Genomic DNA, 57671 nt, shown 5'->3' on the forward strand with positions numbered 1-57671 from the left:
CGCTCGGCTTATGGATTTAGAAACTTTGAAAACTTCCGAATTAGATGCTTGTTAAACTGGCATTTTGATTGTTAGTTTAGCATAACAAGTACTAAAGAACCTTATTTACTTTGTATTCGGCAGTGTAATCTACTTTATAAATAGAACTGCGCCCTTTCACATCTACATCTTGATTTAGCTTTACTTGAATTTGCGAGCCAGCTAATGTTAAATAGCGATTTACTTGTTGCGTATCGTTAACTTTAACTATTTTATCTTTAACTGTAGTTGTATAAGTATATGGTTCTTTTACTACGTAGCGTATTTGTGGCGCTGTTTGTTCTAGTTTATCGCCAGCAACGGTTTCTGCGACTTGTGCAACTCTGGCTTGTTCCCAATGATGGTAGCGATTGCTTAATGTGGAACAGAGAAAAAATCCGGGAATTAACAATATGATAATTAAAGCTAAATGCTGTAGTCCCTTGAGAATTTGTGCGTAATTAATCGCCCATTCATTGAAGAAAACTGTTTGTGCTGTGGGATGTCGGCGTAAGGAGAAACTGATAAGCGCGATCGCTATTCCTAAGGCTATGACTAAAAATACAATTAGGAGCGAACCTTTAAGGGCTTGCGTACCAAATTGTATCAGCTCTTGCGGATGCGTTAAATCGGGTAATCCGGGGATACCTTGAGCAGAAGGATTCATTGATAGTATTTGGATACTTTATATCACCAGACAGATGTATTCTGGTAAAAGTTTCTGCTAAATGTGACGATTTATATAGATCCGGACTTACGGAACAATATTAATTAATGAACCGCCAAGACGCCAAGAACGCCAAGAAGATAATTTCTTATACAATAAGGTAGAGAGAGAAAGAGAGAGAAAACAGGAAACTCTAAATTGTAGAGTGCATTATATATAGCTAATGATTATTCTCTCAAACTCTCCAATCCCTTCATACCTGTAACACCTTACTTAGTATTTCCTTTGCGTTCTTTGCGTCTACCCTACGGGAACGGCTTCACCGAACGCGGTTCGTTTATTCAAATTATCTGCATCTCAGCAGAGAATTTATATAAAAAATTCCATTAAAAATAGAGGTAATTTTCAAATATTGGAGAATTACCTCTATTTTTGTAAGTGGAAATAACTGTATTTGCTTGTTGTGTATTCGCCCTAGTCGCCATCTTTGATTGACATACCGATGATTGTAAAAAGTGTTCTCTTTCACATAACGCACCTTCAGATTTCTGCGGAAATCAGCCAATAATTGTAAGTCCTACCTTTTCTCAAGCACTGAAGTGCTAATTACAGAATTACTAATTAGACAATCAAGCTTTAGATACTGGCTTTAAAAATAGCCAAGCTACAAAAAATGTCGCAGCTGTAAATAGTTGCGTTAAATCTAAAGCTGATAAATAACCATCCGCAAAGGATGCAATACTGCGATCGGTAATCCCAAATACCCAAGATGAAAGGCCAAATAGCCAAATTCCATTCTTAAAGTATCCTAGAGCATCTTTAGAGTCTGATGATTTTTGCTCTTCCATGTTCTTCTACTCCCTTGGTGAAGAATTTGTGTTTCACCCTGAACGGTGAATCTCTATTTATATTAATAAATATTTCAGGGTATTGACTAAACTGTCAAAAGACACATATCCAATCTTTGACATTCCTCCTTATGGCCTTTTTATGGCAAAAATTGGGCAAATGCTTGAGTGGTCAGGCTTGTCAAGTCATGAATGGTGTAAAATTATTACAATATCTATACAATAACTATATAAAAATTTAAATTTCTTGATAAAACATGCCTCAACAGATAGATGTGTAACGGAAAAAATTAACGATGCAGCAAGTACACAAAATATAGATAGCTGTTGCGTACTGTCTTCATCTCTCAAATTCCAGAGTTCTGTCTTTAGATACTGAGCGCCTGAAGACAGAACTTAGTTAAATCAAAGAAGCGCCAAGATTTGAGCAATGATATCAATGACTGCAATCCAGTACCAAAATTTACCGCATTTTCCCCAAGCACAAGGTTTTGTACCAGAGTTAGGGCTGGTTTGCATTACCTTTGATAAACAAGTGCGGTTTCGGACGATGACGCGCACGCGCTATTTAAAACTGACAAGGGAAGAACAAGAAAGTGCGCTGAGAGAACTGTATCAAAATAATTTGCAGCGCTTGCATGATGCATTATCTTTTTGCGAGAAAAACAAGATTCGCTTGTATCGCATGTCTTCGGCGTTGTTTCCTCTCAGCGATATGGAAGATGAAATTGGCGCGCAGATTTTAGAAGAAATGAGCGCTGATTTAGGCAAAATTGGCGATCGCGCGCAGTCTTTAAATATTCGCATGGTGCTGCATCCCGATCAATTTGTCGTCCTGAGTTCTGATTCACCGCAAGTGTTACAAACTAGTATCAAAATTTTAGAACGACACGCCCGCACGTTAGATTTATTAAACTTACCGCGATCGCCTTTTTCGTTGATGAATATTCATGGCGGTAAATCGCAACGTATCCCACAACTGGTAAAGGTAATCTCGCAATTACCAGAAGCAATTAAAAGCCGCTTAACTTTTGAGAATGACGAATACGCCTACAGCGCTAGCGAAATTTTAACAGTCTGTCAGCAAGCTGGCGTACCAATGGTTTTTGATGCGCACCATCATGTTTGTCATGAAAATCTCGATAGTTACGACGATCCTAGCGTGGCTGAGATGTTTTACGCTGCTAGAGAAACCTGGGAAAATCCAGATTGGCAATTAGTCCATATTTCTAACGGTGAAACAGCTTTTAGAGATAGAAAGCACAGCGATATGATAATTGCTATGCCTAATGTTTATTATCAAGCACCTTGGATCGAAGTTGAAGCCAAACACAAAGAAGTAGCGATCGCTAATTTGCGCTCATGGTGGTTAATAGAGAATAATCTCAAATGAGTAGTTTGTTCACAGGACAGTTTCACCGGGAATTGTCCTGGTCTTGGCGCGAAGTAATAATTATAAAATATGGCGATCGCAATCGATTTTGGTACTAGCAACACAGTCATTGCTCGTTGGAACCCAGTCACCCAGCAGCCAGAAACCTTGAGTCTTCCTGGTTTATCAATACAACAAAGTCTCAATCCGCCCTTAATTCCCAGCTTGGTGTATGTGGAAGACGCCAGCCAAGGTAAAGTATTAGTAGGGCAACAAGTACGCGATCGCGGTTTTGATTTAAAAGGCGAATCGCGTTTTTTCCGCAGTTTTAAACGTGGTATTGGTGCAGATATTCAAGGTTTCTTACCGGAATTAGACGGAGAAAGCGTTACTTTTGAGAAAGTCGGTAACTGGTTTCTCAATCAAGTAATTGCAGAATTAGCACCTTTACAAGGCGGTTTAGATTCTCTCGTCTTAACCGTACCAGTAGATAGTTTTGAAACCTACCGTCACTGGTTAGGACAAGTTTGTCAAGCCCTTCCCGTCGAACAAGTGCGGATGATCGATGAACCGACAGCCGCAGCTTTAGGTTATGGTTTAGCAGATAAAGAAATTCTCTTAGTCATTGACTTTGGCGGTGGTACTTTAGATTTATCTTTGGTACGGTTGGATCGCAGCGCCCAAGCCAATACTAAACCTGTAGGATTTTTACTGAAGTGGGGTAATAAATCCTTAGCGGAAGACTCCAAGCAAAAAGTCAAAACCGCCCGTGTACTTGCAAAAGCCGGACAAAATTTAGGCGGAACGGATATTGATACTTGGATTGTCGATTATTTCGCCAAAACGCAAGATTTAGCCGTAAGTCCTTTAACTACCAGACTAGCAGAACGAGTCAAAATTCAACTGTCAACCCAAACCCAAGCCAGTGAAGTCTATTTTGACGATGAAAGTTTTGAAAGTTACGAACTCGAACTTAACCGCGAGATTTTAGAAACTATTCTTAGAGAACACGCATTTTTTGACAGACTTGATGAATTGATGACGAGTCTGTTACAGCAAGCGAGAAGACAGGGAATTGAACTAGCTGATATTAACGCCGTGTTGTTAGTTGGCGGTACAGTGCAGTTACCTGCTGTGCAGACATGGGTAAAACAATATTTTGACGCCGAGAAAATTCGCTGCGAACGTCCCTTTGAAGCGATCGCGCAAGGTGCTCTGCAAATTACCCAGGGAATCGAAATTAAAGACTTTCTCTATCATAGCTATGGCGTGCGCTACTGGGATAGACGTAATCAACGCCACAGTTGGCATCCAATTATTAAAGCCGGACAAGCTTATCCCATGAGCCAACCAGTAGAATTAGTACTAGGCGCATCCTTAGAAAATCAGCCCAGCATCGAGTTAATCATGGGCGAATTAGGTGCAGAAACAGGCGGTACAGAAGTTTATTTCGATGGCGATCGCTTAATTACCAGGCGTCTCGATACTGGCGCGACAACCGTCAAACCCCTAAATGATAAAGAAGGTGCGCGAAGCATCGCCCAATTATCACCCCCAGGATTCCCCGGAAGCGATCGCATTAAAATTCAATTTCAAGTTGACGAACAACGCTTTCTGCGGATTACCGTTGAAGACTTATTAACCAACGACACTGTATTAGAAAATCAACTCGTCGCTCAATTGAGTTAACTGCAATTCCAATGCATCGGGTTGCATTGTTAATGCATCGGCTTACATTGTTAATGCATCGGGTTGCATTGTTAATGCATCGACTGGCCTTGTTAATGCATCGGGTTGCATTGTTAATGCATCGGGTTGCATTGTTAATGCATCGGGTTGCATTGTTAATGCATCGACTGGCCTTGTTAATGCATCGACTGGCCTTGTTAATGCATCGACTGAAAACAAAAATGCAACAAATACACCCCGTAGGGGCGGGGTTTCCCCCATACGTGTCAACTTAAGCTAAAAGCTATATACGGCGAGTGTTGTACAAAAACCCTCGCCCTCATCCCCTAACCCCTTCTCCCCCAGGAGAAGGGGAACTAAATCTCTTGCTCCCCTCTCCTTCAGGGAGAGGGGCTGGGGGTGAGGGCAAAACCTTGCAACCAAGAGGGTTTCACGTTAAGTTGACACCAATGGGTTTCCCCGCCCATTCGCCGCTATTTCCTTATTGCTAATCCGCAACCAGATGATGTGAAAATTTGGAAATTGATCAACCCTAGAAGCGATTGGGTACATCTACTCCACATACATCTGGTTGATTTACAACTATGCTATCGCCACGGCTTATCCCCGCATCTATATTACAAAGGGGTGGAAAAGATGTCTTCTTAGTTATCGCTTGGAGATGCTTCAAGTTGGGTTTGGGGTAATTCAAGCGATCGCGCCAAATCAGGTGAAACTGTATTTACAGTATTCTCAGCCAACCAGGAATTACTTTCCAACCAAGGCGTCGCCAAAGTCGCTTCTGCAATCAGCAGCACTGACGCAATCATCAAGATAAGCGTAAAAAACACAGTTTTCCACATACAAAGTTTGCCATTTTGATCGGTGAGGTTTTATCTTTACTCTAAACCAACTGCTAATTAAATCAATAACTAGAAATAAAACATCACAACTTTGGTATCCTAGATGACGCTGATTTTAGCTTGCGCAAACAAGACAATAGTTATTGATTATTTCTGCTTATCTCTTCATTCCGATTTCATTTATAACGATGAAAATGTGAAGTGTTGATTAAGCGATCGCCATTTTCAAGATTGATAGAAATCTTTACACTAATTTCATCTTGCTAATTTCTCAATCTTGCCTGTCACCCTAAAGAAATACAGTTAATTTATAAAATAAATTTATATATAACTATAGTTATACATAAATTAAGCATTCTAGATAATCTAAGTCTCATGCTATGGTTTTCAGTTCTTGAGGATGAACTATCAACCACAACTTTAGTCGCTAAATTCAGCCGCCAGTCAGATGAAAATAAATTCAATAATTTCTAAGCTGATGTATAGATATTTGTAGCCAGTTTTTTACAATTTATGCCTTTACATAAACTTGAAGATTTTGAACCTAACTACCGAGAAATTTTTGGTGGTGAAGACGTTAAAGCTTTAGAACTCTATACAGAAGGTGGCGTGAGAGTAGGCTCCGTTGCTGATGCCTTAGTTGATGATAATGGACGTTTCCGTTATCTAGTAATCGACACCAGCTTTGATAGCGGTAATAAAAAAATATTACTACCTATCGGTCTAGCCCATATTCATTATTCAGAAAACAAAGTCTATGTTGATGGATTGAGTAAAGAGCAAGTAGTACGTTTACCTGAATATCGCGAAAGCATGGTTGTGAATGAAGATTACGAAGCCAACGTTCGCAATGTTTATCGTTCGTCTTATAATCAAGTAGCTAACAATCAGGAAACAACTAATTACCATGCACCTGAGTTATTTGAATTGAACGCTCAGGATCAACAAACCTTCAAACTATACGAAGAACGATTAATTGCTGGTAAAAATCGTGTTAAAGCCGGAGAAGTTTCCGTTGGTAAGCACATAGAAACAGAAACAGCACAAGTTTCTGTACCGTTACAAAAAGAGCGTGTTGTCATTGAAAGAGTCAATCCCACCTCAGAAAGCGTAGTAGATATCCAAAATGTAGACTTCCAAGAAGGAGAAGTAGCACGCATAGAACTTTACGAAGAAACTCCCGAAATTCATAAAGAAACTTTTGTCCGCGAAGAAGTTCGAGTCACAAAAGTAGTAGATAGCAACACAGTAGAAGCACAAGAAACAATCCGCCGCGAAGAGTTAGATATTGACGCTTCCGGAAATCTCGATGTGAACGAAACAAACAAGCCTAATGATCGAGTTATTTAATTAGCTCAATCTCAAATCATTTCACATCATCAAATAGGCTCTCTTGCCTATTTGTATCTACTTAAAATCGTCATGATGATAGTGCAGGTAAAGTTAATAATTATGTTTGCCTGCACTATTAAATAAAATATTTAAGTATTTAAATAAACTTAACTAACTCCTTACCTAACAATAATTAAAAAATTAAGGTGCGTTAACCTACGGTATAACACACCCTACTAAATCATCAGGTCACAATAATTAAAATTTAACCTTGCATGATATCAAACACCAAAATATATATCTGAAGATTCTATGTAATTCAGCCAAGGGAAAGAGGAATAAAAAAATACATTAGATTAGGTTAGTTAATAGCGAATGAAAGTCAAAACTTGAGGGACAAATATAATGGCACTTTACAAATTAAATGATTTTGATCCTAACTACCGCGATACCTTTCAAGGAGATGATATTAAAGGCCTTGGCGTGTATGCAGAAGGTAGAGATGAGAAAATTGGTACTGTCAGCGATGTTTTAGTAGATGATGAAGGTCATTTTCGTTATCTAGTTGTTGACTTAGGCTTTTGGATTTTTGGTAAAAAAGTATTGCTACCTATTGGACGCGCTCGCATTGATTATAACGTTGACCGCGTTTATGCAATTGGTATGACCAGAGAGCAAGCTGAAGCTTTACCAGAATTCAACGAACGCTCAGGAATTGATTATGATTATGAAGAACGGGTACGTGGAGTATATCGCCGTCCCTTAGATGCAACAAGTTCTGTAAATGCAACATCTGCTGTAGACTCAACATCTGCGGTTGATACATCAAGACCTTTAGATGCTTCTGCGCCTTTAAATACAGGTTATCAACCTAATTACAACCGCGATACATACAATTACTCTCATGAACCCGCTTTGTACAACATCAATGAGAGTGATAACCAAACTTTGAAATTGTACGAAGAAAGGCTAATTGCTAGTAAGAAACGTCAGAAAACTGGTGAAGTAGCAATTGGTAAACATGTAGAAACTGAAACCGCAAGGGTAGAAGTCCCTTTAGAAAGAGAGCGCGTAGTTATTGAGCGTGTCACCCCAACCGACGCAGGTCAACGTGTTACTTCTGGCGAAGCTAATTTCCGCGAAGGTGAAGTAGCTCGCGTGGAAATTTATGAAGAAACTCCTGAGATTCGCAAAGAAGCAGTTGTCCGCGAAGAAGTGAAAGTTACAAAAGTTGTGGAGCATGAAACCTCGGAAGCTCAAGCAACCGTTCGCCGTGAAGAATTGGATGTAGATACTACTGGTGGTCTACCAATTGAAGAACGTTAATCAATATATATTGGTGGTTGACTGTTGTACGGGCGGGTTCACAGATATCCTCATGGATCAACAATAATCTAAATGAACCCGCCCCTACTGTTAACTGTTGACAGTAAAAACGTTGAATATGAGGGTGGCTTAAGAGCTATCCAAAGCCCGATATGGTGGGCATTGCCCATCATAAATATACTTTTATTTATATAACTGATAACAACTCAATTTGTTAATTAATCTATCCAATTTTAGTTAACTAAATTTGCCCTATGAATAGCCAAACTCTGGCAATAAAACCTGAACTAGTAAAACCAGTAAGTCTGAATCAACGGATTAGTAATTTGCTGGAGCATCTGAGCAGTAAGGTGAGAAACTTTGCGGTACTAGATAAACAAGGACAATTGCTAGGCGAAGTTAAAGAGTTAACTTTAGATGCGGAAAATCGGCTAATTTTAATTTTAAAGCAATGGTCAAATCAACAAGATATCCAAGCCCATGACCAGCAATTAACCGATAATTATCAGCTTTTAAAATTGCGCAGCAAACAAATTCAGAAAATTGACAGTCCTACTCAATCGATTTTCGTAGATTTAGAAAAGGCAGAAGTTGAAAATCTCCCAGAAAATTTATCAGCGAATAAACAAGGCGGGCAGATCATGTCAGATGGCGCAAATGGACAAGTAGCTAATAATCAAACTCTAAATAATAATTTAGAAGGAAATTTAGTAACCACCAGTAGCTCAGAAATTCAGGAAGAAGAAATTATTAACTTACTAGAAGAAAGATTAGTTGTTAATAGTAGTAAACGTAAAATAGGCGATGTTATCGTTCGCAAAGAAATTGAAACGCGGATGGTACAAGTTCCTGTCAGACGCGAAAAATTGATTGTTGAACAAGTCAGCCCAGAACATAAACAGCTAGCAGAAATTGATTTAGGAGAAGAGAAAATAGCTGGAATTGAGTTAGCAGAAGCACAAATATCGGAAGGAACAAGTTTAGATACAAGTTTCAACAGTGGTTTAACTGTCAGCGGCTTGTTTAGTTCTGCGAAAATTGCTAGTTTACTCTTAAATGCGATCGCCTTAGAGAAGCAGCCTGGTTGTCAGCAGGTAAAAGTGTCAATTTTGGTTGACAATGAGGAATATCGCCAGAAATACCAAGAGTGGTTCGATCGCTGTTCTCAAAATCCAGCAACAAAAGCGTAGTCAAAGTTAAAAATCAGTTTTTCTCCAGTCAGCTAGTACTAGGGTGAGCATTGCTCGCCCTAATTTTTTGGTGTATATTTTTGCTGAGTTGCGATCGCCAAAAATAAAACTAAAAATGTCAGCGTTCCGGCTAAATATAAAGGATAACCATAGGTAGTAGGATTTGATTGGTTAACCAGCATTGCTGCAATTACAGGCCCCACACCATTGGCGATGCTTAAATAAGAAGCATTCAATCCTAAAGCAGTTCCCTGTTCTTGAGGTTGAGCATTTAGGGAAATGAGGGAATTTATCATTGGCTGAACCAGAGAATTGAACAGTGAAAAGAGGATGCTGACGGCTACAAAATAAATAATATTAGCCCAAACTGGCATTAAAATAAACGACAAACTGCGGATAAATAAACCTAAAAATAATATTTTGACTAAATTAAATTTGCGACTGAGAATTGAGACGCCCCAGGTTTGCATAATTACACCCAGCACGCCAAACCCGAAAAACATCAGTGTTAAATTTTGGCTATTTTGTCCTAATACATTCAAAAAATATGGTTGAAAGGCGTAAGTAAAAATAGTAAACGTAGTCCCAATAAAAAAGTTAATAATCAATAAAATACCTATTTTGGGAATAAATAGACCTTTCATTAAATTGCCTAAACCAATATCAAAAATATTTGGAGATTTTTTAGCCTTGTTTTTAATAGTTTCTGGTAATAAGAAAATAGTGATTATCAGAGCCACAAATGCAACTGAAGCAGAAACAATAAATGCAGCACCTAAAGAAATCTGCTGTGCTAACAAACTTGTGGCTGGCCCTAAGACAAAACCCAGTCCTAAAGCTGCGCCATAAATTCCAAAACCTTTAGCACGATTTTCAGGAGTAGTGATATCGGAAATAATTGCTTGGGCTACAGAAGCATTTCCGCCAGTAATACCATCGAGAAATCGACCCAGGAAAAGCATTACTGCTGTGGTTGCTGTGCCAGCGATTAAGTTAGCGATGACAGTTCCGGCTAAACTGATAATCAATAACGGCTTTCTGCCAAAGCGATCGGAGAGTTTACCAATTACTGGAGTAGCAAAAAACTGTGATATGGAATAAATCGAAAATAATAAACTAGTTTGAAAATCGTTGAGTTCAAATTGTTTGCCATAGAGATAGATAATAGGAATTAAAATCGTAAAACTAAGGGAATTAATAAAGGCGATTAAAGCAGTAAGCCAAAAATGTCGATTCATAAACGATAGATTAGCACTTGGTTGTTTCTTAGTTAATTCTTGTGGTCACTCCCAATGAAATTTCGATTGCAGAAGCTTTTTCGCAAGCAAGATCCCCATCGGCAACAGCGAGTATACATCAAAATTCGGGACGGACAATTTAATATTGTCGGTTTAGGTGCTTGGTATTCTTACTGGCGCGATCCTTATCATCTTTTGTTGACAATTCCTTGGACTGGCTTTTTGCTGCTAATTGCTGTGGCATATCTGGCGATTAATGCCATATTTGCTTTAGCTTATTTAGCAGGTGGAGACTGTATTGAGAATGCTCGACCTGGTTCTTTTTCAGATGTCTTCTTTTTCAGCGTGCAAACTCTGGCCTCTATTGGCTACGGGGCGATGTATCCAAAAACAACTTATGCCCATATTATCGTCACGATTGAAGCGATCGCAGGTTTGATGGGTATTGCTGTGATGACGGGATTGGCCTTTGCTCGATTCTCTCGTCCGACTGCGCGCGTAGTTTTTAGCCGTGTCGCTGTGATTACTCCCCATGATGGCGAGCCTACCTTCATGTTCCGTACAGCTAATCAACGGCGCAACCAGATTATCGAAGCGCAGATGCGAGCCTACCTGATGCGAGATGAAATGACAGCAGAAGGGCACAAAATCCGCCGAATTTACGATCTCAAACTACGGCGGAATCAATCACCTAGTTTTGCATTAAGTTGGTCAGCCATGCATACTATTGATGAGTTTAGTCCTTTGTATGGAATGACACCAGAATTCTTAGTTAAAACCCATACCTCAATTGTGATTTCCCTCAGCGGTATTGATGAAACCGTGGCACAGGTTGTTCATGCACGTCATACTTACAGTGCTAGTCAAATTCTGTGGAATTACGAGTTTGCCAATATTATGCACGATACAGAGGATGGACATCGCTATATTGATTATCGCGCCTTCCACGATGTCTTTGCGCTGGATGAATGAGATTGAAATTTTAATCAGCAGTCTCAGTAGGTAATGGTTGTAATGGTTTCACCACAACTCGACCATTTTCAACCACAGTACAATTTTTGACTATAGTTTTGCTGTGGTTATCAGGAACTTGCTGACAATTTTGGCGATGAGAGATGTTTTGCTCCTGTTGTTGATTGAGGGTGACTACACAACTAGGGCATGGTGTAGAAGACATATGAATTAATTTGATCGCTAGATTAATTATCGCGCGACTGATGACTAAATATAGTGATTTGCAAATTGCGATCGCTGTTGTGTTTTTTTTCTTCAGCTAACGGAACAGCAGATTCGCACTTTAGCGATCGCGCAACTAGAAGATTTAGCCGAGGCGTTGTTAGATTTCACTAGCCAAGCTGATTTAGTCAATTACCTGACAAATATCTCCCCAGCTTAAGCAGTCAATAAATCGTAGGGGCGGGTTAAGCCAGATACTCACGGATGATGGAAGCATATCTGTAAACCCGCCCCTACAGCTTGTGAGAAATGCGGGGTAATGCGGTGATGCTAAATATTCGCTTGTTGGCGTTGATAAAGTGACCAGTACAATCCCATTTGCTGCAACAATTGCGGATGTGTACCGCGTTCGGCAATTACACCTTGTTCCATCACCAAAATTAAATCCGCACGTTTGAGGGGGGCGAATCGATGGGCGATGAGAAACACGGTGCGGTTGGCGGAAATTTTTTGCAGGTTTTGCAGTACTTGCTGTTCAGTTTCGCTATCTAAGGCGCTGGTGGCTTCATCCAAAATTAAAATCGGTGCGGTGGAAAGGAACAACCGCGCTAGGGCTATGCGTTGTCTCTGTCCCCCTGATAAAGCTGTACCCCTTTCTCCTACATTGCTTTCGTAACCGTAGGGTAATTGACTGATGAAATCATGGGCTACGGCTAACCTAGCTGCTTCTACTACTTGTTCGGCGGTAATATCGGGGTTGCCGAGGGTGATATTTTCTAAGATGGAACCGTTGAATAAAAAGTCTTCTTGCAAAACTACACCAATTTGTTGCCGTAGTGAAGCTAAATCGGCACTTTTGATATCAAAACCATCAATTAAAATGCGTCCTGATTCAATTGGATAAAGGCGTTGCAATAATTTAGAAAGGGTACTTTTACCAGAACCGCTACGCCCAACAATCCCAACAAATTGTCCTGGCTCAACATTAAAAGAAATGCCCCTTAATACTGGTTCTGTAGTTGCTTGGTAACGGAAAAATACTTGCTCAAATGTAATTTGTCCGTTGAGGGTTGGTAATACTAATCCGGTTCCTGGTTCAGCTTCGGGCGCGACATTAAGAATATCACCGATTCTATCTACAGATAGGAGAACTTGTTGCAAATTCTGCCACAGCTGTACTAAACGCAATAGAGGCCCGGTGACTCTTCCTGATAACATTTGAAAAGCGATCAATTGACCAATTGTGAGTTTTTGGTCAATGACTAATTTCGCACCAAACCAAAGAATTAATAAGGTAGAAAGATTGGTGAGAAAGTCACCTAAATTGCTGCTGATGTTGGAGGTAGTTGAGGCTTTAAAACTGGTGCGAATGAAGCGCGCAAATAAACCTTCCCAGCGATCGCGGGCTACTGGTTCGGCTGCGTGGGCTTTAACTGAGTGTATCCCGGTAACTGTCTCTACTAAAAAGGATTGACTGTCAGCGCTGCGGTTAAAGGTTTCATTCAGCCAACCCCGCAATATTGGTGTCGCGACGATGGTTAATGTAGCAAATAATGGCAATACTGCTAAAGCTACAAAGGTGAGGGGGATATTGTAATAAAACATCAATGCTAAATACACCACAGCAAAGATGCTATCCAATATCACCGTTAAGGCTGTACCTGTAAGAAATTGGCGGATTTGTTCGAGTTCTTGGACTCTGGCTACTGTGTCCCCGACACGCCGCGATTCAAAATAGGCTAAGGGTAAGCGCATTAAGTGGCGAAATAACTGCGCTGATAAACTTAAATCTAAGCGTCTGGCTGTATGGGTGAAGATAAATAGCCGTAGAATGCCGAGTACAGCTTCAAATATCGCTACCAATAAAAGTGCGATCGCCATGACATCGAGAGTCGGTAAACTCTCCTGAACCATGACTTTATCAATCACAACTTGGGTAATTAGCGGTGTCGTTAACCCCAAAAGCTGCAATGTGAAAGACGCAAGCAAGACTTCGCCTAATAATTTCCGGTATTTCCAAACTGCGGGAGTAAACCAACTCAGGTTGAATGTTTCCTGCTTAGAGATGAGTTCAACTTGCCACATTTTCCCATCCCAAGCGGCTTCCACGACAGATTGGGGAAGACTTTCACAAGTGCGATCGCTATTTAAAGGATTAGCGATAATTAAGCGATCGCCTTTCATCCCATAGGCTACCACCCAAGTAGGGCTTTCTTGCCCGCCAGCATACCACTGCATTAAAGCCGGAAATGTCAAAGAGCGCAAATCACGCCAATCAATTTGCAACCGCTGCAACAATAAGCCTAACTTTTCTCCTCCTTCCACAACATTTTTCGGGCGTTGTCCCCGGAGTTGGCGTTGTACCCATTCCAGCTTTACAGCATTATCCAAATGCTGCGCCACCATCGTTAAACAAGCTGCGGCTGTATTCCCACTAGCCACAAATGGATAGTTATAACTAGGGGCTAGGGGCTGGGGGCTAGGGACTTGGGGGCTAGGGTCTAGGGAATTATTTATTTCTTCCTGTTCTCCTTGTTCCTCCTTCGGATTAGCAGTCGCCTGCGGAGGGAAACCCTCCCGCAGCGCTGTCTCACCTTGTCCTTGAAAAAAGCCCGCCATTTCTGGCGTTAAAACTTCCGTCCAAAGTGTAGTTTCCCAACAAACTACAATGACTTCTTTACTAGCAGCAACAGCTTTGCATTCTACAGATAATTTTTGTAAGTCACCAAACCAGTCTCCTGGTTGTAAAGCTGCTAATGGCTTGCCAATTTCTTCTTCGCGCAAGCGAACTTTACCAGTGACAATAAAAAACTGGTGACCTCCAATGGTGTTTGACCAAATTTTTTCTCCCAGGCGATACCGACGAATTTCTGATTGATTTTGTAATCGGGATTGTTGTTCAGAAGTTAGCCAGGATAGCGGCGGTTGATTCCACGGTACAGAAGCTAGCACGTTTATTTTTAGATATTGATTATCCAGAATTTTTATTTCACTTGTAATTTGACTGTCAGCTTTTGAATTTTTTCTGCTAGCCATTTTTCAAACAACTCATTTTGTAGTGTTTGCTTTAGTTGAGTATCTTCTAAAGAAGCTGGCAAAAATTGTTCTACTCGAAACAAACCATAACGTCCCTCAATTTCTATTGGGCCAATCAATTCTCCGGGATTTGCTGCGTCAATAGCCGCTCTGACTATATCTGGTAATGTGCCGCGACTAATCGGCCCCATCATGCCATTAACAATGCGATCGTCTGTTAAGGAATATTCTTTAGCTAGTTGTTCAAAACTACCTCCTTCTTCAATTTGCGTATGTAGTTCCTCGCTCATTTCGCGATTATCCACAAATATTCTCGAAATTACTACCCTATCTAAATATATTTTGCGGTCAATGAAATATTCTGGTATTTTCGGTTCGGTAATTAACGCTCTCAATTTTTCCAGTTTAAAATTAAAAGCAATTGATGCGTGAAATGTTTGGTAATCTGTGCCATTTTTCTTTAACCATTCTTGAAAAATTTGCGGATCTATAAGTTGATTTTTCAGTCGAAAATCAATAATTGCTTGTTCTGTTAAAGCCGGACTGATATCAATATCATCTCTGGTGTTGATTTCTTCATCAATTATGTACTGACGAATAATCTCACCAATAAACTGAGTCAATTTGCCCGATGCTTGGAGATATTTTACTGCTTGTTCTAGAGAAATTGGTTGATCGTTAACAGTTAAAAATGATAAAGATTCCATAAATTTATTACGAATAAAAATAATAAATAGTTTATACAATTCCAACTGTAATAATATAGAGATTAGCTTGGATTGTTAGTTACATTGAATACCAAAATCTCTATAGAAATAAATTAGTAAATTATTTTGAATAATTACTAATATTTTATTGGGATTGGGAAAACACCAAAATCAGTCTTTAGCTAGAGAAAAATAATGACGTTATTTGTATCTCTAGAAATTAACTAGATGGATCAGAATTATTTGACATTTACTTACAAATGGCAAAATATCTGTAACCATAAAAAATGGCTAAAGACTGACGATAAATAACACCCTTTAAATTGATTTAAATTGTGCGCCCTAATTAATCAAGCAATAAATAAGCCCCAGATGTAGGCAATTAACATAGCTGCGATCGCACCGATGAATGTATTGAGCACATTCACTAATTCATTAGTGAGCCAGGTGTATTGAGATTGCAGGGTAGCACCAATGACACTTTCTAAGCTAGTGGCAATCAAAGCCGCGATCGCACACCAAACTACCCCTAACAAGTTGATTAAACCAACTCCCCAACCGAGAATTGCGATCGCAATTGAAGCCACCACCCCAGCTAAAGTCCCCTCTAAACTGACAGCGCCTTCTGTTCCGCGAGGTACTGGCTGCATTGTGGTAATCAAAAAAGTTCGTTTACCGTAAGCCTTACCCACCTCACTAGCACAAGTGTCAGAAAGTTTGGTACTAAAACTCGCCACATAGCCCAAGACCAGTAGAGACTGGAGACTAGCGACTACAGACTGAGGAACAGCAGCCAATAATCCAGCATTTAAAGCGCCAATTCCCAAAGCACAAAGCGCCGCGACCAACGCCGAACCCCAGACATTTTCCGGGCCTCTTGCACCAGAACGCTTTTCCGCAATTCCTTCAGCTTCTTTTTGCGCTATACCTATCCGCGTCACACCAGAACCCACTAAAAAATAGAATCCGACTACCAGATACCCTTCCCAACCCAATGTTCCCCAAATAATCACACCCAAAACCCAAGCATGGAAGATTCCCGCAGGAGTGAGCAGCTTTTTAGGAGCAATCCAAACTAAACCCAAAAGAATTGCGTTTAATCCGACTCCTACCAACCAAGGATTTGCAGAATCAAAGAAAGAGAGCATCAGTAATACATCTCATTTAGTGTGGACTGATGATCAACAGAATAGCGAAATTCGCACTTTACTGCTTAATCCTTTCCACCCCATAATCCAACAATTACAGATATTCTCTTGTCTTTCCGGATAAAGTTCATATTGGGCATGGGGCATTGGGCATGGGGCATTGGGCAATTATCTTCCTTATTCTCCTTCCCTAGCCTCTTACATACTTCGAGCAATAAGGATTGATCCCTTCTGCCTCCTGCCTCCTGCCCTCTGCCTTTCTTGATAAATTATAGATAGCAATAATCAGTACTAGTGTTCTAGGCGAAAACTATGAGCGCAATATTATTTCATCTTGCTTTCCCAGTCAGCAATATTGCTCAAACCAAAGCATATTATGTAGATGGTTTGGGCTGTATTCCCGGACGAGAAAACCCCCATGCTTTAATACTTAATTTATACGGTCATCAGTTAGTAGCTCATACCACTAAGGAACCTTTGACACCCCAACGCGGTATTTATCCCAGACATTTTGGGCTAGTGTTTACTGCCGAACAAGATTGGCAAGAGTTATTAGAAAGGGCACAACAGCGCCAACTACCTTTTCGGGAAGAACCGAAAAACCGCTTTGTGGGTATGCCTTTAGAGCATCGCACTTTCTTTTTAGAAGATCCGTTTTATAACATAATGGAATTTAAATATTACCGTCACCGAGAGGCGATTTTTGGCGGTGCTGAATATTCGCAAATTGGGGATAGGACTTAATCGGCTGGCTTAATGTCTCTGCTACTACTTCCAAACACCGGGAATCTGACAGCATCCAAGGGTGTAAAGCCACTGGCAATATTACCTCGTTACCTACGGGTAATTGGGAACTCTTAGCGGGGACAATCATCAAATCATAAGGAGTCCAGATTGATGTAAAGTTTATCTCCTGCAACATCGCCACATCAGAATTTAAATCTTGCAGAAAAGCACTTTTAGGACGCATTTGCACGCAACCAGGCCGCATTGAACCATAAGCAATCACAGTACCTTGATGAGGTGAAGAAATGGTGATAAACCTCTGTACACGCTTAATTCCTTCCAACCTCTGGATATAGTAACGACTGACAATTCCGCCCATACTGAAACCAACTACATCCAGTGGTTGTTCTGGGGAAAATTCTCTGTCTACATAATCCCTGACTTGCTTTGCTAACTCATCCAAACCTTTAGCACCGTTATTCGGCACTAAATCTAAGGCATAGACAGACCAACCTCGTTGTTTTAAATACTTGCCCATGCGATAGAAAACTGCTCCCGTGTCATCAATGCCATGTACCAATAACACAGGATTGCGTTGCTGATTTTGATTGTTCACTACCATATTTTTGCTTAATGCCTCCTGTACAAAATTTAACCGAGCCTGATTCGGCTGAAAAAGGATTTATGACAGTCCTTTGACTGGTTAAAAGACAACAACTGTACTTAATGAAAAATCGCGATCGCGCAAATAAATAATTGTTAATTTTTGTTAAGCCAACTATCAGAATCTTGCTCTCAGTTACCGTAAAATTTAATAATTAATTTTTAGTGTATGCATTGTATTCAGGTTATGAGCGATATCACAAATCAGGTGAAAACGCTTGCGCTGTATTATTACTACAATGTTGATTAAGTAAAAACCTTATATAGGTTGTCATCGCTCGCTCAGATGACGCAAAGTAAAAAAATGTAAAATAATGTCGTAATTTTTAATAATTACGGTAGAAATTCCCAATTATAAAGGCAGGAGCAATTGTAATGGATTTTATCAAAAAGTTGATTTCGGGCATTGTCAGTTTCCTGACTGGACTCTTACCAGGAAAAAATAAGAAAAGCAACGGCTACTACTTAGAATTGGATGAAGCTAAAGAAACAGTAAAGAAAGCAGCAGCAACAGTAGTAGATAATACTAAGCAAGTAGCAGAAAAAGTTACAGCAACAGCACCAGCACCAGCGAAAGCAGAATCATTAAACGGTACAAAAGCTGCTGCTAAGAAAAAATCAACTAAGGAAGCAAAACCTGCTGATGTACAACTAGTTCAGACTGCGCAAGGTTTGAAAGTTGAACCTGGTAAAAATGAAAAAGCCGCTGCAGCTAAAGTAGTTAAAGAAGAACCAAAAGTAACCACCTTTGCGCCTAAGTATGTTGCTGCGACAACTGGTAGCACTAACGGTCGTCGCCGTCCTGGAGCTAATATGAGTTCTTACTTGGATCTCGCTCGTCAAGTTAAAACTCCTGGTTAATGTCAATTGTCAGTTGTCAGTTGTCAGTTGTCAGTTGTTGTTGATGAGATTTTTCTCCAGATATTTTTGTGCGATCGCTAATTATCCCGGTCTCGATTGGGGGTAACGTGAGAAAATACGAGTCCACTATATAAATGAAATGCTGGGTCCCAGTTAGTCTTATCCCTACGGAACAGGTGAATGTGAGACTGGATATTACCCAGCATTTCTGTTTGGTCTAAGATAGTTTCTGCAAAAGGTGTAAAATCTGACCAAACCTTGATTTGTGGTAGTTGTTGGTCAAGCCATTCTAGTAATGAATTCCAATTAATTCTTAGAGTATTTTGGCTAACTTGAGGTGTAATTTCTAAGCCCTTTTGAAATTCATAGCTTTTATCTGCAATTCGCAAAATGCAACCCCTACCAGGTAGATGTAAATCACAAAATTGTGCATAGTCTTGGGTTTTAGTTTTGCGTTCTAGTTTGCGTTTGGCATCAACATCTACAACTTGCTCAAAAATAGGTAATAGTCCGAGTACTCGTGCTTTGACTTCTGACCATTTAAAAGTTAAAGAACCGATTTGATTTGCACTGTTACGGCAAAGAACAGTAGTATTAGCAGCAGACTCCACAAAATTATTCACTTGAAATACACGAATTTGACCAATTGTTGCGATTGTAGACCAAAAGCAGGGAATACCAGCTTGTTGTAATTGCATTCCGTAAAACTTCAATTCTCCTATTTGTCCAGTGCGATATAACTTCCAGCCACGACTAGGTAAAGTTAGCCTTGCAGTGTAATTGTCAAGTTGGAATATCTGAGCAAATTTAGGTGCTAATTGGGCTTTTAATTCATTAGTTAGAGGTTCTAAGACAAGTACACCTAATTCTGTATTACTAGGTTCTGTTGTCGCCTCAATAATCGCTCTTTGTCTGGCTTCTTGCTCGATTTCTTGCAATCGCTGCAAACCCTGACGCGCTTGCGTCAAAATTTTGGTAATTGTTGTACTTCGCAGCAATTGTCGGTAAACTTTTTCTGCATGATCGTATTTTTTTGATACTTCATGCAGCCTTGCCAGATAAAATTGCACCCAAGGATTATCTGGTGATTCTTCTAACAGAATTTTGAGTAACTTAGCAGCAGTGTGATAGTCTTTACGCTCAAAGGCTGCGGCAACTTGCTCAATCATCACTTTATTTATAGACAAACTAAAAGGATGTCTCGCGCCTTTGCGCCTACTCTTCGAGATCGCGAAGCGCGATAGCGTCTATGCGTGAGATATACATCCTTTATACTTCACAAGCTGCGGAAACTAGTGATAAAGCTACTACTGGTGCTGTGACAGCTCGCAAAATCCGCCGTCCCAGAGATACTGCTTGAAATCCAGATGCGATCGCATTATCAACTTCTTGCTGCGTCCATCCACCTTCTGGGCCTGTAGCGATAATGATTTCTTTGTCATTTGTTAGACCTTCGACTTTGCTCATTAGGTGTGGAAAATTACCACGCGCTTCACAGATATATTTGTGGCTACTTGTCAATTTTAAACTACTACTAAAAGCCACAGGTTCTAAAATTGTCGGCACAAACGCCCGCTCTGACTGTTCCGCAGCTTCCGCCGCAATTCGCTGCCAGCGTTCGAGTTTTTGCGGACTAGGTTGCAATAAAGTGCGATCGCTCAAAACCGGGACAATATTTGTAACTCCCAACTCCGTACAACACCGGACTACTTCATCAAACCCGTTACCTTTAGGTAAAGCTATCAGTAGGGTAACAGCTACAGGTAACTCAGTTTCCACTATCAAAGGTTCTAAAACCTGTCCTTGTTCCCCTGCTAGCTGGGTTAACCACCATTTACCCTTACCATCCATTGCAATAAAGCGATCGCCTTCACGCAAGCGCAATACCCGTGTTAGATAGTGTTGTTGCTCTTTGGTGAGTGCAATTTGTCCTTGTTGGAGTTGAGAGGGTGCGATCGCTATTCGTTGCAGTTGAGACATAATAATTCATAATTTTTATTGTTTACGAATCCCCGTAGGGGCGGGGAAACCCCGCCCTTGTGAGGGTTTCAATGTTAAGTTTTAGATTGCAGTTTGGTATGAGAGAAAATTTTTCCAGAAATAAAAATAAACGCCGATATTTTCTATCATCGACGTTTATCAGGAGTTAAATTTGTCTAGACCAATTCGCTATGATGCACTTAATATTTATTGAATGAACCGCCAAGTACGCCAAGAACGCCAAGAGGAAAGAAGCAATTATTAAGTGCAAGTGTACAGAGAATTGGTATTAGTAGTTGCTGGGAAAATTTCTCTTCCCTAGCTCCTAGCCCCTATTTCTCCAGATTCTGGAAATAAGCTTCTAACGCCTCATGTACCAATTCGGTCATTGGTCTACCTTGGCTGCTTGCGGCGTCTTTGAGCTTATTGTAAACCTCATGTTGCAAGCTAACACGGCGGCGAGTCTTATAAGTAGCAATGGTAGTATTTTCAATTGCTACTTCTTGTCCTTCGCTGTCTGCGGTTCGTGAATCGGCTATTGCTTCGACTAAACCGTCGCTATCGTCTGTAATATCTGAATTTGCCACGGATTGTACTGTGTAATTAGCTGCAAACTCGCGGATAGCATCAAAACCGACGCGATCGCAAAAATCACCAAAGCTTTCTTCGGCGTTTTTCGCCTGCTTAAAGTAAACGAAAATCGGCTCTAGTTGGGTTTCCAAATCGTTGTGGTGTAGCCGTTCCATGTAAGGCTGGGCTAACCTTGTCTGATTTGGCGAACCGCCTAACCATACTTGGTAACTTTCCGGCGCACTTCCCACAAAAGCCAGTTCCGCCATGTAAGGACGAGCGCAGCCATTAGGACAGCCTGTCATCCTTACCACAAATTGCTCGTTTTGTAAACCAACTTTATCGAGAATTGTGCTAATCCGGTCTAAAATACCAGGAATTGCTCTTTCCGATTCGGTGATGGCTAAACCGCAGGTAGGTAAAGCTGGACAAGCCATTGCTAACCTTTCTAAGCGGTCTATTTTACTGGGGTCGGAGATCACCCCACAACGGTCAAGAATGGCTTGAATTGCGGCTTTATCTGCTGGTGCAATTTCGTAGAAAATCAGGTTTTGGTGGGCTGTTAGGCGGATCGGTAAGTTAAATTGCTCAACAATTTCCCTTAAGGCGGTTTTCAGTTGAAATGCACCTTCATCCTTAACCCGACCGTTATCAATGGAAATGCCTAAGAATAGGTTGCCATCGCCTTGTTCGTGCCAGCCTAAAAAGTCATGATATTTAAATTCTGGCAGTTCTTTAAAGGGGGCGATCACTTTGCCAAAATATTCTTCAACTTTGGCGCGGAACTTCTCTACACCCCAATCGTGCAGTAAATATTTTAATCGGGCGTGACGGCGGTCAGTGCGATCGCCATAATCTCGCTGAGTAGCAACAATGGCTTTGACGATGTCGTAAACATCTTCTTTCGCTACATAGCCAATCGGATCGGCTAGTCTAGCAAAGGTTTCTTCTTTGTTATGTGTCCGCCCTAAACCACCACCAGCAAATACGTTAAAACCTTCTAATTTGCCTTTTTTATTGGTAATAACGACCAAGGTGAGGTCTTGGGAATATAAATCAATAGAATTATCCCCCGGCACTGTCACACAAGCTTTAAACTTGCGCGGCATATAGTAAGTGCCATAGAGGGGTTCTTCAGAATTGTTGATTAATGTCCCGTTAGTATCGCTTTGTCTGGCTGCTTTTACCTCTGGGCTTTCTTCTGCGCTAATTGCTTTTTCGCCATCTAGCCAAATTTCGTAATAAGCACCAGTTTGGGGCGACAATAAATCAGCAATATTTTGGGCATATTCCCAAGCGTACTGGTATTCTGGGCGATTTTTAAAAGGTACGGGGGGAGCCATGACGTTGCGGTTAACATCGCCACAAGCACCCAAAGTAGAACCGAGATTGTTGACGATAGACGCGATCGCTGCTTTGAGATTTTTCTTTAAAATCCCATGTAGCTGAAATCCTTGGCGGGTAGTGGCTCGCAAAGTATGGTTACCATATTCATCAGACAGCTTATCTAAAGCTAGATATAGCTGCGGCGGTACTAAACCGCCCGGATTTTTTGTCCGCAGCATAAACTGGTAATCTTTCTCCTGCCCCTTGACGCGATTATCACGGTTATCTTGTTGATAAGACCCGTGAAACTTCAGCAACTGCACTGCATTTTCGCTAAAGTGAGTTGTATCCTGAAGTACTTCAGTGGCTACAGGTTCACGCAAAAAATTACTGTTTTCCTTGATTCCTTCGACTTTGGAAGGCTTACGGCTAGCAATCGGGGAAGGAGGAGATTTAACCATTAGAGTTGTAGACTGTTCTTAGTAAGGCATCGGTAGACGCCGAAGCTGCAAATTTCAAAGCACCTTTTCGGCTAGGTGATCCCCGGATATCCGGTCGGAATTATGAGGAATATGAGTATTTTATTCTAACATGGCAAAAAGCTGGCCTTGTTAGTGACGCAACACTTAACAAAACCAGCATACCAGTATATATGGTTGTGCCAAACTTTCAGATTGGGAACTTTAGAACAAACAACTCCCTCATCTAGCTAATCTGACACCTTTTTGCAAACCTATGAAATACTTCAATCCCTGGATGAGTATTTCCGGGCTAAGGCAGGAAAAAAATTATCCCATGCCCTATGCCCTATGCCCCATGCCCCATGCCCCATTCCTATCTAAACCGATAACCTACACCACCTTGAATGCTGACAGCAGAAGCTGGGCTATTTTGGTAAGTCTTCATACCTAGTGTGGTATTACCGTAGAGCATAAAGTTTTTAGCAACTTCAGATTCTACACCAGCAGTAATAGCTACGCCATCGCGATCGCCTAGAGGAGTTTGCTTACCATCAGTTTCCACAAAAGAATAACCACCAGCTAAGTAAACGTTAGTTCCTTTAGCAATTGGTGCGTCTATGGAAACTTGAGGAATAATCGCCGTTGTCTGATCGTTAAACAAGATTTGAGTACGTGCAGAAAATGGAGTGGGGCCTAATTTTAACCGGCCTGTGACGTTACCACCAAATTGAGCATCTTGACCAGGTTGTCCGCCATTAGTTACACCACCAGCAACACCAGCGCCAATATAGCTAGCATCAGTACCTTTTTGTGTTTGTGCAGAAGCTTGACCTGCATTAATCAAAAGAGGAGCAATTACTACAGAAGACAAAGCAGAAATTGTCACAAAAGACTTAATTAAACCTTTCATAATTCGCACCAAATATTGTTTTTTTGCTGTTAAATTAAAAGTCGCAAACCAATCAAAAAGGTTCCAACATTTCTTCAATTTCTACTAAATTTTTGTCTCTATTGATGCTGGTACGTTTCCAGCCATGTATTGATCTGAACTTGAAATAACGATGCTATAATTACAAGCTTTTTGCAGCCTATCCGGGAGTTTTTCGTTAAGGTAGACGCTTTGATAACTGGCACAATAAATATCAATAATTATTAGAGCAAAAATACAAGATGAAAAAGTTATTTAAGCATTGATGAGATATTTTCATATAAGCTGAAATATGAGGTTGTAACAGCTATTGCAACAAGCTCTAGAGGGAATCTATAAAGTTAAGTTTTAGAGACTTCTATGGAGATTGAATAATGCTAACCGCTGCAAAAACATTATCTGGTTTGATGGGTTTATGTGTCGGTGATGCGTTGGGTGTGCCGGTGGAGTTTACTAGCCGCGCTGAACGAGTTCAATCGCCTGTGACAACCATGCAAGGTTATGGCACATGGAATCAACCACCAGGAACTTGGTCAGATGACAGTTCTTTGACGTTTTGCTTGGCAGAAAGTCTTTGTAGAGGTTATTCGTTAGATGCTATAGCCAATTCCTTCTGGCGCTGGTATAAAGCTGCTTATTGGACTCCTAGAGGTCAGCTATTTGATATTGGCAATACCACCCATGCCGCGATTATGCGTCTGAAACAGGGTATTTTGCCCCGGGAAGCTGGGGGAAAAATCGAAAACACCAATGGTAATGGTTCGTTGATGAGAATCCTGCCAATGGCTTATTGCCACAAAATCTTGACCTATAACGAATTAATTTCACGGGTACATGATGTTTCTGCCATTACCCATGCCCATGCGCGATCGCGCATGGCTTGTGGTATTTATATTACGATTGCCGTTGCCCTGTTAGAAGGGGCTGACCCGGAAATAGCATATTTACAAAGCTTAGAGAAAATTCAAGCAATTTATTCTTTAAGAGAGTATTTGTTAGAAAAACCCCATTTTGCCCGTATTTACAGCGGTGAAATCCAGAAGCTGCCCGTAGAAGAAATTAATTCTGGCGGCTATGTTATCGATACCCTAGAAGCAGCACTGTGGTGTTTGTTAAATAGCTCATCTTATTCTCAAGCAGTGTTAACTGCTGTTAACTTAGGTGGCGATACAGATACTACTGCGGCGGTTACTGGCGGGTTAGCAGGAATTTACTACGGAATAGAGAATATTCCCCAGGCATGGATTAACCAAATCGCCCGCAAACAAGACATTATTAACTTAGCAACTCGGTTTGCAGCTGCTGTTTATAATTAGGTCAGTTGTCAGTTGTCAGTTGTCAGTTGTCAGTTGTCAGTTGTCTTTCTTATCCTCCTTGTCCCCCGGTTACCAAGTTTCGACTACGCTCAACCGTCGCGGAGCCGAGGCGCAAAAAAATTCCCCAATAAATAACCCCATCTCCGAGAAATGTCAAAAGATGGGGTTATTTATGTTGAATCGTCTAGCAATCACCCTTGATTTGTTCCGAAATCCATTGCAGGTAAGGTTGAGAACCTGCAACAATTGGTAAAGCAATAATTTCCGACAACTCATAAGAGTGCAGTTCCCGAATTTTGGCTTCCAAGGTAGAAAATTGTGCCAAATCGGTTTTAATGAGTAACTGCCATTCATCTTCTGTGTGTATTTTCCCTTGCCAGGTGTAAATCGAGTGGATTGGCAATAGACTCACACAAGCAGCGAGTTTAGCTTCCACAAGGGCATTAGCGATGGCTTGTGCCTCTTGAACATTGGCTGCTGTCGCTAACACCACACCGTAGCCAGCAGGTATTTCCATAATATCTAAACCGGAGATAGGGAATATACCTGACCATCAATCAACAGCCGCGTGATGCCTTTAGCTTGGAGATGAGTACGCGCCTTGTGTAGCATTTTACTATCAGGCACTTTAATCACGCGATCGCGCTTGGTAGAGAAACGCTTAGCCACGCGATGGTTATCGAACACAGGTAGAGTTCTTTGCTGAGTTTCTAAGTTAGGAATTTGACCTAAATCGCCAAAGTCTCTCAGTGGTCGGGTAATTAATTCTGAGGATCTATCAATCACCAGATAGCAAGTTTTCGGCAACTGTGCGGAGGACAAAGGTAACACCTGCACTGGTGCTTCCCCTGGTCTGCGTCTGGTGACTAAAGGTCTTGCTTCCTCATAGTCTTCGTCCTCATCCTCATCATAGAAATCATCGTCTTCGTCTAAATCGTCCTCTAAATCGTCCAAATCCTCAGATTCATCCAACAAGTCTTCGCCTAGCATTTGGGCTAATACGTTGGCTTGTGGCGGTTCATCATCTAAGATGCGGCTAGAAATACTGCTAATTTCTGTCCGTTTGGGAATAGGAAGGTTAGGAACTTCTGGTGCCTTAGGAGTAGGCAAGCTGACGATTTCTGGCAGTTTCGGACTGGGGACGCTAGGAACTTCTGGCGGCTTTTTCGGGATAATTTCTAGCTGTTCAGCAGCAGGCTGCTGGGCTTTTGCTTCCGCTGAAGAACGCCGTCTTACCCGTCTAATCGCCAGAGTTGATTCTTGGCTATCGTCTTCTTCTGATGCAGCTACGACTTTTTCTGGCTCAACCTTAGGTAACTCCACAACAGGTTTGTCGATAATCGGAGTTTCTTTTTTTGGTTGTTGCTGAGTCAAAAGGGGTAACTGTTCGTAGTTTACCTGTGCCCTACCTTCAGGAGTTCTGGCAGCACGTTTCAAAGAAACGAGGTACTCGTACTCATCTTCTGGCAAGGTACTTTTCAACAGACGGCTAATTGTCGAGTTACTAACGTCATACCGTTCCGCCAAAGTTGAGGTGGTTTCGGCAGATTCTCGATATAACTTGAGAATTTCTTGTTTGTCAGAATCGGTTAATTTTCTCACGGTAGACACCAAAAATCTTTTCTAAGCTCGTTTTCTTCCTCGCTCCCGCCGCGATCGGCTCAATGATGTGTCATATTCTAAAACAGCGCCCATGCCAAATAACACTCCACTAAAAACCCAAAACACTTCTAATATCTCTCCACTTTGATAATTAGGACCTTGAGCATATTTAAACCACATATCTGCAATGTAGAGCGAAAATGCGGCGGCCGCAATCATTCTCCATGATTGCGCCACTTTTCCTCCCCAAAAGGCTAAGAGCAAAGTTGTGGCGATAATTAAAATCGCTACATCGCTGACTATGTAGAACCAATTCAAAACAGTACCTAGCAACTCTAGTTCTTTGCTTTGTTGCAGCGAAATCCACCAGGCTAACAAACTACCAAATACGCCAATGGCTAAAACAATTAGCCATTGCCATTTTTCGAGATTGATTCGCCTATGAGCCGCTGCTAAAATCATACCTGTACCAAGACACAGATAGGTTACTACAAAAAACACATCGCCAATAGAAACATCCGGTTCTTCTTTTAAGATTATTTCCGTATAACCGAAAAATATCCCCCCTAGGAAATAAGACAGCATACCTATGCCAATGGCGAGCCAAACATTGCGACCACTGACAATTTGCGGACTACGCCAATTCCTCAAGCATAAGATACCGGCACCCAGGTAAGCTAACGCTTCAAAAATATTTGTACCAATTACATACCATTCGGCACGAGTTTCGATGCCATTTGCTCCTGGTACTTTAGCGCTAAACAATAAAAAGTATAGCAGTGCCAGTACAGCCCAGCCAATGCCTAATAAAACTATATTCCCAGTTGTGAAAATAGATTTAGAACGGTAGGAATTTTCGTAAGATGTACCCATAAGCTTGATTATGTAAACAGAATTTGGCAGAATTTTGACTTGCATGACTGTGTAGGCAGGAGTTTATCTGCAAACCCACTAGTCAATTGCTCTTTCCCTCAATGCACAATTAGATGCCAAGAGCAACTATCCGTGGCAACAGTTTTTCCTAATTTGTCTATGCTATTGCCACAGTTTACTCATTGGAGATTGATTTAGCCAACTGATAAATAGCGATCGCTCTCCATCCGGCATATCTTGTAATCGATCCACCACAGGATGAGCGAAGTTGGCATTGCCAAAGTAGGTTTTTCCTAGCTTATGGAGTTCTTGTAAAAAGATAATTACATGATTTTCTTGCCAAGCAGGTAGGCTGTGGGTATCCAGCGGATCTTGCTTGAGCAAGTATTTGACTGCTTCTGGCGTAGTCGCTTGGGGAAGTTGCTTTTGTCGCAATATCTCCGTGATATCTTTTTCAAATAAAGCCGCTTGTCTAGCACCTAAAAAATCTTCAATGTCCATATACACAGCTTGCAATAGCAGCAGGCTACCTTGGGTAAAAACTCCTGCTTTCCCGTGACTACCTGTATCGCTACCTAGCTGTTCTAAACGGATTTTTCCCCAGACGCTAAAACGATCTGGCTCCTCCAACAATACACAGGCTTTGCCGCGTTGATCCGTTAATTCTCTCCACAAGGCTCTAGCTTCTTCCTCTTGGCTAGCTTTAAAAACGCTAATCAAGCGAAATGTTTGCCCCTGATAGTGGAGGACTGGCATTGGCTGATCCCGCTTCGGGTGCTGAATGCTTGATATTTCTACATCCTGCCGTTTGAGAATAAACATGGCACTAGCAAATAACTCCTCTCAGGGGCGTTCTCAATATGCGATCTATAATCCGATTTGCAAGCATCGCCAAGAGTGCGATTACCTAGCATACTGTAGACGGAAACCTCGCGATCGCTAGAGGCTACTCTACAATAAGCTACCCAGCATTGATTTACCCCAATACCCAAATCACCCATTGACCACACAATATATAAAAAAAATAGTCCATTTACTTCGTTTTTAGTGTACATTGAGTAACCAGCGACTAGCATCTTAGCCTTCCTACTGGGAAATCTGCAATTTTCAATTGCTTCTTGGTGAAGGAAAAGATATAATTAAAAAAATGACTCTTGTAAGAGCCATTGTATTATCTTGGGCGCGTAGCTCAGTGGATAGAGCAATTGCCTTCTAAGCAATCGGTCGCAGGTTCGAACCCTGCCGCGCTCGTTTTCAGTAAAGACAACATTAATTTTTTGAGATAATGCGATCACCTGGTAATAGCAAGCGATCGCTATGCTATTAGATAGGGTTGAGTTTTAGTAGTAATCAGGTGTCCAAGAACGCACGAGAGCAATGTGAACTGTGTCACAGAGAGATGGAGAATTTAACCGTCCATCACTTAGTTCCGCGACAAAATACCAAACGCAAGCACCAAGATCCAGGCGAAACAGTCAATATCTGTTCTGCTTGTCATCGCCAAATACATGCTTTATTTGACAACAAACTACTTGCTAAAGAACTCAATACTCTAGAAAAACTCTGCAATGAGCCGCAAATGCAAAAATTTCTGGCTTGGGTAAGAAAGCAAGACCCCGGTAAGCGAATTGCAGTGCATCGCTAAAAACTCAGGTGCGATCGCTTTTTCTTGACTTAAACAAGTTTGATCCTCAATGAGAATAATAATAATTGTTAAAAAATTTGGGCGAGCGCAGATTCCGGTAGTTTGTCTATGAGGTGGAAAGCGATCGCCTATTGTAATTTTTCCTGGGATAACGCTCAATCAAAGTTGGCGTCGAATAGTAATGAACCGTCCGTTGACAGTACGATATAGCGATAGTTACGGGGTGCGGAACCCCAGAACTTACTCAATTGCTTGATATTGTAATTATTTGGCACATTAATTTCAAAATATCCATGTTCTGGAACCCAAGCAATCCACATACCATTGTTTGCTTGGCTGTAACCCATTTTGCTCCAAAACAAATTACGGACAGATCGCTCTTGTGCTTGGCTAATAGGTACAATCACCTTTCGCCAAGATGGACGCCCTGCATTGCGCAAAGCTTCGCGGTTCAAGTTAGTGGGTAATGTACGCCCAATACTGTTGTAATACCAACTATAGCGTGCTTTCTCTGTCAGCATATCAAACCTGGTACAAGCGTCATATACTGCTGAAAGCAAGCGTCCGTCGCTAGCATAAACACTATGTATGTAATTACCTAGCTTTAGTAAGTTGATTGCTTCCTGTTTGTGTGAGCCTTGGAGTTGATCGAAACTGGGTGCTAAAGTAATGCGATCGCCTTGCAAGCTTTGATAAATTTTTGTTTTTCCCCAAGGGTAAGTTTCTTGGCGCTGCAATTCATCCCATCGCTTCTGTACTTGTGGTTGCACTTCCTCAAGTGGCTGTACAGATCCAGGACAGTTAGCTTGTGCTTTGGGTATTGTCACTAAAAAGTTGAATGTGGAAACGATAGGTAAAATCCACAATGTTTTTTTGTATAACATAACACCAATAATATTAGATGTTGAAGATTAATACTTTGATGTACAACGATGTACAACCCCAACTATAAATTTACTCAGAAATAGGGGAGAACTAGGGCAATTGCAATAGTGTATATGGCTCATGAATGGGGAAGATAATCTTATTTGCGTAGCTTGAAGAAAAAACTCACCAATGCAATCAATGCAGGTGCAGCGAGCCACAACCAAAAACCAGGAAGTAGTTCGGATAAGGCTAGTTTTTTAAAAGGGTTACTACCATCAGGTAATCTCACCCAGAAGGCTGATATTGTCCCTAAAAAACCAAAGAGAATAGATATTAGTCCAGCTAAAGTAGAAAACTGATATTGTTGTCGGAAAAAGAAAGCGCAAGAAACCCAATAACCGGGATTAGCTAACCATCCAAGACTAGGCGGAATTTGTAAAAATAATAATCCAAAGAAACCGACTAAAGTAAGTTCTGCACCCGTCATTGTGGAAATTGTATTTGTCAGAGTAGCGATTTCTTCTTTATTGTTTACACCCCCAAATTGGATATCGACTATCCTAAATGCAAGTGCAGGTAAGCTAAGTGCAATCCCGTAAATAAAGAGTGATAAAAGTATAAAAAGAATGCGAGTTTTCATCCTAAATTTTGTACATAGAAGTATCAGTAACTCAAGATTTACTAAAAAATAGGGGAGAAGTCGGGTAAGTGCGATCGCTTGCCATTAAAAAATTTCAATAATTAAGACTATCATCATCAACCCTATGCAATAGTAAGATAATTTTGTCTGAATAAATGGTTACTTTTTAGCTGCTTCTCTTAGTGTTAACTTGGAATTTAAAGTCACAAAATAGCAAATTAGCAAAAATTTAGAAATATTATGTGGGTAAGTGCGATCGTTGCGTATTTGCATTACTTAAGCTTTATCTTGTGTTTTGGTGCGTTGGTGTTAGAAGGATTTACTTTAACCAAAGATTTGAGCCTAAAAGAAGCTTGGAAAATTGTCATAGCTGATGCGATTTATGGTATATCAGCAGTTGTTGTGCTGATTACAGGTATCCTGCGAGTTCTTTATTTTGGTAAAGGTGCAGATTACTATTTGCACAACCCAGTTTTTTATGCCAAAGTAGCAGCTTTTATCGTTGTGGGTTGTTTGTCTATTTATCCCACTGTTTCTTTTTTAGGTTGGTTGAAAAGTCTGTTACGGGGTGAATTACCCAAGTTAGAATTAGCAAAGCTGAACCGTATAATTTTGTTAATTAGGGCTGAATTGGTTGGCTTTATTCTCATTCCTTTATTAGCCGCGATCGTGGCTAGAGGAATAGGGACAAACTTAGCTTAAATTAGATAAAAATAATGTGTTCCACTAAAATCATAGTCAAAAAAACAAGCAGGATAACGAAAATTTTGACTCAATAGCCAAATCATAGTCAAAAATGTGAGTAAAGAACTCAGTTTTTGCATCTCTAAATCTTTTATAAAGGCTGAAACCCTTGATTTACCGTAGATTATATGGACAAAATAAAAAGCCCGTGACGAGGATTGAACTCGTGACCTCACCCTTACCAAGGGTGTGCAAAACAACCGATTATCGAGGCTTTGAGCAAGTTGCATAGTTGGATTATGCAAGAACTATGCAACTTAGAGAATGTACGAGAAGCCGTCATCTAGAGTACCTAAGATTAACCCACGCAACAACAATGGCGGAATCATAATTAGGTTCCAATATCAAGGGAAGCAATACTCACTCTCTCCAGGTGGTAAATATAGCGATAGGCTAGCGATCGCGAACGCCTATAGAATAGCTAGTCAAATTAAAACTGACATTCTTGCAGGCTACTTTGATCCCACGCTAGAGAAGTATCAACCAATAGTTCAACAGCCTGATAACCTTGTCTCAATCAATAAAAATGTAGCGTTAAACCTTAAGGAATTGTGGGAACAGTACAAGGTAGCTAAACAAGCAAGTGTGGCTGAAACCACTCAAAAAGAGAAATGGTCACAGATTGATAGATGCTTGACTAAAATTTCACCTGAGATGTTGAATCTAGAAAACGCACAGTTGTTGATACCAGAATTACTCAAAACCTATTCTGTTACTACGCTTGAGCGCATTATTAACGATATACACGCTTGTAGTAATTGGGCATTTGAGATTGGATTAATTAGTATTAACCCTTGGAGAAGGTTGAAACAACAGTTACCAGATAAGCCTCAAAGCGGTAGAACAAAAAAAGCATACTCACGAGATGAAGTCAACGCTATCGTTCAAGCTTTTAGGGGTGATTGGTACTGCAACATCAAGTCAGCCTTCAAAGATAGTTGGTATGCTGATTTCGTAGAATTCTTGTTTCTTACTGGATGCCGTCCTGAAGATGCGATCGCGCTAACTTGGGATTGTGTGAAAGAAAAAGTAATTGTCTTTGATAAAGCATATTGCTGTGGTGTACTAAAAAGTACCAAAAATAACAAAGCTCGTATGTTTCCAATCACACCACAAATCAGAGAGTTGCTAGATAGGCATTCAACTTATATTTCTCCCATTCCTGGTAAATTAATATTTCCAGCACAGAATGGTAGTTACATCAACCTCAGAAACTTTACACAAAGGTACACCAAGAGGATTGTAGAAAATTTAGTCAACGAAGGTAAGGTAAAACAGTACTTACCAACTTACAATCTAAGAAATACTAGTATTACTCATTATCTACGTCAAGGTGTAGATATAGCTACTGTAGCGGCGCTTATGGAAACATCAGAAGAGATGATTAATTTGCATTACTGGAGTCCAGATGATGACATTATCAATAATAATGTTCAGTTACCTGAGATTTAGAAGCATAGTCATAATACAGGTACAAGTACCAGCGTTATAACTGTATTCATCATACTCGCACTACAGCACTCATAATACAAACATTAACTAAGGATAGTAAACACGCATTACTATCCTTTTTTCTTACTTCATGTAACAGCTAATAGTTATCTCATGTACGGCGCGCCTTCAATATTAAGTAAGTTACTATGGCTAACTTCACGTATGTACGATAACTAAGATTAACAACTTATTGTAGTTAGCTATTTGCATTAATGCAATTACCAATAGATAAGATACTTATCTTAAGTAAGAGTTACATGAACTATCTTAAATACATTTATCTTAGCTAAGATATCTACCTTAACTATCTATCTTATTTATGATTAGATAATGTACTTGTATGCCGTAAGAAAATAGAGTTATCAATGCTAAAGCTATTAACTAGATTGACATCAATAAGAATGAAGTAAATTTGCTGTTAATATAATCAATCCTCAAAAAATATCTAGATCTAGATAATAGATTTGAATCATTTCTTTTCTAGAAAGTAAACACAAATTCAATTTAAATGTTTACAATGAATATGAGGATTAAAAAACCTCTCTGAACCATGAAAACTGAATATCCAAGACGCTCTGAGGTAACTGAGGCATTGAATAGCCAAGAATGCTGAAGGTAGGTAAAAAACGGGCTGAGGATATTCTGTATAGTACCTGACCACACTTCTAAGGAAGACTGGTTATCCCTTATCGTAAGAAAGGGTTAGACATCTAATAATTAGATGGCTAGGTCGTGTCTATTCAATTTAAATTTAACGATAATAACAATGACAAATATGAAAAAAAATACGCTAACTCGCGTTGTACCTACAAGATTAACCAACTATGATTATGATACTTTTGTGGCTACTGCCAAACAACATAAAATGTCTACTACGGCTTTACTGAGGCAGTTAATTCTAGAGTATATCGATAAGCAAAAAACAAAAATACCAGTACTTAATTGAGTACTGGCGTTTCTGCTTATAAAATTTTAACTATATTACTTCGACTATATTAAGCTGACTAATTTAATTCGATATATTAATAATAATTTTAACATGACTTCTAATTATAATAACATTCCTTATGTAGATCAGCGTCAAGAAGTTATTAATTGGCTATTAGAAAATGGTTATCCAGTATTGCCAGTAGCACCAGCCCAAGACGCTAGTAAGTATCCCCAGCTTAAAAAAAATACTAAAGAAATTGAGTTAGATAAACATGGTAAACCTCAGCCCATATTCACAGGTAAGAATCCATCATATCTAGATAAAGATGGTAAACCACATCTCATAAACCACAGCAAATATCAGAATGAACTACCTACTGATAAAGAATTAGAAGAGTGGTTTGTTCATCCAGATAACGGTATTGGTACGCTAGGTGGATGGAACAATACTATTTGGTTAGATTTTGATACTAAAAACTTTGATTCTCTAGAAGATTGCGATCGCGCGATTGAATCTTATCTAGAAGATTATCCACAATTACAAGAAACATTTACCGAACGCACTCATAGTGGTGGATATCGATTAGGAGTCAAAGTTAAGCAGCTACCTAATTTTACAAATTTCTCGCTAAAACCCGGTGGTCATCATATAGGTGAAGCATTAGGGGAAGGAAGGTTTACTGTATTAGCTCCAACCGTAGGAATATCAGGGAATGCTTACTGCAATATCAAGCGAGTTCCATTGATTGAAGTAGAATCGCTGGAATCAATAGGTATTTATTCAACCAAAAAGCAGAAGGAAGAAAAAACAAAAATCAAAAAGGAAACAACCCGCGCTCCTCAACAAGTTAATACATCTACTATTAGATTGGAATTGTTAGGGAGTGAAACGAGTAAAAGTATTTTGGAAGGTAATGCTGCTACTCAAGACCGTTCTGAAGCTATGACAACTGCCATTAGAGAGTGGTACGGTTGGGAAAACTGGTGTAATGAACAAGGTATTAACTACAGTGGCACAACTGAGAAACTAGCTCAAGAAGCTGGTAAGAAGTTAGGGATTGATTCAGATAAGATTCAACGAATTCTAGATAGTGTTGACCCTAATGATTGCCATCCAGCACTGCTATTTATGGCAGATGAATCTGAATGTTGGTTAAAAATTCGCAACCTAGATAAGAATGTCTATGAACAAAGCTGTCCAGACCATATTAAACAAGAAATCGATTCTAATTCGCCACAAGAGTATGAATTAGCAATGAATAACGTAGAGCGCATTTTGCAAATTGAAGACCCTGGACTACAAAAGTGGGAAATAGAACAACTCGCAAGGAAACATAAAATTAAACCCAGCAAGCTACTAGAAATTTATGAAGCTAAGTTAACTGGTAGTCAGAGCTTTGCCCCTAAAGATGTTCACGAATTTCTAGCCTCTACTTCAGATGAACGTGAATGGGTGATTGCGGCTCATATCAGTGTAGCTACCACTGTGCTTTTATTTGCCGATGGGGGTGTAGGTAAAACACTACTAGCCTATGACATTTGTAAAGCTGTTGCTACTGGTCAAGCTTGGAATGGTTACAGAACTAAGCAGGGTCAAGTCTTAATCATTCAAACTGATGAACCTGAGATTGATACAACAGAACGGCTGAACATTGCTGGTTTTAAAGATATCCCAAGAGGAGTAATTAACATTGAAACTAATTGGCAGTTTTCACAGATACGCCAATTGAAGCAATGGATTGAGCGCGAACATCCCACATTTGTGGTGATTGATTCTCTAACATCAGCTAACCGCAATAGTGGAGTAGAAGAAAAAGATACATCATACGGTGCTGTGTTATATGATCTACGAGATATTGCCAATGAGTATAAATGCTCAATTATGGTTTTACACCATGAAAACAAAGCTGGTGGTACTAGAGGTACAACAGCGATTTGTGACAATGTATCTGAAGTATGGCGGCTGCATAAGGGTGAAGCAAAAGATAATTTATCAACCACACAACGGGTATTAGAAATAGGAAAGTCCCGTTCAGGTTGTACCGGACAATATCTAATTAATTTAGATGCAGATAATTACTCTTGGACGCATCAAGGTAACTTTGGGGAACCAGAAAATGTATCTAAACCATTAAAGGACAAACTACTAGGTTTTCTGGAAGACCAACCAGGAATTGAATACACAGTAGACCAACTGGCAACCGAATTTAATCGCAACCGGGAAACTGTCAGACGTAACCTAGAGAAACTACGTCAAAAAGGGCAGATTGACCGTAAAGATAAAAAAGCAGATACAAATGGTGGTAAGCAACAAGTATGTGTTTATTTTGCTCCTCACCTACGAATAAGTGTGGAACCTTGCCTTGAAATGCAGTTATAGCAAGCTTTGTAAGCCTCCACACTGGGGGTAAATCTAAGGGTCAACACATCTTTAATGTTGATCCTTATAGTCAAAAACTTGATTACTTTAATCAGAACAATTGTAGTTTTTAATTATTAGGTAGATGTTGCCTGTTTGCTAATACCATTTCACGAAAATCTTGATACACTTCACTCCCCCAGCTTGGCTATGTCTATCAACTTCAAGTGAAATGGTATAACCCCTCTATTTAAATGACAAAGTTGAGATGCGATCGCACAATTCATTATTGCGTTTAGTGTTCAGAGTTGAAACATTATTTTTCTCTATTCGTAGTAATAAAAGAGGGATAACTAACACAGGAGCCGCCCCATTATTTTTGAATAGGCTTCACACAATCATACTGTGGAACCTACAATTGGAACCTATAGTTGAACCTTCAAACCCAGTCATAGCAATGGTTTTAGCTAAGGTTCCACATAATTAAGCATTTTATGATTAAAAACTAAAAAATTATAGAGAATATTACAACCTGCCAATTTATTAATAAATGCACTTACTGTGTGAATCGGTTAATTAACTGAAATATTCCAAATTTTGATTGTCTTATCATTACTTGCACTCGCTAATTTAAATCCATCAGGACTAAAACACACGGCATTTATGGAATCGGTATGCCCTATCAAAGTCGCTTCATTATTTGTAGTTAAAATAGGAATAACTTTTATAATTTTATTACTGCTTCCGGTTGCTAAAGATAGACCATCTGGACTAAAAGCAATTGTATTAATTGCATTTGAAACTGAATCAAAATATAAAGATAAAATATTTATTATTTGTCTTGATTTTAAATCCCATAATGTAATTCCACCAAACATATCACCGCAAGCCAAAATATGTCCATTAGGATTAATAGCTACTGAAGATACAGGTGCGCGTGTGGTAAAAGTACTTTCTTCCTTTGTCTCCAAATTCCACAGTTTTACATTCTTGTTAATACCACCAATAAGTAATTTCCCATTAGTGCTAAACACAAGTGAAGCAACTACCTGACTCTCAGAGATTGTATAAATTTCATTTCCCGTTTCTGCATCCCAAAGTTTAACCTTTTTATCACAACCGCTACTTGCAATTAAGTTTCCATCAGGACTGAAAGCTATAGAAGTAATTGTTGGGTTTAATCTTGTATCTATATTACTTAACCAAGTACCTTTATGTCCCACAAGGTTACGAGTTCTACCGCCATCTGATTCTAAAAATTCACGCAAGTTCCATTGTTTAACTAGACTATCTCCAGAACCACCACTAGCAATCCAATCTCCATTAGGGCTTATAGCTACCGAAGTAACTGCTGGATTACCTGTATGACCACTAAGAACACGAATTATTTTTTGCTTATCTACATTCCACAATATAAGCTCTTTTCCGCCACTTATTAATGTTTTAGAATCGGAGGTAAATACTACAGATGTGTATGGAACAATATCATGCCCTAGTGTAGAAATTAACCTGAGTTTTGAATAATCAACTGTTGATATATCATTTATTGGTTTATTTTCTATTGGCAATTTATGTGAATCTGGATTTAAGCCTTGATTTAACAAAATTTCTTGAGTCCAATCTGGAATTTCCTTACCTAACTGTCGTCCATAAATATTTAATTTTTCGATAGTCTCTATGTGCAACTTTGTCATTCCTTCATAGAGCCAAGTAACTAGCTTTTCTTGACTTGGTATTTGAGCAGATTCAAATAAAACTTGTAAGCATTTATCTTTTAAAGCCGTTTTCGCTTTAATACATTTAGACTGTAAAGCTTGATTGAGCAAATCTTCAATCGCTTGTGGATTACCTTGCTTAACAAGTTCAAGATTTTTCTGCTGATTCATACATATATAGAGAAATACATATTGGAATGAATATATTTAGTGAAATATGATTTTTATAAAGCTATTTATACCAGGTTAAATACAATAAGCACGATAAGTTTTGTAGTTATAAATATGTATATTGTATTTATGATGTTTTTATTATTGTGGTATTAATTACTATAATTAGTGTTATTGTGCCTCAATACGCTTGACGTTCTGATAAATTTCTACGTGAAGCAATAGCATTTCACTTAATTATCATTGGACATACAATATTAACTAGAGCTTCACCTATACTGTTTGGATCTGGATAAGTAAGTCGCTTCCTGTCTAACTTTGTAACATCGTGATTAATTAGAGGAGCTACCTGACCAACAGTTTTATTCTTACATTGCACGTAAAACACATGATTTGTTGATCTCTCTCCTACCTTGGAAGTCTTAAGCAACGACAGTGTTCTGTAGTTACCTGCACCTCTAAAGCTATTGGAATCATAATAAATAGTATTTGTAACACTGTTGCTAATCACAACCCAATTAGGTTCAACTGGCGGTTTCACACTTATCAATACACTCGCCAGTATTAATACATCTAACATAAGCGCTCCTATGTATATGTGTCATTCATAACACAGTGTTAGAAGCGTGGTCATTAGTGGTGATACTGACAATATGTACTTATCTACGATTGAGGTTGCGATCGCAGAATATTGTTAGCTCCCTATCATTTATTTCTTGCTTCCAATCGTTCTACCCTTTAAGTATTAATACTTGCTGCTATAAGCCCTTATAACAGGCGATACGTTGTTTTAGGTTGTATGATACCTGAAACTGAAAATAGAGGCGTTAGAGGCAGCTAAACCATAGCAGTACACCCCATCTACGTGGTAATGAATCAACCAAGTAAGTTTCCTGATTATAATAACTTATTGATTTATTGTAGTTTGATAAGTAATGCTGTTATGCAACTTCTATGCAACTAGACTGATATAAAGAGATACTGGTAGAGTACAGCCAATTTATGCAACTTGCACGAAATCGTTGTTTTTTCAATGATTTAAAAAGCCCGTGACGAGGATTGAACTCGTGACCTCACCCTTACCAAGGGTGTGCTCTACCACTGAGCCACACGGGCAAAACTTAACTTTTATTATAGTTGAGAGTTATAATGCTGGGAAATTTACCATTCACTCAGCGATTATAACTCTTAACTGTGAAGTGGTGGGCCGGGCTGGATTTGAACCAGCGTAGGCGCAAACCAACGGATTTACAGTCCGTCTCCATTAACCACTCGGACACCGACCCGCTTTGCATCACGATTTATAACAATAGCACCAAGTTTTTAAGACTGCAAGGGGTTGAAAAAAATTTTTTTTGGGAGAAACTGGGTTAAGTAAATAAACCCAGTTTTTCTCAACTAACTCAGGAGTTCGCCAGTTTCTTGCAAGGAATGCAAGCGGCGGTAAATACCCTCTTGGCGCAACAGTTCCTCGTGGCTACCAACTTCCACAATTCTTCCGCGATCGAGAACGACAATCTTATCGGCTTCCCGGACTGTACTCAGGCGGTGAGCGATGATGATTGTAGTGCGGGTTCCTTGAATAGATCGCATGGCTAATTGAATGGAACGCTCAGACTCGTAATCTAAGCTGGAGGTAGCTTCGTCAAACACTAATATGTCTGGTTCTACCAGCAAGGCTCTGGCAATTCCCAAGCGCTGTCTTTGTCCACCAGATAATCTCACGCCACGTTCGCCTACAACGGTGTAATAACCTTGGGGTAGGCATTGTACTACTTCATCAACTCTGGCTATCCTACAAGCTTCCTGAACTTGCTCAAAGGTGGCATTTGGTCTGCCATAGGTGAGATTATCTAACACAGTCCCGTTAAAGATATCGACTTCTTGGTGAACGATCGCTAATCTGCGGCGATATTTCCCTACATCTAATGTGCGAATATCATGACCATCAATGAGAATTTGTCCCTGTTTTGGTTCAAAATACCGCAACAACAGCTTGACTAAGGTAGATTTACCTGAACCAGAACGCCCAACCAAAGCTACTGTTTGGTATGGCTCAATCAATAAGTTGATATCTTCCAACACTAAACGATTGGCATCATATCCAAAATGGACATGGGATAGCTCAATTTTTCCCGTAAATTGATAGGGTGACTCGCCTTGATTTTCTACTTGTAATAAACCATCTGCATCAGAGTCAACTGACTCTTGGAGAAATTCGTGAAACCGCAGCATGGAAGAATAGCGACGGGCAAAAACTTCTGCTAGGTTGCTGATAGGTTCTAACTCAGAATATGCCATGCTGGAAAGAGTTAAGGTCATGACAAAATGACCAAGAGAAATCTTTCCACCTACTGTGGCTGCTAAAGTTAATCCTAGTATGGCAAATACACAAAATTGAATTACAGTTTTCTGCCAAGTTAGGAGATTTACGTAACCTTTATGGATGCGATAATCTACTACTTTGAGTTCGCGATCTAGGCGTTGTTTTTGTCTCTTTAGTTCTTTACCTTCCGTTGCAAATGCTTTGACAGTTTTGATATTTGTGATTATTTCAGAAGTACGACTTTCGGTATTTTCCATGTACCGATCGAGACGGCTCTCGTAACCGATGATCCTTTTCAAATCTCGCAAGCTAAAGGTGAGAATAACGACAAAGGAAATCAAATATAATGTCGCAATCCGCCAATCAATTAACAAAATGAACCCAAAAATTCCCAATACCCGGATTAATTTGGGAATTAATTGTCCAGCGATTTCGGGATATGTCCAAGTGTGGTTAGTTAAACCTCTGGCTACTCTACCAGCTATACGTCCAGGGTTATTCTCATCATAAAATTCTAATGGAAGAGTGAGAATTTTAGCTATGGCTGTTTCGGTTTTCTCTCGACGCGCTCTTAAGGCTATATCCCAGTGAAACCAGCTAGTTAACCACGGTTGTGTAGGCGCTCTCACAACGGTGACTACAAAAATGATTCCTAGCAATATACCCAAGGAGAGATTTTTATCAACTGGGTAATCGATAAGTTCAGCAAAATATGCGATCGCACTTGCTAGCGGTCGATCTAATGGTTGAGTAGATAAAACGTTTAAAATTTGTCCAATGGCATAAGGTACAACCAAATCAATTAGTTCGTAAATGCTCGATGCGACGATACTAAAAATACTCACACCCCAGTAGGGGCGAAAGTAATGTAAAATATCTCGGAATTTGGCCATGATGCACTCTTTCCCAGAGCGTGAGCTTGGAATTTATATACTACATATGTATTACAATGTAGTCAAGTTTTTTCGGTCGAAATCAATCTTCAGGAGTAGTTGCTATTTCCGAGGGTGAAAATTCTAAGCGATAGCGATAAAGAGCAACTGGTTGGGAATTGGCGGTGAAATAGGCTGGATCTTGAGGTGAAAGATAAACAGCGGTAACTTGATCTGCTTCTATAGCTGGTTGAGATTGAGAAACCTGACGGTAAGCAGTGGTAGATTCGACAGTATTTAAATAAGGACGAGAACCGCCTTTAAACAGTTGTTGAAACACTTCTGTAGTGATGAACCGATCTTTAGAAGTAGTTTCGATAGCGCGTGCGGTGACAATAGAAACTAGTTGGCGATCGCCACGCAATAATGTAATCTGGCGATTAGGCGAGTTTGGATCTATTTTCACAGATAACACTGCTTCACTACCTAAATAAGCGCGTGCTAAATTCAAACTATTAAAGACTCTATCAGCCACTAATTTTGATGATTTTTTGTCTATCTGTGAAAAGCCTTTTAAACCAGAAATCGAAGATTGTTTGGGAATAAATCTGACTAAAAAACTGATCGGCTGATTAAGTTGTTTGCGATTAGCGTCAAATCCTGGTGTAACTATGTCTGGTGCTAAAGGCGCAACTAAATCCACTAATGTACTCTTCACCTGCCAATAACCTGCCATCCACTCAGGATAAGCTAAATCGCCTACAGCAGGTTGCACAGAAGTTAGTTTTTCCCATTGGGGGAAATTAGCCAGCCTTTCTGATAATTCCCCCGCGGTAGCGTTCCCGTTTCCACCAAAGAGGAACAAAGCCACTAAGCAAAAACTCCAAATCACCTTCATAGCCTGTACTTGGTTTTTTAGCGAGTAAAAATTTATCTCCAGGATTATTGTGTTACATTTCGTTGATGCAAGTAGCAAAAACACAAGCAAATATAACTTATCAGCTGAAAGCCCACTAATTATGCAGATAGTAAATTAGTTTGCTTTGTATTATGCAATACATAAATTTAAATATAAAAAAATAATGAGTTAATGTTTGAAAAGTAAATTAATAATAGTGTAGAATCCGTTAAAGTACTGATTGACTAGTTTCAGGGTGCGTAATGTCTGGTGCAATTGCTGGAAAATTGCATCTGTGCTGAAAAATAGATACGTCAAAATACCCAAAGCATCATAGAAAAACTGATGTGCTTTCAGGGTATATTTGCACTCCTGATATCAGTGTGGGTAATTATCATTACTTTCACGCTCATAGAAGGTAGCTCTGCGATTATCTCAAGGGCTATAAAAGTATGATCGTTGCACAGACGGAGACAGAAATCCTACGTATTGCGATCGCAGGTTGCGTAGGTGCAGGGAAAACGAGCTTGATTCGCAGTATTAGTGACATTGAAGTCGTTGATACCGATAAAAAGAGTACAGATGAAATAGCGCTATTCAAGGATAAAACTACGGTAGCGCTGGACTTTGGGCTACTCTCTCTCGTACCTAATCAATTACTTTATCTTTATGGCACACCAGGACAACCCAGATTTGACTTTATGTGGGATATCCTTATTCGCCAAGTTCAAGCTTGTATTGTGCTTGTAGATGCTCAACGTCGGGAATATTTTCACTACGGCGTGCAGATTCTCAATTTTGTTAACCAGAGGGTGCAAATTCCCATACTTATAGGACTAACTCACATGGATTGTCCCACAGCGGCAACGCCAGAAGAGATAGCGATCGCTTTGGAATTGCACAATGCAAGCAAAAAACTACCTTTAATGGTTGTAAATCCGACTCAAAAAGCTTCAATTATAGAAGCTTTAAAAGTACTGACTTCAGAAATTATGAAACCTTAGATTTTGTAGCAGCAAATCAGCCTCAATGCATTTGGGCAAAATACTTAAGCTAATTCCCAGAAAATTGAGCCAAATTTTCTGGGATACAGATAAAACTGCAAATTTGCCAATCGATTTACAAACAAATAATCAACAAATCTTATCAACAATTACTGAAGCAAAAGCAATGATAAATATTTCCATGTTACAACAGGTTCTCCAAGAATTTGTGAGTGGGACATCCCACATTCAAGGTGCAGCTTTAGTTAGCCCAGATGGTCTAGCCTTAGCTTCTGTATTACCTAGCGAAATGGATGAAGACCGCACCGCAGCTATGTCAGCAGCTATGCTTTCCTTAGGCGAACGCATAGGTAGTGAATTAGTTAGAGGAACTATTGACCGGATTGTTGTGGAAGGCGAGAAAGGTTTTGGAATTGTTGTGAGTTGTGGCCCCGATGCGGTTTTATTAGTTTTAGCTAATGCGGCGGTTAAACAGGGTTTATTGTTTCTGGAAATCAAACGTGCTGTGGCTCAAATTGCACCTTTAATGGCTTAGATTTAAGCTCAGTTTGTTGTCCTCATTCCCATGAGGTAGAAAAGATTTTTATCTATCGGTAATATCCGTCTAAATCTTTAGTGTACTATGGCAGAAAAATTCTGAAAATTCCAGGATTATTTAGAGCTTAATTTATAAATTGTGAATTCTCTTAATAGTTCTCAATTGCAGAGTTCACAATTTATAGATTCTTCATGCTTACTTTGAATATCCCATCTTATCCAGCATTAGTTGATTTTTAGGAAATCTGAATCATGTCTTTAGATCCACATACTTTCATGGCTACCTTAGAAAAGCGTATTGGTTTGACAACTGAGGATAGAGAATTACTGAAATCTGAAGCAGATTGGGGTTTAGAAGCAGCTTCAGAGATGGCGGATCATTTTTATGCTTACTTGGGACGAGATGCAGAAATGAATGCAATTTTACATGCGAGTAACGAGCGAATGCATCGTCTCCATGAAACTTTTATTCAATGGTTTCATGAAATGTTTACAGGTATGGATAATTGGGGTAATGCTTATGCAGAAAGGCGCTGGAAAATTGGTCTAGTTCATGTCCGCCTCGGTATTGGGCCTCAACATGTTGTCCCCGCAATGGCGACAGTAATATATGAGGTGGGTAAGCGACTAACAAAAGATGGTAAAAGTGCAAACCTTAAAGATGCTCTTAGCCGGATGTGTATGATTGATTTGGCATTTATTGAGCAAGCTTATATCGAAGTATCTTCATCTGCGGTTTTGCGCGAAACAGGTTGGTCAGAAGGGTTATTTAAGCGCTTGATTGTGAGCGGTGCAAAAGCTATGTAAAAGCAGATATGGAAAAATTTTTTACAATAGCTAAATTTTTATTAGCAATTAGAACAGGCAACTGGAAAGCGATTTGTCGGACAACATAAGGAATCTGTGCTACGTGGTGGTAGTCACGATGTATTTGAGTTTACAGAATTGAGTAGTAATAAAAAATTAGGCATAGTACATAAATAAATATTATTGATAGACTATGCCTAATTGCAAAATTAAATTTCGGCGGGTAAAGGTTGCCAAACTTCGCCATATTTGTCTTTAAGAGCTTGCCAAGTTTCTACTTGGCCTGGTTCATATTCTCCAGGCTTACCCCATTGCAAAAAGAAACTTAAGGCTGTTTCTTGTTTCTCATCTAAAAAGCGGATAGCGTAGGTTGTAAAATTACCTCTTTTCGCTTCACCAGTTTCAAATTTCACTTGCGTAATTTTGTCCATATTCAAATGAAATTCAAAATTTTCGGTATGCATATTGGCATATTTACCCTTATTAGGTAACTCTGCATAAAATAGCTTTTCTAGCTTGCTTCTAACTTCTAATACACCAGCGCTGCTAGTGACAATTAAACGCAAAGTTCCTAAGTTTTCGCAAGCTGTTAAAAATTCTTTTAAAGTAGTAGTCATTTGTCATTTGTCCTTTATCATTTGTCATTGGTGAACCAGTGTGCTCTTGGGGGTTTCCCCCATGAACAACTGGTGAACCCGAAGGGTCATTGGTCATTTGTGCTGAGAGATTAAGCAATAAATGACTAATACTATTTTTCGTATTGTTCGTAAGCAGCGACGATGCGTTGAACTAGGGGATGACGCACGACATCTTTTTGCGAAAATTCACAAAAAGCAATACCTTCAACGTTTTTTAAGACATGTAAGGCTACGGCTAAACCTGATTGTTGGTTGATTGGTAAATCGGTTTGTGTCATGTCACCTGTAATTACCATACGCGAACGGAAGCCCAATCGCGTCAATACCATTTTGATTTGGGCGGGTGTGGTATTTTGCGCTTCATCGACAATCACAAAGGCATTATTGAGGGTGCGTCCCCGCATATAAGCTAGTGGTGCGACTTCAATCACACCCCGTTCCATTAAATTGGGGACTTTTTCCGGGTCGATAAATTCATTAATCGCATCGTAAAGGGGGCGGAGATAAGGATTGACCTTCTGCTGTAAATCTCCGGGTAAAAAGCCGAGTTTTTCGCCAGCTTCGACGGCGGGACGAGTTAAAATTAGCTTTTCAAATTGGTTAGCGAGGAGTGCTTGAACGGCGACAACGACAGCAAGAAAGGTTTTACCAGTCCCCGCAGGCCCGGTACAGAAAACTAAGTCACGCTTGCGGAGAACATCGATGTATTGACGCTGACGAAAGGTTTTAGCGCGAATTTCTTCACCCCGGCGAGTTCTGGCGAGGATATCGCGCTGTAAGTCTTGTAGTTCGCCTTCGCGATGGGTATCTAAAGCTTGGCGGGCTGTGGAAATATCCGCACTGGAGATAGTATTACCTTTAATCCAGATTTCTTCTAGCGATCGCACTAATCGCGATGCTAAATCAACTTGTTTGGGTGTTCCCGAAATATGTAAGTCCTGTCCGCGTAATACCAAGCTGGCCCCTGTTTGCTGGGATAAAAGTTTGAGGTTTTCTTCTCCATCTCCAGCAAGAGCGATCGCACTTGGAATGTTCGGCAGCTCAATTTTATAGGCCTCTGCCATAGTATTTTTTAATATGTGAACAGTATTTTTGAGATTTCAGCAAAACTATTACAAATTTTATTTTTTAATTATAAAATTCTCTTTTTTATGCATGAATCATTGGTCATTGGTCATTGATCATTTGTCATTTGTTTCGCTAACCCCTAGCCCCTAACTCCTAGCCTCTAGTCTCTAACCCCTATTCAAGGAGAAAAGTAGAGATACGATGAATCACATCTCTACTTTTAGTAGGTTTGCTATCAAATAGTTTCAAACCCTAACTTAGATAGTTAATGTATATTAACCACATTTAGCAAAGACGCTACTTTGAATTTAGTAGCGGACACCTTTGCGTGCGGCTTCCTCTTTACGCTTGCGTCGTAAACTAGGCTTTTCGTAACGTTCCCGGCGTCTCACTTCTGACAAAATGCCGGCTTTTTGAATTTTCTTTTTAAAACGTCTCAACGCTGAGTCTATTGACTCATTTTCACCTAAACGAACTTCAGCCACTCCCTGGTTTCACCTCCTGACAGAGATTGCTCAGAGTTTAATATGATTATCGCTAACTATAAGCAGTATGGCGATCGCTCTTCTTGATGGGAAACACCCATTAATTAATCAAGCAATGGCTCACACTACTGATGCCAGAGTACCAAATTTGGCGTTTTTTAACCATTCCTATCGGCCAGAATGTCTGAGCGGATAATAAACCGCCCAGACTGGCTATGAAGTTTGAACCTAGCGGGTGCGGGGTTTGGCGATTGGTCTGGGGCCGTTTCCGTTTCCACGTCGTTCTCTTGATTTGGGTGGCGGTAATCGCTCTTCCCTATCTTCATCAAAAGATGCGCCTTCCCGTGAGGCGCTGCTGCCATAGATATCCAGATATACTGATTGTCCAGCCACTTCGGCCGCTGCGGCAATTACTGTACGAATCGCCTGAATATTGCGTCCTCCCCGACCAAACACTTTGCCTTTATCTGTGCTGTCAAAGGCGATGCGAATCCAAGCCTTGTTGAGGCTTTGGGAAATCTCACAATCAACGCTTAAAGACTCTGGAGATTCTAAAAACGGCTGTACTAAAAACCTCACCAACCCCTCGTAATTGGGGCTGGCTGAGGAGGATTGGTTTCCGATACTATGATGCGGCTGTTGTGGCACTGACCTGTTCAAAAACATTGGCTTTTACTAGGATGCGACGAACGGTGTCAGTTGGTTGAGCACCTTGTTGGAGTCGCTTGACGATTCCGGGAACGTCCAATCTTACTTCATCTGTTCTGGGGTTATAAAATCCCAGTTCTTCTAAGGGACGACCATCGCGGCGAGCGAGGCTGTTAATAGCTATGATGCGGTAACTCGCTTCCCGCTTTTTACCGTATCGCTTCAAGCGCAGTTTGATCATGATTGAAAAATCGTTCTCCTGTTTTGTAGATTTCAGTTGAAAGTAGGTGCCGTTTTGTGGAGGTCAAAAGTCCATATTCCAAAGTTAAAAGACTTTGTTTATCTGTATTTTTCAACCTTTGAGAGCTTGCAACTTAGCTTTGGCTGTTGCCACTAAATTGAGGCTCAACTTCTTTTAGGCACAATTTTCCATCCTGGAATGCTAATTTTAGCACTTGCTGGGTATGAACTGCTATTTGTTATTGGTCAGTTGTCAATAGTCAGTGGTCAGTTGTTTTGGTTGTTGACTGTTGACTGTTAACTAAAGATTCCCGAAGCCTTTCTTTTTCTTCTCTTTCTTTTTCTTTTTCGCTGCTGCGCCAGGATTGTTTCCGCTATAACCTCGCCAACCTGGAGCTGGGGGACGATTACCTCCGCCGGCGAAGGCGTTACCCATACCGCCAAACATTCCGGGCATACCAGGGAATTGACCTTGACCCATTTGTTGCATGAGCGATCGCATTTTTTGGAAATCAGCGACAAGTTTGCTCACATCTGCTTCTTTATAGCCAGATCCTGTAGCAATCCGGCGTCTGCGGCTGGGAGAACTAGCTAATAAATCGGGGTCGCGTCTTTCTTGGCGAGTCATGGAGTTAATCATCGCTTCACAGCGTTTTAGCTGGGTTTCTCCATGTTTTAGTTGGTCGTCAGAAAGCTTGTTCATCCCTGGAATCATTTTGATGATTCCACCTAGCGATCCCATGTTTTTCAGCAGGCGCAATTGCTTGAGAAAGTCGGTAAAGTCAAACTTGGCTGAGAGGATTTTCTCCTGCATTTGCTCTGCATCTGCCAAGTCAATTTCTTCTTGGGCTTTTTCCACTAAGGTGAGGACATCGCCCATACCCAAAATCCGCGATGCCATGCGGTCTGGGTAAAATGGTTGCAGCGCTTCGACTTTTTCACCAACACCGACAAACTTAATCGGCGCACCAGAAATTTGTCTGACGGATAGTGCAGCACCACCTCGGCTATCACCATCCATTTTGGTAAGAATTGCACCAGTAATCCCAATTTCTTCATGGAAGGTGCGGGTCAAATTTGCGGCTTCTTGACCAGTCATCGAGTCCACAACCAACAAGGTTTCGTGGGGTTGGACTGTTTGTTTAATTGTGGCTAATTCTGCCATCATATCTGCGTCTATTTGCAGACGACCAGCAGTATCAATAATTACTGTGTTTATGCCTTCTGCTTTAGCGCGTTCTACGCCTTGGCGGGCAATTTCTACGGGATCTGCATCGCTTCCCAGTTCAAATACTGGTACTTCAATTTGTTTACCTAAGGTAATTAACTGATCGATCGCGGCTGGACGATATATGTCTGTAGCTACTAACAAACAGCTGCGATTTAATTTCCGCAGATGCAAAGCTAACTTAGCTGTTGCAGTGGTTTTACCAGTACCCTGCAATCCAGCCATGAGGACAATGGTAGTTTCTCCCTCGACTTCTACCAAGGGGACATTTTCTTCCCCCATCACCTGAACTAGTTCATCGTAAACAATTTTTATGAACTGTTGGTCAGGGCGCACGCCAGCGATTACCTCAGATCCCTGTGCTTTGGCTTCGACTTCACTAATAAAATCTTTAACTACCTGGAGGTTAACATCTGCTTCCAACAAAGCGCGGCGAACCTCGCGCAAAGCATCTTGAATGTTGGACTGGGAAATTTTATCCTGTCCCCGTAGTTTCTTCCAGGCAGATTCTAAACGATCGGCTAATGCATCAAACATAATTTCGATTACAGGTAGTGAGGCAGTAGAAATTTTGAGTAGAGTTTAAACGTGCTATTTACCAGCTTAGTAGTTTTCCTTGCGACTTGAGCAACCTGATACGTATCTCTAGGGGCTAGGGGTTAGGGGTTAGGAGGATAAATGACCAATGACTATTGACTATTGACTAATTGTTCTATGGTATCGGCATCATTTGGTAATGCAGCCGTTAAAACTTCGCTGCCTTCTGCTGTAACTAATACATCGTCTTCGATGCGGATTCCTCGGACATCCGCAAATTCCGCTAATCTATCCCAGTTGACTGTGTACTGATATGTTGAGCGATTTTGAGGATTGTTTAAAATTGCTGGAACTTGATAAAAACCTGGCTCAATTGTGACTAGCATTCCTGGGCGGAGGGGACGATTTAAACGCAGGTAGCTTAAGCCAAAGCGATCGCTTCTGTTTCTCCCTTCTTCATACCCTGCTAAATCTCCCAAATCTTCCATATCATGCACATCTAAGCCTAAAAGATGACCGATACCGTGGGGGAAAAATAAAGCATGAATATCTCTAGATACTAAATCTTCGGCATTTCCTTGTAAAATGCCTAAATTTACTAATCCTTCAGCAATGATTGTGGCTGCTAACAGATGAATCTCGCCATACTCGACACCAGGACGGATTTTAGCAATACAAGCATCATGGGCGGCTAGGACAATGTCATAAATATCTCTTTGGGTAGATGAAAATTTCCCAGATACAGGCAAAGTTCTCGTAATATCCGCCGCCCAGCCTGTTTCAGTTTCCGCACCCACATCGGCTAATAGCAAATCGCCTGGTTGTAAGGGGTGGTGATAATGCTCGTTGTGCAATACTTCGCCGTGGACTGTGACAATACTGTTGTAGGAAGTAGTCATATTATGGGCGATGATGACTCCTTCCATTGCTCCACGAATTTCTGCTTCCCGTTTTGCTTGTAACGTGGCGGACATTCCGGCTTTATGGGCTTCTACACTCACAACCGCAGCTTTGCGTAACTCGGCTAACGCGCCTTCGTCGTGGGTGAGGCGCAAGGATACAACAGCCTTGGCTAACTCTAAATCAATTCCTTGGGGGGGATTTTGCGGTAAAACCCATCGATTTAGCAGTTGGGATTGTTTTGTCCATGTGGCTGCATCTTGAACTGCGATTGTGGCTGCGTCTGCTACCAAAAACTCTAATTCTGACATTGGTTTCGCACCGTCAGCGCCAATAATTTGGGCGATTTCCTCACGCTTGGGCATTTCTCCATGCCATAGGGCGCTGCTAGGATGAGGATCGTCCATAAATAACTCTAGCTTCCCTGTTTCTAGGCGAATTGCCGCATTTGGTAGGTTTAGCCCAGCAAAATAGAGAAAATGACTGCTAGCGCGAAAGGGATAGACATTAGCAGCAAAATTGCGCGGATTACTGCTTCCTGACCAAAGAACTGCGGGGAAATCTATAATTTGAGCTAGTCTTTGCCGTCTTTGACGTAAGGTATCAATTAAAGAACTTGAGGTGTTAGCGATAAACATATATAAATTTCGCTTTTATGCAAATTATGAATTATGAATTATGGCTAAAAAATCTAATATTTCTTGCCCTATATTGATTTGGAGTTTCAGTCAGAAATTTAGTTGTGACTGAAACAGTCTGACAAAACCGATTAACTGAGTTCTAATTATTTTTAATCATCATCATCTTTGTCATTTTTTCTATTACCTTTTTTGTCATCATCATCGTCATCGTCATCGTCGTCATTATTCTGATTTGATTCAGACTCTTGGTTAGATTGGTTTTTGTACTGTTCTTTTTGTTGCTCAGTTTGATTGAGTGGGTTTTGAACTTCATTAGAGCAGCCGATTAATCCTACAGAAAGTGAGACTAAGTTCATGGCTGCAAAAATGACACCAAGAATTTTCAGATTCAATTGTTTGTTTTGATTTAGCATGGCTCGGAAATCTTAAACTGTAATTTGGCTCATTTTTTAAACATAGACTAAATATGTATTTCAGAACCATTATTTTTCTTGAGCGCTCGCCTGAGTAATCATCACTTTATTACCAATAATCGCTGCAAACCCTGTGATTACCCCTTTGCATCTTGTAGTTTATCAAACCTAGTAACTACGATGCTTGACTTATTTGACTCGATTGTACGGAAAATAGGCTCGGCAAATGTATCCTTTTTTATATTAAGTTGTTAAAGGCGATCGCAGTCTAAATACAAGGGTGATGCTATGGGACAAATAATTACACAGGTGGATGCTTTTACCAATAAGCCATTTGCAGGAAATCCGGCTGCTGTATGTGTGTTACCGACTCCCGAAAGCGATCGCTGGATGCAAAATGTGGCGCTGGAAATGAATTTATCGGAGACGGCTTTTCTTGTCAAACAGGATGATGGCTTTAATTTGCGCTGGTTTACACCAACTGTAGAAGTACCCCTTTGTGGTCATGCGACTTTAGCTAGCGCTCATGTACTCTGGTCAGAAGGACATTTATCACCGGATGAAGTTGCCCGTTTTTATACGAAAAGTGGTGTATTAATTGCTGTAAAGCAGGGTGAATGGATTGAGTTAGATTTTCCTGTAAATCATTCACAACCTATTGCTGTACCAGAAGAACTGAGTCAAGCTTTGGGTGTAACGTGTAAATCTGTGGTGCAGAATTCCCTTGGCTATTTGGTAGAGTTAGAATCTGAGGATTTGGTGCGACAATTACAGCCGAACTTTCAACAATTGAAAAGCTTACCTGTGGCTGATGTTATTGTTACTAGCATTACGCAAGCTGATTCCGAGTATGATTTTGTGTCTCGCTTTTTTGCGCCGGGATTAGGTATAAATGAAGACCCTGTGACTGGTGCTGCACATTGCTGTCTCGCTGCTTATTGGCGCGATCGCTTAGGTAAGGATGAGTTTTTAGCTTATCAAGCATCCAGTCGTGGGGGAGTTGTCAAGGTGCGTTATCCCGGAGGCGATCGCGTTTATTTAGCTGGGCAAGCAGTTACGGTTATGCGCGGCGAATTGTACAATTAACTTCTCAAGACATGACAAATTGTAGAATCTTAGTACAGCATTTCATTAATTTATAGCGAATTGACGTGGGAAATACTCAGCGAAACTTTGCGCTAACCTCTGCGTTCCTTTGCGTTAAAAAAATTATGAACTTATGCAAAGCAGTATTTAGTTCATAAATAATTACAATAGACCTCTTGCATAATTGGTCAATATTAGTGTTTATCAGTAATAACAAATTGCTGTTATTGAGACTGACTGACTAATTTATATTGAGGCTATGAAATTATTTTATGCCCATGAAAATGGTGAACTTTGGCAAGGAGACGCGATAGAGTGGCTGTGTAGCTTAGAGACAGAATCAGTAGATTTAGTAATTGCTGACCCTCCATATAATATTAAAAAAGCCGAGTGGGATACCTTTGAATCGCAGGAAGCTTATGTAAAATGGTCTGTGATTTGGATTGAGCAAGTTTCGCGAATTCTTAAGCCTACGGGTAGCTTTTATATTTGTGGTTTCTCGGAAATATTAGCCGATATTAAATTACCTGCATCTCGTTTTTTTAAAGGATGTCGCTGGCTGATTTGGCATTACAAAAATAAAGCTAATTTAGCAAATGATTGGGGACGTTCCCATGAAAGTATTCTGCATTTTCGCAAATCAAAATATTTCTATATGAATATCGAAAATATTAGAATATTATATGGTGAACACACTTTAAAATATCCCTTGCATCCCCAAGCTAGTACTAGTCAGTATGGCAATAATGGGAAGAATAATGAGAAAATATGGAACCCGAACTTAAAAGGTGCTAAACCCAGAGATGTGATCGAAATTCCGACGACTTGTAATGGAATGCATGAAAAAACTAAACATCCTACCCAAAAGCCAGAAGAATTGATTAGAAAATTTATTCTAGCGTCATCGCAACGCCAAGATATTGTAATCGACCCATTTTTAGGTTCGGGTACTACAGCAGTAACGGCTGAACAATTAGGTAGAAGATGGTTAGGGTGTGAGATTAATTCTGAGTATCTAGAGTTTGCTGTGGACAGAATAAAAAATGCCCAACAGATGAGTGATGAAGAATGGTTTTTATATGATAGAAAAAATGAAGAGCGTAGGAAGAAGATTAGATAATAGGAATATGGGTAATGAATATCCGCGCTATAGAGGGTTTAGCACTGCTAAACCCCTACAATAGATGTATTATGGATATGTATTTATATTTAATAATTAAGTTTATAAAATCGCTTAAATCTTAACTCAAGATTAAGAAATTATAGCTGTTATAAAACATAATTTTCATACCTTTTAACTTACCTTCTACCCGGTCACTGAGCCTGTCGTTCGACGGAGTCGTTCCCGCAGGGTAGTGCTGCCCTCTGCCTTCATAAACTAAAATAATTCTGCGGCACAATAGTTACAGCAGCCCTTATTTAATTAAAAGAAATGCCTTCTAAACAAACCGCTAGTAGCAACACCATTAAGGGGTGTGACTGGCCAATTGAACAATTACCGGGATTGAGTCTAGAAGAACAATCTCAATTGCAAAGCTGGGGAATTACCACCACAGGATTATTAGTCAAGCAAGGGAAAACCCCAGAAGCAAGGTTGGTTCTAGCTAATAAATTACAAGTTCACCTGCAATATATAAATAAATGGGTAGCCTTGGCTGATTTGGCAAGAATTCCCACGGTGGGAACGCAATATTGTGGTTTATTGTTACATGCGGGTATTGGTTCTGTAGCCCAATTAGCACAGGTTCCCACACACCGATTACACCAACAAATTCTCCGCTTACAAGTAGCCACAATGCAACGGCGAGATTTGTGTCCAGCAATCGAGTTGGTACAGCAGTGGAGTTACCAAGCGCGACAAATTAGTTAAAAGTCTAGTTGTTTATTCTTTGGCTAGTACGCCATTGAGAAAAATATCAGCTAGTCCTTCCGCCATTTGCTGAATTTCTTGGGGAGAGGCGTTTGGTTCCATGAGGGTATTGTTGGAAAAGCCGGCGATTGCAAACATTCCCAAGAATACCTTAGCCACTAGTTTGGCATCGGTTTGGCGATAAATACCTTTATCCATCGCCGTTTGAAAGAAAGCCTCAGCCACATCTGTCATTTTTCCAATCACATCCGATTGAATGCGATCGCGTAAATCTGGATGAAACTGCACCTCCATAAAACAAACTTTCATCAAATCGACATTTTTATGTAAATTCCACATCCGACGGCGCATTACCTGGGCTACAGCTTTATAACTGCCCATTTCGCTCAATTCTGTCAGCAAATCTGTCAGAATATCTATCCAGCCACTAGTCGCCACCTCTACCAAAATTGCCTTTTTATTGGGAAAATGACGAAACAAAGTACCCTCGGCTACACCAGCGGCCTGTGCTAAGTCGCGGGTAGTAGTACCATCAAAACCTTGGGAGGCAAACAATTTTTGTGCCGCTTGTAAAATGCGGGTACGTGTCTGTGCCTCTGAGGGGGGAGAAGAATTAAAAACTCGCATAGTAGTTATTGGGAGATCTCCGGAACACGACTTGTAGCATTATTGTCTAACAGCTAATACGAAAAGCACAGAAAGCTTAATACAAGATTAACGCTCTGTTTGTGTCTTAGCCTGCCTCTGTGGTATTAAACAATTCGTAGTTGTAATTCATAATTCGTAATTATGTTTTGTGACAAAGATTTAACAATAAATCAAGCTGAAGCTTTTCCTTTATCTGGCTTCTACCACAGAAACATAAACACAAAACAAGTCGTTTATATAAATGAGCTATCAATCTCTATTGAATTACGAATTACGAATTACTAATTACGAATTATGATGAAACTTTACTTTATTCACCGCTTATGAATCAGCCCAATTGCGGGAGAGCAATTTTATATTCTTCCCAGAGAGTGTCCGTGATGCTTTACCGGATGTTTGTAACTTTGTTAGCCCTGACAGTACTTTGGTGTGGTTTACTCCCAGAAGTTGCTCTAGCTCAGACTACAGCACCCCCGGCTCAAAGAGTAGAACCACCTAGCAAAACACCAACTTCGATTCAACCTTATCTAGACCGAACGATCAAGGATTTAACAGAGTTTCGCCTGGATAATGGTTTAAAGTTCATTGTTTTAGAACGCCATCAAGCACCAGTGGTTTCTTTTGTGACATACGCTGATGTTGGTGGTGTAGATGAGCCAGATGGACAAACTGGTGTAGCTCACTTTCTGGAACATTTAGCTTTTAAAGGTACAACCAGGATTGGTACTAAAGACTACAAAGCAGAAAAACCATTACTGGATCGCTTAGAGCAATTGGATGCACAAATTAGAACTGCAAAAGCCAACGGCAAAAAAGATGAAGTTGAGCGGTTAGAAGCTGAATTTAAACAAGTAGAAGCGCAAGCAGCCAAGCTGGTTAAACAAAATGAAATGGGGCAAATTGTCGAACAAGCAGGAGGTGTGGGTTTAAATGCAACTACTTCTACAGAAGCGACTCGTTATTTTTATAGCTTCCCAGCCAATAAATTAGAACTTTGGATGTCATTAGAATCAGAACGATTTCTTGAACCCGTACTCAGTCGCGAGTTTTATAAAGAAAAACAGGTGATTTTAGAAGAACGGCGGATGCGGGTAGAAAATTCACCCATTGGTTTAACGATCGAAAAGTTTATCGATGCAGCCTATAAAGTCCATCCTTACAGACGACCGGTGATAGGTTATGACCAAGATATTCGCAACCTCACACCCAAAAATGTGCAAGATTTCTTTAACAATTACTATGTACCTAGCAATTTAGCGATCGCAATTGTTGGTGATGTTAATCCCAATGAAGTTAAAAGACTAGCACAAATCTACTTTGGGCGCTTTGAGTCTAAATCAAAAGCTGTTCAGGAACTTCCCACAGAACCGCCACAAACACAAACACGAGAAGTGACTGTAGAGTTACCTTCCCAACCTTGGTATTTAGAAGGTTATCATCGCCCAGCCCTCACCCATCCTGATAATGCCGTCTATGAAATCATTGGTGATTTACTAAGTAATGGGCGCACTTCACGGTTGTATAAATCTTTGGTAGAAAAGCAGCGTTTAGCGCTGAGTGCCCAAGGTTTTAGTGGGTTTCCAGGTGATAAATATCCAAATATGATGTTATTTTATGCGCTGACAGCCCCCGGCCATACAGTTGATGAAGTGGCTGCGGCTTTGCGCACAGAAATTGACAAATTGAAAACTGAACCTGTCACCGATGCAGAATTGCAGCGAGTTAAAACCCAAGCCAGGGCGCAATTGTTACGTAGCCTCGATTCTAATATGGGGATGGCGCAGCAGTTATTGGAATATGAAGTGAAAACTGGCTCTTGGCGGAATTTGTTTAAGCAATTGGATGAAATTGCAGCGGTGACGGCGGCTGATGTTCAACGAGTGGCGAAAGCATCGTTTACAGCCGAAAATCGCACAATTGGTAAGTTGTTGTCGAAACAGGGATGACACACCGCAGAGAACGCAAAGAAAACAGATGAAAAAAGATATGCACAGGTATCAGGTGAAGGGTAAAAAACAAGTGGCGTGGAAAATTCAAAATGGCAAGCGGCTGATTTATGCTGTGGTTGTAGCCTTTGCCTTTGTACTTTTGACTTTTAACTTTTCTTCTGCGGCGACAGCAGCCAAGCATTACACAGAATTACAGCTACCACCATTACCAGAGATTAAGTTACCCAAATATGAGCGCTTTGTGCTGCAAAATGGCTTGGTTGTTTACTTAATGGAGGATCGTGAATTACCGTTAGTCAGCGGTACAGCTTTAATACGTACAGGTAGCCGTTGGGAACCAGCTGCAAAAGTTGGCTTGGCTGGGTTGACAGGTACAGTTATGCGAACTGGCGGTACTAAAAAGCATTCGCCGGATG

55 protein-coding genes, 3 tRNA genes and 1 pseudogene (1 of these 59 running past the window's edge) are annotated in these 57671 nt (G+C 40.3%); 25 read left to right on the forward strand and 34 right to left on the reverse strand.

Going from position 1 to position 57671, the window contains the following annotated elements:
* Positions 1 to 106: 106 nt before the first annotated feature.
* Together H6G41_RS22445 and H6G41_RS22450 are read right to left on the reverse strand one after the other, a co-directional pair.
* Positions 107 to 685 (reverse strand): annotated as a pseudogene (locus H6G41_RS22445) (hypothetical protein); the annotation flags it as partial.
* Between the two features lie 629 nt (positions 686 to 1314).
* Positions 1315 to 1533 (reverse strand): hypothetical protein, encoded by a 219-nt coding sequence (locus H6G41_RS22450; RefSeq protein WP_190748775.1) that lies wholly within the window; start codon positions 1531 to 1533, stop codon positions 1315 to 1317.
* A 439-nt stretch (positions 1534 to 1972) separates the two neighbouring features.
* Between H6G41_RS22450 and uvsE the strand changes: the two genes are divergently transcribed.
* Positions 1973 to 2926, forward strand: coding sequence for a UV DNA damage repair endonuclease UvsE (gene uvsE / locus H6G41_RS22455; RefSeq protein ID WP_190748777.1), 954 nt, complete (start codon positions 1973 to 1975; stop codon positions 2924 to 2926).
* A 69-nt stretch (positions 2927 to 2995) separates the two neighbouring features.
* Positions 2996 to 4594, forward strand: coding sequence for an Hsp70 family protein (locus H6G41_RS22460; RefSeq protein WP_190748778.1), 1599 nt, complete (start codon positions 2996 to 2998; stop codon positions 4592 to 4594).
* Between the two features lie 42 nt (positions 4595 to 4636).
* Here H6G41_RS22460 and H6G41_RS22465 read toward each other — a convergent pair whose 3' ends face one another.
* Positions 4637 to 4855, reverse strand: a complete 219-nt coding sequence (locus H6G41_RS22465; protein ID WP_190748908.1) for a hypothetical protein — start codon at positions 4853 to 4855, stop codon at positions 4637 to 4639.
* A 383-nt stretch (positions 4856 to 5238) separates the two neighbouring features.
* The gene (locus H6G41_RS22470) at positions 5239 to 5436 is read right to left on the reverse strand and encodes a hypothetical protein (RefSeq protein WP_190748780.1); all 198 of its coding nucleotides are present in this window, start codon (positions 5434 to 5436) and stop codon (positions 5239 to 5241) included.
* A 513-nt stretch (positions 5437 to 5949) separates the two neighbouring features.
* Here H6G41_RS22470 and H6G41_RS22475 point away from each other — a divergent pair.
* The 3 genes from H6G41_RS22475 (at position 5950) to H6G41_RS22485 (ending at position 9284) form a co-directional block, all read left to right on the forward strand.
* On the forward strand, positions 5950 to 6786 hold the full coding sequence (locus H6G41_RS22475) for a DUF2382 domain-containing protein (protein ID WP_190748782.1): 837 nt from the start codon (positions 5950 to 5952) through the stop codon (positions 6784 to 6786).
* Between the two features lie 387 nt (positions 6787 to 7173).
* Positions 7174 to 8094, forward strand: a complete 921-nt coding sequence (locus tag H6G41_RS22480) for a DUF2382 domain-containing protein (RefSeq protein ID WP_190748784.1) — start codon at positions 7174 to 7176, stop codon at positions 8092 to 8094.
* A 254-nt stretch (positions 8095 to 8348) separates the two neighbouring features.
* Positions 8349 to 9284 carry a DUF2382 domain-containing protein gene (locus H6G41_RS22485; RefSeq protein ID WP_190748786.1) on the forward strand — a complete coding sequence of 312 codons (936 nt, stop codon included), beginning with the start codon at positions 8349 to 8351 and terminating at the stop codon, positions 9282 to 9284.
* Between the two features lie 59 nt (positions 9285 to 9343).
* On the opposite strand, the gene H6G41_RS22490 is transcribed toward H6G41_RS22485, so the two are convergent.
* Positions 9344 to 10522, reverse strand: coding sequence for an MFS transporter (locus tag H6G41_RS22490; RefSeq protein ID WP_190748788.1), 1179 nt, complete (start codon positions 10520 to 10522; stop codon positions 9344 to 9346).
* A gap of 54 nt (positions 10523 to 10576) precedes the next feature.
* On the opposite strand from H6G41_RS22490, the gene H6G41_RS22495 reads away from it, so the two are divergent.
* The gene (locus H6G41_RS22495; RefSeq protein ID WP_190748790.1) at positions 10577 to 11494 is read left to right on the forward strand and encodes an ion channel; all 918 of its coding nucleotides are present in this window, start codon (positions 10577 to 10579) and stop codon (positions 11492 to 11494) included.
* Between the two features lie 10 nt (positions 11495 to 11504).
* On the opposite strand, the gene H6G41_RS22500 is transcribed toward H6G41_RS22495, so the two are convergent.
* The gene (locus H6G41_RS22500; protein WP_190748792.1) at positions 11505 to 11699 is read right to left on the reverse strand and encodes a hypothetical protein; all 195 of its coding nucleotides are present in this window, start codon (positions 11697 to 11699) and stop codon (positions 11505 to 11507) included.
* Between the two features lie 111 nt (positions 11700 to 11810).
* On the opposite strand from H6G41_RS22500, the gene H6G41_RS35300 reads away from it, so the two are divergent.
* Positions 11811 to 11918, forward strand: coding sequence for a DUF4351 domain-containing protein (locus H6G41_RS35300; protein WP_190748900.1), 108 nt, complete (start codon positions 11811 to 11813; stop codon positions 11916 to 11918).
* A gap of 110 nt (positions 11919 to 12028) precedes the next feature.
* Here the strand turns inward: H6G41_RS35300 and H6G41_RS22510 are convergent, their stop codons facing one another.
* From H6G41_RS22510 to H6G41_RS22520, 3 genes are all read right to left on the reverse strand, one after another.
* A complete protein-coding gene (locus H6G41_RS22510; RefSeq protein ID WP_190748794.1) occupies positions 12029 to 14734 on the reverse strand; it encodes a type I secretion system permease/ATPase in 2706 nt (901 codons plus the stop codon).
* A complete protein-coding gene (locus tag H6G41_RS22515; RefSeq protein ID WP_190748796.1) occupies positions 14683 to 15441 on the reverse strand; it encodes a peptidylprolyl isomerase in 759 nt (252 codons plus the stop codon). The genes H6G41_RS22510 and H6G41_RS22515 overlap by 52 nt, the downstream gene beginning before the upstream one ends.
* Positions 15442 to 15791: 350 nt before the next feature.
* Positions 15792 to 16589, reverse strand: coding sequence for a TIGR00297 family protein (locus H6G41_RS22520; RefSeq protein ID WP_190748798.1), 798 nt, complete (start codon positions 16587 to 16589; stop codon positions 15792 to 15794).
* A 312-nt stretch (positions 16590 to 16901) separates the two neighbouring features.
* On the opposite strand from H6G41_RS22520, the gene H6G41_RS22525 reads away from it, so the two are divergent.
* Positions 16902 to 17333, forward strand: a complete 432-nt coding sequence (locus H6G41_RS22525) for a VOC family protein (protein ID WP_190748800.1) — start codon at positions 16902 to 16904, stop codon at positions 17331 to 17333.
* On the opposite strand, the gene H6G41_RS22530 is transcribed toward H6G41_RS22525, so the two are convergent.
* Positions 17263 to 17931, reverse strand: a complete 669-nt coding sequence (locus H6G41_RS22530) for a triacylglycerol lipase (protein ID WP_190748902.1) — start codon at positions 17929 to 17931, stop codon at positions 17263 to 17265. The two genes, H6G41_RS22525 and H6G41_RS22530, sit on opposite strands and share 71 nt — an antisense overlap.
* A gap of 422 nt (positions 17932 to 18353) precedes the next feature.
* On the opposite strand from H6G41_RS22530, the gene H6G41_RS22535 reads away from it, so the two are divergent.
* Positions 18354 to 18839, forward strand: coding sequence for a hypothetical protein (locus H6G41_RS22535; protein ID WP_190748801.1), 486 nt, complete (start codon positions 18354 to 18356; stop codon positions 18837 to 18839).
* A gap of 77 nt (positions 18840 to 18916) precedes the next feature.
* On the opposite strand, the gene H6G41_RS22540 is transcribed toward H6G41_RS22535, so the two are convergent.
* From H6G41_RS22540 to H6G41_RS22555, 4 genes are all read right to left on the reverse strand, one after another.
* Positions 18917 to 20008, reverse strand: a complete 1092-nt coding sequence (locus H6G41_RS22540) for a tol-pal system YbgF family protein (protein ID WP_190748803.1) — start codon at positions 20006 to 20008, stop codon at positions 18917 to 18919.
* 100 nt (positions 20009 to 20108) lie between these two features.
* Positions 20109 to 20819 (reverse strand): 16S rRNA (uracil(1498)-N(3))-methyltransferase, encoded by a 711-nt coding sequence (locus H6G41_RS22545; protein WP_190748805.1) that lies wholly within the window; start codon positions 20817 to 20819, stop codon positions 20109 to 20111.
* 332 nt (positions 20820 to 21151) lie between these two features.
* On the reverse strand, positions 21152 to 23176 hold the full coding sequence (gene sir, locus H6G41_RS22550; RefSeq protein ID WP_190748807.1) for a sulfite reductase, ferredoxin dependent: 2025 nt from the start codon (positions 23174 to 23176) through the stop codon (positions 21152 to 21154).
* A gap of 373 nt (positions 23177 to 23549) precedes the next feature.
* On the reverse strand, positions 23550 to 24086 hold the full coding sequence (locus H6G41_RS22555; RefSeq protein WP_190748809.1) for an outer membrane beta-barrel protein: 537 nt from the start codon (positions 24084 to 24086) through the stop codon (positions 23550 to 23552).
* 392 nt (positions 24087 to 24478) lie between these two features.
* Between H6G41_RS22555 and H6G41_RS22560 the strand changes: the two genes are divergently transcribed.
* A complete protein-coding gene (locus H6G41_RS22560) occupies positions 24479 to 25420 on the forward strand; it encodes an ADP-ribosylglycohydrolase family protein (protein WP_190748811.1) in 942 nt (313 codons plus the stop codon).
* 184 nt (positions 25421 to 25604) lie between these two features.
* On the opposite strand, the gene cutA is transcribed toward H6G41_RS22560, so the two are convergent.
* The 4 genes from cutA to H6G41_RS22580 all read right to left on the reverse strand — a co-directional run bounded on the left by cutA (position 25605) and on the right by H6G41_RS22580 (position 28717).
* Positions 25605 to 25937 (reverse strand): divalent-cation tolerance protein CutA, encoded by a 333-nt coding sequence (cutA, locus tag H6G41_RS22565; RefSeq protein ID WP_190748814.1) that lies wholly within the window; start codon positions 25935 to 25937, stop codon positions 25605 to 25607.
* 5 nt (positions 25938 to 25942) lie between these two features.
* On the reverse strand, positions 25943 to 27022 hold the full coding sequence (locus H6G41_RS22570; protein WP_190748816.1) for a transposase: 1080 nt from the start codon (positions 27020 to 27022) through the stop codon (positions 25943 to 25945).
* A gap of 21 nt (positions 27023 to 27043) precedes the next feature.
* Complete coding sequence (locus H6G41_RS22575; protein ID WP_190748818.1) at positions 27044 to 27895, reverse strand: hypothetical protein; 852 nt, start codon at positions 27893 to 27895, stop codon at positions 27044 to 27046.
* Positions 27896 to 28057: 162 nt separating this feature from the next.
* Complete coding sequence (locus H6G41_RS22580; protein WP_190748820.1) at positions 28058 to 28717, reverse strand: Npun_F0813 family protein; 660 nt, start codon at positions 28715 to 28717, stop codon at positions 28058 to 28060.
* Between H6G41_RS22580 and H6G41_RS35840 the strand changes: the two genes are divergently transcribed.
* The 3 genes from H6G41_RS35840 (at position 28716) to H6G41_RS22590 (ending at position 29540) form a co-directional block, all read left to right on the forward strand.
* Positions 28716 to 28838, forward strand: coding sequence for a hypothetical protein (locus H6G41_RS35840; protein WP_277878175.1), 123 nt, complete (start codon positions 28716 to 28718; stop codon positions 28836 to 28838). The two genes, H6G41_RS22580 and H6G41_RS35840, sit on opposite strands and share 2 nt — an antisense overlap.
* A 235-nt stretch (positions 28839 to 29073) precedes the next feature.
* Positions 29074 to 29146, forward strand: a tRNA-Arg gene (locus H6G41_RS22585).
* Between the two features lie 103 nt (positions 29147 to 29249).
* The gene (locus H6G41_RS22590) at positions 29250 to 29540 is read left to right on the forward strand and encodes an HNH endonuclease (protein ID WP_308796278.1); all 291 of its coding nucleotides are present in this window, start codon (positions 29250 to 29252) and stop codon (positions 29538 to 29540) included.
* A gap of 155 nt (positions 29541 to 29695) precedes the next feature.
* Here H6G41_RS22590 and H6G41_RS22595 read toward each other — a convergent pair whose 3' ends face one another.
* A complete protein-coding gene (locus H6G41_RS22595; RefSeq protein WP_190748822.1) occupies positions 29696 to 30424 on the reverse strand; it encodes a hypothetical protein in 729 nt (242 codons plus the stop codon).
* A 140-nt stretch (positions 30425 to 30564) separates the two neighbouring features.
* Positions 30565 to 31047, reverse strand: coding sequence for a hypothetical protein (locus tag H6G41_RS22600; protein WP_190748824.1), 483 nt, complete (start codon positions 31045 to 31047; stop codon positions 30565 to 30567).
* Positions 31048 to 31287: 240 nt separating this feature from the next.
* Here H6G41_RS22600 and H6G41_RS22605 point away from each other — a divergent pair, with 240 nt between their 5' ends.
* The 4 genes from H6G41_RS22605 (at position 31288) to H6G41_RS22620 (ending at position 36595) form a co-directional block, all read left to right on the forward strand.
* The gene (locus H6G41_RS22605) at positions 31288 to 31749 is read left to right on the forward strand and encodes a DUF2214 family protein (protein ID WP_190748826.1); all 462 of its coding nucleotides are present in this window, start codon (positions 31288 to 31290) and stop codon (positions 31747 to 31749) included.
* Between the two features lie 306 nt (positions 31750 to 32055).
* On the forward strand, positions 32056 to 33243 hold the full coding sequence (locus tag H6G41_RS22610) for a tyrosine-type recombinase/integrase (RefSeq protein WP_190748828.1): 1188 nt from the start codon (positions 32056 to 32058) through the stop codon (positions 33241 to 33243).
* A gap of 808 nt (positions 33244 to 34051) precedes the next feature.
* Positions 34052 to 34231 (forward strand): hypothetical protein, encoded by a 180-nt coding sequence (locus tag H6G41_RS22615; protein WP_190748831.1) that lies wholly within the window; start codon positions 34052 to 34054, stop codon positions 34229 to 34231.
* A 93-nt stretch (positions 34232 to 34324) separates the two neighbouring features.
* On the forward strand, positions 34325 to 36595 hold the full coding sequence (locus tag H6G41_RS22620; protein ID WP_190748834.1) for an AAA family ATPase: 2271 nt from the start codon (positions 34325 to 34327) through the stop codon (positions 36593 to 36595).
* Positions 36596 to 37146: 551 nt separating this feature from the next.
* On the opposite strand, the gene H6G41_RS22625 is transcribed toward H6G41_RS22620, so the two are convergent.
* From H6G41_RS22625 to H6G41_RS22645, 5 genes are all read right to left on the reverse strand, one after another.
* On the reverse strand, positions 37147 to 38460 hold the full coding sequence (locus H6G41_RS22625) for a WD40 repeat domain-containing protein (RefSeq protein ID WP_190748836.1): 1314 nt from the start codon (positions 38458 to 38460) through the stop codon (positions 37147 to 37149).
* A 1044-nt stretch (positions 38461 to 39504) separates the two neighbouring features.
* A tRNA-Thr gene (locus H6G41_RS22630) sits at positions 39505 to 39576 on the reverse strand.
* Positions 39577 to 39660: 84 nt separating this feature from the next.
* Positions 39661 to 39746, reverse strand: a tRNA-Tyr gene (locus tag H6G41_RS22635).
* A 112-nt stretch (positions 39747 to 39858) separates the two neighbouring features.
* Positions 39859 to 41679 carry an ABC transporter ATP-binding protein gene (locus H6G41_RS22640; protein WP_190748837.1) on the reverse strand — a complete coding sequence of 607 codons (1821 nt, stop codon included), beginning with the start codon at positions 41677 to 41679 and terminating at the stop codon, positions 39859 to 39861.
* 82 nt (positions 41680 to 41761) lie between these two features.
* On the reverse strand, positions 41762 to 42556 hold the full coding sequence (locus tag H6G41_RS22645; RefSeq protein ID WP_190748839.1) for a DUF6816 family protein: 795 nt from the start codon (positions 42554 to 42556) through the stop codon (positions 41762 to 41764).
* A 452-nt stretch (positions 42557 to 43008) separates the two neighbouring features.
* Here H6G41_RS22645 and H6G41_RS22650 point away from each other — a divergent pair, with 452 nt between their 5' ends.
* From H6G41_RS22650 to H6G41_RS22660, 3 genes are all read left to right on the forward strand, one after another.
* Positions 43009 to 43560: an ATP/GTP-binding protein gene (locus H6G41_RS22650; RefSeq protein WP_190748841.1), complete on the forward strand. Its 552-nt coding sequence runs from the start codon at positions 43009 to 43011 to the stop codon at positions 43558 to 43560.
* 73 nt (positions 43561 to 43633) lie between these two features.
* Positions 43634 to 44095, forward strand: a complete 462-nt coding sequence (locus tag H6G41_RS22655) for a roadblock/LC7 domain-containing protein (protein ID WP_374939442.1) — start codon at positions 43634 to 43636, stop codon at positions 44093 to 44095.
* 254 nt (positions 44096 to 44349) lie between these two features.
* Entirely contained in the window at positions 44350 to 44904 is a 555-nt protein-coding gene (locus tag H6G41_RS22660; protein ID WP_190748845.1) for a protoglobin domain-containing protein, read from the forward strand.
* 209 nt (positions 44905 to 45113) lie between these two features.
* Here the strand turns inward: H6G41_RS22660 and H6G41_RS22665 are convergent, their stop codons facing one another.
* The 8 genes from H6G41_RS22665 to H6G41_RS22700 form a co-directional block, all read right to left on the reverse strand.
* Positions 45114 to 45521 carry a ChuX/HutX family heme-like substrate-binding protein gene (locus tag H6G41_RS22665; protein ID WP_190748847.1) on the reverse strand — a complete coding sequence of 136 codons (408 nt, stop codon included), beginning with the start codon at positions 45519 to 45521 and terminating at the stop codon, positions 45114 to 45116.
* A gap of 131 nt (positions 45522 to 45652) precedes the next feature.
* On the reverse strand, positions 45653 to 46606 hold the full coding sequence (locus H6G41_RS22670; protein WP_190748849.1) for a PhoH family protein: 954 nt from the start codon (positions 46604 to 46606) through the stop codon (positions 45653 to 45655).
* A gap of 312 nt (positions 46607 to 46918) precedes the next feature.
* Complete coding sequence (rpsU, locus tag H6G41_RS22675; RefSeq protein ID WP_086682879.1) at positions 46919 to 47095, reverse strand: 30S ribosomal protein S21; 177 nt, start codon at positions 47093 to 47095, stop codon at positions 46919 to 46921.
* Positions 47096 to 47323: 228 nt separating this feature from the next.
* Positions 47324 to 47761: a KH domain-containing protein gene (locus H6G41_RS22680; RefSeq protein ID WP_190748851.1), complete on the reverse strand. Its 438-nt coding sequence runs from the start codon at positions 47759 to 47761 to the stop codon at positions 47324 to 47326.
* Positions 47721 to 47984, reverse strand: coding sequence for a 30S ribosomal protein S16 (gene rpsP / locus H6G41_RS22685; RefSeq protein WP_096590652.1), 264 nt, complete (start codon positions 47982 to 47984; stop codon positions 47721 to 47723). Before rpsP ends, H6G41_RS22680 begins: the two co-directional genes overlap by 41 nt.
* A gap of 300 nt (positions 47985 to 48284) precedes the next feature.
* Positions 48285 to 49748, reverse strand: coding sequence for a signal recognition particle protein (gene ffh, locus H6G41_RS22690; protein WP_190748854.1), 1464 nt, complete (start codon positions 49746 to 49748; stop codon positions 48285 to 48287).
* 152 nt (positions 49749 to 49900) lie between these two features.
* Positions 49901 to 51286, reverse strand: coding sequence for an aminopeptidase P family protein (locus H6G41_RS22695; protein ID WP_190748856.1), 1386 nt, complete (start codon positions 51284 to 51286; stop codon positions 49901 to 49903).
* A gap of 152 nt (positions 51287 to 51438) precedes the next feature.
* On the reverse strand, positions 51439 to 51702 hold the full coding sequence (locus H6G41_RS22700; RefSeq protein ID WP_190748858.1) for a hypothetical protein: 264 nt from the start codon (positions 51700 to 51702) through the stop codon (positions 51439 to 51441).
* Between the two features lie 288 nt (positions 51703 to 51990).
* Here H6G41_RS22700 and H6G41_RS22705 point away from each other — a divergent pair, with 288 nt between their 5' ends.
* From H6G41_RS22705 to H6G41_RS22715, 3 genes are all read left to right on the forward strand, one after another.
* Entirely contained in the window at positions 51991 to 52788 is a 798-nt protein-coding gene (locus H6G41_RS22705; protein WP_190748860.1) for a PhzF family phenazine biosynthesis protein, read from the forward strand.
* Positions 52789 to 53047: 259 nt separating this feature from the next.
* Entirely contained in the window at positions 53048 to 53908 is an 861-nt protein-coding gene (locus H6G41_RS22710) for a site-specific DNA-methyltransferase (RefSeq protein ID WP_190748862.1), read from the forward strand.
* 312 nt (positions 53909 to 54220) lie between these two features.
* Complete coding sequence (locus H6G41_RS22715) at positions 54221 to 54658, forward strand: DUF4332 domain-containing protein (RefSeq protein ID WP_190748864.1); 438 nt, start codon at positions 54221 to 54223, stop codon at positions 54656 to 54658.
* A 12-nt stretch (positions 54659 to 54670) separates the two neighbouring features.
* Here the strand turns inward: H6G41_RS22715 and H6G41_RS22720 are convergent, their stop codons facing one another.
* Positions 54671 to 55285 (reverse strand): TetR/AcrR family transcriptional regulator, encoded by a 615-nt coding sequence (locus H6G41_RS22720; protein WP_190748866.1) that lies wholly within the window; start codon positions 55283 to 55285, stop codon positions 54671 to 54673.
* Positions 55286 to 55629: 344 nt separating this feature from the next.
* Here H6G41_RS22720 and H6G41_RS22725 point away from each other — a divergent pair, with 344 nt between their 5' ends.
* Both H6G41_RS22725 and H6G41_RS22730 read left to right on the forward strand, forming a co-directional pair.
* The gene (locus tag H6G41_RS22725) at positions 55630 to 57252 is read left to right on the forward strand and encodes a pitrilysin family protein (RefSeq protein WP_190748868.1); all 1623 of its coding nucleotides are present in this window, start codon (positions 55630 to 55632) and stop codon (positions 57250 to 57252) included.
* Between the two features lie 28 nt (positions 57253 to 57280).
* Positions 57281 to 57671: the beginning of a pitrilysin family protein gene (locus H6G41_RS22730; RefSeq protein WP_242038012.1), read on the forward strand. The gene runs 1136 nt beyond the window's last position; only the first 391 of its 1527 coding nucleotides appear in the window; it begins with the start codon at positions 57281 to 57283; its stop codon lies beyond the right edge, outside the window.

This window comes from Tolypothrix sp. FACHB-123 (assembly GCF_014697075.1).
In the GTDB taxonomy this organism is placed as follows: Bacteria; Cyanobacteriota; Cyanobacteriia; order Cyanobacteriales; family Nostocaceae; genus Aulosira.

What these genes read in the sequence shown, in the direction of transcription:
- H6G41_RS22450 (WP_190748775.1), bottom strand. Translation starts at nt 1,533, where the DNA reads ATGGAAGAGCAAAAATCATCAGACTCTAAAGATGCTCTAGGATACTTT.
- uvsE (WP_190748777.1), top strand. Translation starts at nt 1,973, where the DNA reads ATGACTGCAATCCAGTACCAAAATTTACCGCATTTTCCCCAAGCACAA.
- H6G41_RS22460 (WP_190748778.1), top strand. Translation starts at nt 2,996, where the DNA reads ATGGCGATCGCAATCGATTTTGGTACTAGCAACACAGTCATTGCTCGT.
- H6G41_RS22465 (WP_190748908.1), bottom strand. Translation starts at nt 4,855, where the DNA reads ATGGGGGAAACCCCGCCCCTACGGGGTGTATTTGTTGCATTTTTGTTT.
- H6G41_RS22470 (WP_190748780.1), bottom strand. Translation starts at nt 5,436, where the DNA reads ATGTGGAAAACTGTGTTTTTTACGCTTATCTTGATGATTGCGTCAGTG.
- H6G41_RS22475 (WP_190748782.1), top strand. Translation starts at nt 5,950, where the DNA reads ATGCCTTTACATAAACTTGAAGATTTTGAACCTAACTACCGAGAAATT.
- H6G41_RS22480 (WP_190748784.1), top strand. Translation starts at nt 7,174, where the DNA reads ATGGCACTTTACAAATTAAATGATTTTGATCCTAACTACCGCGATACC.
- H6G41_RS22485 (WP_190748786.1), top strand. Translation starts at nt 8,349, where the DNA reads ATGAATAGCCAAACTCTGGCAATAAAACCTGAACTAGTAAAACCAGTA.
- H6G41_RS22490 (WP_190748788.1), bottom strand. Translation starts at nt 10,522, where the DNA reads ATGAATCGACATTTTTGGCTTACTGCTTTAATCGCCTTTATTAATTCC.
- H6G41_RS22495 (WP_190748790.1), top strand. Translation starts at nt 10,577, where the DNA reads ATGAAATTTCGATTGCAGAAGCTTTTTCGCAAGCAAGATCCCCATCGG.
- H6G41_RS22500 (WP_190748792.1), bottom strand. Translation starts at nt 11,699, where the DNA reads ATGTCTTCTACACCATGCCCTAGTTGTGTAGTCACCCTCAATCAACAA.
- H6G41_RS22510 (WP_190748794.1), bottom strand. Translation starts at nt 14,734, where the DNA reads ATGGCTAGCAGAAAAAATTCAAAAGCTGACAGTCAAATTACAAGTGAA.
- H6G41_RS22515 (WP_190748796.1), bottom strand. Translation starts at nt 15,441, where the DNA reads ATGGAATCTTTATCATTTTTAACTGTTAACGATCAACCAATTTCTCTA.
- H6G41_RS22520 (WP_190748798.1), bottom strand. Translation starts at nt 16,589, where the DNA reads ATGCTCTCTTTCTTTGATTCTGCAAATCCTTGGTTGGTAGGAGTCGGA.
- H6G41_RS22525 (WP_190748800.1), top strand. Translation starts at nt 16,902, where the DNA reads ATGAGCGCAATATTATTTCATCTTGCTTTCCCAGTCAGCAATATTGCT.
- H6G41_RS22535 (WP_190748801.1), top strand. Translation starts at nt 18,354, where the DNA reads ATGGATTTTATCAAAAAGTTGATTTCGGGCATTGTCAGTTTCCTGACT.
- H6G41_RS22540 (WP_190748803.1), bottom strand. Translation starts at nt 20,008, where the DNA reads ATGATTGAGCAAGTTGCCGCAGCCTTTGAGCGTAAAGACTATCACACT.
- H6G41_RS22545 (WP_190748805.1), bottom strand. Translation starts at nt 20,819, where the DNA reads ATGTCTCAACTGCAACGAATAGCGATCGCACCCTCTCAACTCCAACAA.
- sir (WP_190748807.1), bottom strand. Translation starts at nt 23,176, where the DNA reads ATGGTTAAATCTCCTCCTTCCCCGATTGCTAGCCGTAAGCCTTCCAAA.
- H6G41_RS22555 (WP_190748809.1), bottom strand. Translation starts at nt 24,086, where the DNA reads ATGAAAGGTTTAATTAAGTCTTTTGTGACAATTTCTGCTTTGTCTTCT.
- H6G41_RS22560 (WP_190748811.1), top strand. Translation starts at nt 24,479, where the DNA reads ATGCTAACCGCTGCAAAAACATTATCTGGTTTGATGGGTTTATGTGTC.
- cutA (WP_190748814.1), bottom strand. Translation starts at nt 25,937, where the DNA reads ATGGAAATACCTGCTGGCTACGGTGTGGTGTTAGCGACAGCAGCCAAT.
- H6G41_RS22575 (WP_190748818.1), bottom strand. Translation starts at nt 27,895, where the DNA reads ATGGGTACATCTTACGAAAATTCCTACCGTTCTAAATCTATTTTCACA.
- H6G41_RS35840 (WP_277878175.1), top strand. Translation starts at nt 28,716, where the DNA reads ATGGCACTAGCAAATAACTCCTCTCAGGGGCGTTCTCAATATGCGATC.
- H6G41_RS22580 (WP_190748820.1), bottom strand. Translation starts at nt 28,717, where the DNA reads ATGTTTATTCTCAAACGGCAGGATGTAGAAATATCAAGCATTCAGCAC.
- H6G41_RS22595 (WP_190748822.1), bottom strand. Translation starts at nt 30,424, where the DNA reads ATGTTATACAAAAAAACATTGTGGATTTTACCTATCGTTTCCACATTC.
- H6G41_RS22600 (WP_190748824.1), bottom strand. Translation starts at nt 31,047, where the DNA reads ATGAAAACTCGCATTCTTTTTATACTTTTATCACTCTTTATTTACGGG.
- H6G41_RS22605 (WP_190748826.1), top strand. Translation starts at nt 31,288, where the DNA reads ATGTGGGTAAGTGCGATCGTTGCGTATTTGCATTACTTAAGCTTTATC.
- H6G41_RS22610 (WP_190748828.1), top strand. Translation starts at nt 32,056, where the DNA reads ATGTACGAGAAGCCGTCATCTAGAGTACCTAAGATTAACCCACGCAAC.
- H6G41_RS22615 (WP_190748831.1), top strand. Translation starts at nt 34,052, where the DNA reads ATGACAAATATGAAAAAAAATACGCTAACTCGCGTTGTACCTACAAGA.
- H6G41_RS22620 (WP_190748834.1), top strand. Translation starts at nt 34,325, where the DNA reads ATGACTTCTAATTATAATAACATTCCTTATGTAGATCAGCGTCAAGAA.
- H6G41_RS22625 (WP_190748836.1), bottom strand. Translation starts at nt 38,460, where the DNA reads ATGAATCAGCAGAAAAATCTTGAACTTGTTAAGCAAGGTAATCCACAA.
- H6G41_RS22640 (WP_190748837.1), bottom strand. Translation starts at nt 41,679, where the DNA reads ATGGCCAAATTCCGAGATATTTTACATTACTTTCGCCCCTACTGGGGT.
- H6G41_RS22645 (WP_190748839.1), bottom strand. Translation starts at nt 42,556, where the DNA reads ATGAAGGTGATTTGGAGTTTTTGCTTAGTGGCTTTGTTCCTCTTTGGT.
- H6G41_RS22650 (WP_190748841.1), top strand. Translation starts at nt 43,009, where the DNA reads ATGATCGTTGCACAGACGGAGACAGAAATCCTACGTATTGCGATCGCA.
- H6G41_RS22660 (WP_190748845.1), top strand. Translation starts at nt 44,350, where the DNA reads ATGTCTTTAGATCCACATACTTTCATGGCTACCTTAGAAAAGCGTATT.
- H6G41_RS22665 (WP_190748847.1), bottom strand. Translation starts at nt 45,521, where the DNA reads ATGACTACTACTTTAAAAGAATTTTTAACAGCTTGCGAAAACTTAGGA.
- H6G41_RS22670 (WP_190748849.1), bottom strand. Translation starts at nt 46,606, where the DNA reads ATGGCAGAGGCCTATAAAATTGAGCTGCCGAACATTCCAAGTGCGATC.
- H6G41_RS22680 (WP_190748851.1), bottom strand. Translation starts at nt 47,761, where the DNA reads ATGTTTTTGAACAGGTCAGTGCCACAACAGCCGCATCATAGTATCGGA.
- rpsP (WP_096590652.1), bottom strand. Translation starts at nt 47,984, where the DNA reads ATGATCAAACTGCGCTTGAAGCGATACGGTAAAAAGCGGGAAGCGAGT.
- ffh (WP_190748854.1), bottom strand. Translation starts at nt 49,748, where the DNA reads ATGTTTGATGCATTAGCCGATCGTTTAGAATCTGCCTGGAAGAAACTA.
- H6G41_RS22695 (WP_190748856.1), bottom strand. Translation starts at nt 51,286, where the DNA reads ATGTTTATCGCTAACACCTCAAGTTCTTTAATTGATACCTTACGTCAA.
- H6G41_RS22700 (WP_190748858.1), bottom strand. Translation starts at nt 51,702, where the DNA reads ATGCTAAATCAAAACAAACAATTGAATCTGAAAATTCTTGGTGTCATT.
- H6G41_RS22705 (WP_190748860.1), top strand. Translation starts at nt 51,991, where the DNA reads ATGGGACAAATAATTACACAGGTGGATGCTTTTACCAATAAGCCATTT.
- H6G41_RS22710 (WP_190748862.1), top strand. Translation starts at nt 53,048, where the DNA reads ATGAAATTATTTTATGCCCATGAAAATGGTGAACTTTGGCAAGGAGAC.
- H6G41_RS22715 (WP_190748864.1), top strand. Translation starts at nt 54,221, where the DNA reads ATGCCTTCTAAACAAACCGCTAGTAGCAACACCATTAAGGGGTGTGAC.
- H6G41_RS22720 (WP_190748866.1), bottom strand. Translation starts at nt 55,285, where the DNA reads ATGCGAGTTTTTAATTCTTCTCCCCCCTCAGAGGCACAGACACGTACC.
- H6G41_RS22725 (WP_190748868.1), top strand. Translation starts at nt 55,630, where the DNA reads ATGAATCAGCCCAATTGCGGGAGAGCAATTTTATATTCTTCCCAGAGA.